We start from the raw sequence: 50,891 nt of genomic DNA, 5'->3' as shown, positions 1-50,891 counted from the left end.
ATTAAATCTGATTTTTACAAAGTTAATACATAAATAAAAAAACTACGAGAAAAATCCCGTAGTTTTCTATTTACACAATCAGATGGATAGTCCCTAAAAGACTTTCCCATTTTTTATATTCTCTTTCACCATCTTCTGAGGCTCTTTATTGTATTGGTAGTTTATGCTGGTTTGTTCGTTATCTATTATAGGTTTGCGTGTTGTCTGTTAATAGAAAAGCTCTTCTCTTCCTATAGTAAAGTTCCTTTCTTTGGGCAGTAAAGTTGTTTTTTCTAATGGTAATCTATAAACGCAAGCTTCGTTTATAAAATTGCAAGCTTCGTTTTTATAAATGAAGGTTACGTTTATAAAAACAAAGCTTGCGTTTATAGTTTGTAATAGGTAAAAATTAAGTTATCTATTAGAGAAAAGGAAGTTTAGTTCCGATAGAGTGAAACTTATCTATTAATACTTCAGGTGATAAGCATTAATGATTTGGACTACACAAGTGGTGACAGGTGATAGAGAAAAGGATGAAAATAATCTATATATTGGAATTGGTGCTTATAGACCGAAACTTACTCTAGTGCTTTTTTTGACGTGTATTTCCTGTGCCGGATGACTCTCCATCATTCCGGACTCTATTTGTTGAATTGCCCTTTTGGCTTTATAAGCGAACTTTCCTTTGGGATATTGTCGCAGATATTTCTCATAATCGGTTATGGTCTGACAATTGAGGAACATATGTTCTTCCTCTTCTCTTTTGACTTTTTTTGTATCAGGAGCGGGGGAAACGATTTCTATTTTAGGCTTTGGACGTGACCAGGAAGGATGCTTTGCTACTATTTCTTCCGTTTTAGGTTGTTCCGCTTCTATAGTATCTACACTTATTGGGGCGATTACTTTATTCTTTTGTATTTCTTTTTTTATGCTGTCTTCTGTCAATATCCTAATTTTCTGTTTCACAAATTCAGCATGGGATGAGGCAGGATAATGATTCAGGAAATGTAGGAAATCTTCTGTTGTTTGGCAGGCATTATATCTGCGTTCTTCCTCTATACTTCCGAAGAATGCGGAAACTCCTTTGATCAGCATGAATAGGAATAATATGCTGAGAATAATCCATCCTGCCATGCGTTTGTTTATATTGGAGAGATGAATTCTTTTTTGTAAACGTGATGGTGCTGGTGGGAGTGGAGGTGTTGAGGTATGTACCGCTGATGGTGAATGCAGATGGTTTACTTCTTGCTTTAGCATAGAGTTAGCATAGTTATAAGCTTGTTGAGCTGTGGGACGATCCCATGTGTTAAGCGAGAGACATGCATGAAGAAACTGGTCCAGTTGGGGAGAATAGCCGTTATCTAAGGCTGGGATACGTGCACCATTCAGTTGGACACAACCACCCATACCTTCCCATAAAATGTGACCGGTCAGCAATTCGTAAATACTCATGCCTAAAGACCATATGTCGCTGGTACCTGCAATAAATGGTTTCTCAGAAAAGTGTTCCGGTCCCATATAAGCAAGTGTTCCGGAACTTTTTACTTTGTTAGTACTTTTACGGAAAGTATGCTCTAATTTGCGGCTAATGCCGAAGTCGGAAATGATAAATTTACCATCATCACCGATTAGAATATTATCGGGCTTTATATCCTGATGGATGATTGGCGGGTTTTGACTGTGCAAGAACATGAGTCCGCATGATACGTCACGTATGAAATGCCAGATTTGCTTTTCGGACATTTTACCGATCAAGGTAGCGGAGGAACCATTGGAACAATAAGGCATTATCAGGAACGGACATCTTTCGAATACATCAAAATGATTAAGATGTAATAAGTTGGGGTGATGCAATTTATAGGCAAGTTTGAACTCTTCTCGAAAGTCTTTTATGCCGTTATCATCTAACAGGCCATAAAACTTTATGGCAACTTCTACATCTGCCAATGTGTTTCGGGCTAACCAGACTTCTCCGAAGCTTCCTGTTCCTAACTTTTTCTTCAGCTGATAATGTTCAGCAAATATGTCGCCACTGTTGAACTGCATGTTTTTTTAAGTTTGTCAATCTGGTTGAAGAGAGATCGCTGAGGTATCTGTTTCTGTAACAATGACTGTATCTGCCGGATCAATCTTAGTTTTCCACTTTGCATATAGCTGTGGGTTTTTATAAAGATACCCCCCCAGTAACAAAGCTAAGGCAAAAAGTAATAGAACTATTTTTCGAAATTTATGGTTATTTGGTTTGCTGAATACAGTGTTGTTCAGATTAGCTTTGGGCTCGTCCGTCTCTTTCCGGATAATGTGACAAAGTACTATCGTAACATTGTCATATCCGCCGACAGCAAGAGCGGCTTCTATCAGTTGGTCTTTACAGGCCACCAAATCATTTTGATTTTCCTCAATGATTTGCATAATTTCTTCATCGTGACATAAACCGCATAAACCATCGCTGCAAAGCAGAAAAATGTCATCGTTTTTTAGATTGTAAGAGCGGAAATCGGGATTGGAACGATTGGTCGGATCGCCTAAACAACGAGTTATGACATTGCTATAGGGGTGGTCAAAAGCATTCTCCGGATCCAGCTTGCCTTGATCGACCAAGTCTTGTACGTAGGAGTGGTCCTTGGATAAACGGCAGAATCCCGAATTGCCATTGAAAACATAGCAGCGGCTATCACCGCACCAGCTAATATAGGCTTTTTCGTTTAATATCCAGGCAATGACAATAGTAGTACCCATGCCTTGGGTACTACTATCTTCTTTACTTGCATTGACAATATTTAAATCAGCGGCTTTAATAGTCTTGGTCAAGAATTCTTCAATAGCTTCTTCTGTAGCCATCTCACCTTCAAATGTTACGATCTTGTCCAGCTTTTCTGGTGTAAATGCGTTTTGCACCGTCTCAATGGCAATGGCGGATGCAACTTCTCCGGCGTTAGTGCCACCCATTCCGTCAGCTACTACCAGTAAAGTGCCATACTTGCCTAATGGAATGGTTTCGGAGGATTGAGGAATGATCCATTCCGATTGGCTTAAATCTCGGTTTACTACGAAGTTGTCTTCGTTGTTTTTCCTGACTAAACCAACATCGGTGCCTGCCGCTAATTTAATTTCTATCTCAGACATAATTTATTAATGTATTACATTTCTTATTGGAACCAATCGGTCTTTGCCTTGGACACTTCCTACCATGACACCAACAACTTTATATCCTTCCTCGTCTAAATGAAAAGCCGGTGAACCATAATAACCTTGTTCGCCTACTCTATTCTGTAATATGATAGTACCATTATTGGTATCATCAATGTTAGTTCTGTCATTGAAGTGAGACGGGATAGGATTGTGGATATTAGTGTTACCTGTATATCCGACCATATGAATTTCAGAACCTCCACTTAGATTGCCGGATGCTGTTGCATCAAAAGGTATTCCTTCTCCATAAGTACCTTTACCTCTGATATAAGCGTAGCTGCGAGAAGTCGGTGAATATATGCTGACTTTTACGTAGTTTCTACGGCTATATGTGAATTTAATTCCTTGTTTCCTTAATAATATTCTAAGTGACTTTGTTACTTCTATTTCGTGAGTTATATCATCATAACTGCGATCAACTTTAAAGTCGGAATTAACAAATGTAATGGGTTTTCCTGTACCTTTTGTACTATATGCACGGTAATGGATAATAACATTACAACCTCCTCCGACGCATTCGGCTAATAGTCTGCGCCACAGTTCTTTCCATTCAGTATTTGTGAAAACCCACGGCTCTACGTTTTGCCTGTCTGTAACAAATGTACCATTGTCAAGCATAAAGCCTGTTCCGCATACTATGTCTGATAGTTGAATGCCTGGATCAAAACTGATACCGTCTTTTTCTATATCTATTCGGTCAATCTTAATGGTATAGATGTGATCATAATAATCTTTCAGATCTTTTGAAACATTACTGTTTTGTTCTTCTGCCACATCCGATTCTACATTATCTTGAATTTTCGCCTGTTGAGTTGTCTGTGATTTATAACTGGCTTCTTCTGCTGCTGGTGTTGCATTTTCAGCAGCTATGGTGCTCGAAAGGTTGTCCAAGTCAGATTTTACTTTATAGAAACTGGCATTTACATTGCCTAATTGATTATTTACACTAGCTAACTGTGACTTTAATGCTTCTGTATTTCCATCACTATTTCGTAGTTTAGCTTCTAGTTCCCGTTGTTGTGTTTCTAAAGTTGCGCGTTCTGTTCCTAGTGAGTCCAACTGATTTTGATAACCTCTTAATTGCAGTTCTTGTTGTTCAGTTTTCTCTGCCAGTAACTCATTTTTCACACCTAAGCTGTAGTTCCATGCAGCCAGACCGGCAACAGCCAGTACAAAAACAATGCCCATAATGGTCAATGCCGTCTTGTAGGGGCGTAGAGCCTGTTTACGGAAAAGGCTCATTCTTTCCGTCAATCCGATGCTGGAAGTTAATGCTTGGCGACCTTGCGGAACAATAAATCCCAAACGTGGTCCTCCTACAGATAGTTGTATCTCATCTCCAGTTTGTAAATAGTAAGAACCATTAATCGGATGTCCGTTTACTAATGTCGGATTGGAGTGTGAGAGATGAATTAGTTTCCAATTTTCACCATCACGTACAATTGCAGCGTGTTTGCGGCTCACTGTTTCGAAACTTTCATCAAAGCGTACTTGGCAGGAGGCATCTCTACCCAGCTCTACTTGATCGACAATGATTTTTTGAGATTCGCCTGCCTGATGATACTTTGATGGAGTCTTATGCTCCAGAATGAAGTAAGTTCTGCCTGAAGCACCCATCAATGCTCCCATACCGGCACCTACTGAGCCGGCTAGGGTACGTTTGTAATTTTGTGTATCCATACTACTTAATATATAGTTAATAGTTTTCAAATCTCATTTTTACGTCTCCAATAGATATGATATCGCCAACCTTTAGCCTGTAACCTTGCTGGGTGACTTGTGCAGAATTGACATAAGTGCCGTTGCTGGACTCCTGCCATACTTTTTGTTCTTTTTGCCATTGTCCGTCCCGAATAATCCAATGGTCACCGGAAGGTGTCGTTTCCAGTGTACAATGATGGCGTGATACATAAGTACTTTGCTGCTCTGTTACAGGCAGCAGATTATCAGGCTCTCTGCCGATAGTAAGTATTCTGTAACCATGTGTGGCAAATTCGCTTAGTTGATAAAGCTTTCCATACTCTTCGCCCTGCATGATACGCATGCAAAAACCTTGGACAGTTTGTGGTGGGCAATATCCCCTTTCCATAGGGACCTGTTGGGTCTCCGGCAGATATTTCAAAACTTCCTTGACGGATTGAAAGCGGTTTTTAAAATCGGGATTCAGACACCCTGAAAAAAGTCGATCCCATTGCTTCTCGTTTTTTATCTGTGCTAACTTCCGGCGGTTCCAGTCTCCATCTTTTCCTCGTTTTTGGTATAGAGCCAATTCATTATGGCTGGTTAATTCACCAAAGGGCAGGCTACCGGTCAAAAGTTGGAAGGCCAATACTCCAAAAGAAAAAATATCTGTAGTAGGTAGAACTGTGGCTTCACCTCGCATACGGTTCACTTGTTCGGGGGGCATATAGGCATAAGTTCCGAATATTTGATTGGGCTTGCCGAAAATGTTACGTTCCGTCATGCGTTTATTTCTATCGCCCGCTATGCCGAAGTCTGTTAGCGCAGCTACTCCGTTGCTCTTAAAAAGAACATTTTCCGGTTTTAAGTCGCGGTGGACTTTTCCTCTGATATGTAAAGAATGTAGGCCAAGAAGGATTTGTTGGCAAATTAAAGGGATTTTACTGTTTTGAGAGCCTAAATAGGGTGTCAAATCTCCTCCCGGGCAATACTCCATGACGATATAGGGATTGCCCCCAACCATGCCATAGTCTATAGAACTCACCAAATATTCACAGTCTATCTGCCCAGTTTTGAATTCCATTTCAAAACGATCTGTCAATGGTTTCCGTATTTCGGGTGGAACCTCCCAAAGTCTCAATAGTTTCAGCGCATAGTCCTTACCTGCGTTGTCCGTAACTCGGTATACTTTACCGAAAGAACCTTCGCCTAATGTTTTGGAAACTCGATAACGGTTATCGATGTATTCTCCTACATTATAATCACATCTATCGACAGATTGGTTGGTCACAATGAATCACTTTCAAATTTAAATCTTCGGTCACCTAATACGATAATATCATCAGGTATGATCTCTATTTTTCTGTTTGCCTGAATAAAGGTTGTCCTTAGTTCACTCCGGTCGAGCAGATACCAATGTCCGTCTTCGAAAACTATTTCTGCTTGCTCCTTTGAGGTGATAGTCCGGTTGGATACTTCTGTGTTTTCCCGGTTCAAAATGATCGATTTTCCTTCATATTCCATTTTTTCTGAAGGAATGTTTTCATTCTCTTCCGGAATGATGGTTAAAGAACAATGAGGTGTAATATCTTCCGGTTCTGTTTCTGCTATATTTTTTATCTGTCGTCGGATAGTGGGACGATGTACACGGATACCACAGTGCGGACAGAATGAGCAGGTAATATCTATCTCTTTTCCGCATTCCTGACAAGCCATTTTATCTTCCGGCAAGAAAGATGTTTTTTCTTCTATTTTTTTATGTTTGTCGTCTGCGGATTTATCGGCTCTTTCCAGAGGCGTTCCACAGCAAGGGCAGCTTGTAAATTCACCTACTATCGGATAACTGCAGTTCGGGCATTCTGTAGCAGGCTGTGTGATAGCAGAATGGGTATCAGCTTCATTCAAAGTGGGGAATACAACAGTTTTTCTGCACTTTTCTCTATTAGGATTTGCATTTAGCACTGTGGGTTTGGGGGTGGCTTCTCCATAACCTTCTCTTGACACAAAATCATTTTGATTGTTGGCGTAACCAGTCGAAATACTCAATCTTTGTCCACATTTTAGACAGACCGTTGTATCAGATAGATTGTCCCAACCACAATTCATACATCTCATAAGAACTTATTTTAATTGTTGAACCACTTAAAGTATAAATAAGTCGACACCTAAAATGACGATTCATGTATGTTCATCTTTAATCATCTTAAAATATACCTCCTTTTTTCTGTGAGAGGATGGCGGAAGAAATTTCTCCTCCTTTTGTCTTTACTATCAAAGTTCCTTCTTTGGCTTTTTTGGTTTTAGCTACTTTTAGAATCAGTTTGTCACTGTCCTTTGCTATGACTTCGCACCAACTTGGAATATTTATTACTTCCCATTCAGTATTCGTCTTTATTGGTAATTCTTTAATTTCGCCTTTGGAACCGAACTCCAATTTGTCCAATGCTATATTGATGAATTCTTTTTGACCGCTTTGAACGACCTTGACTGTTTCTTCCATTTTCCCGTTGCTAATGGTAACAGTGGCTTTACGTTCTGAAGTCAGTTGGTTTATTTCACAACTTACAGATAAGTTTTTTCCATGAGGAATCACTTTACACCAGTTTGAATCTGAAGTTGCCGTCCATTCTTCCGGAGCACTATCTACTTTGATGTATTCGGCCTTTGTCGTCTCATAGCCAAATCTTACAGAATCTGGGGTAATGGCAAGTCTGGTAACTTCGATGACAGGGGCAGGAGTGGACTTGGGAGCCGGTTTGAGTTTCTCCTCGCATTCCTTAATCTTACTTTTGCAATCCTGCTCCAGTTTGCTGTCGCATTTCATTGCTGCTTTAAAGGACTTGATAGCTTCCCTGTATCTTCCTTTTTTCATGCTTGTCTCCCCTTTTTTGTAAATGGCGGCACACTGCCCCCATGTACTTATTGGCATAGCAAGAGCGAAGACTAGAATTAGTAACTTAATGCATTTCTTCATTGTTATTGTTGTCTATATTTATATATGGTTCTATTTTCTTTGCACGATTTTCGAAAACTTCAGCTGCTTCTATTTGGTCATACTCTTTCATTCTCATGGTATCTGCTTTTAGTATAAAAAGATTGTATGCAGAATCTAATATAATTTCTACTTGCTTTATTTGATCTTCTGCATTCATATATACTCCCTTAGAAATGGAATCTTTGTAGTGATTTACTTCACGATACTTCTTGATAGCATTTATATAGAAATCTTCAAAAACGGAGTCATTATTCTGTCTTAAAGTATCTATTTTATCTCGAAAGATGTTACCTTGGCTTTTGTAATTATTGCCTTCTTGAATGATTGTCATACAGATGCTATCGTTAATATTGGTTTTTAAAGTCGTTTTTTGTTTTGGCTCTGGCTCCGGTTCCGGTTCTTTTCCGCTTGTTACTAGATAGATAGTAACAATGGTTGCACATATAATGATTATAGCCGCAATAATAATGAGTTTGCGATGCTCTCTTTTAAACAGCGTAGCAACTCTCTTTTTTATATCGGATGATTGCATAACAGGAAATTCTGCATCAGAATGAATGGATGAGGACTCATGATTATCCTTTAATTCAAATGAAGAATTTTCTTGCCCTTCTGGAGTTTGAATTTCATTTATCTCATCTTTTGATGAAAGATCAGAGGTCGTTTGTTGTGAACTTTGTATATTGAGAGGCACCGAGTTACCATTGATATGCTGGAAGGCATAATCAGCGATTTGTCTGGCAGTAGGTCTGTCCCATGTGTTTAGAGCAAGACATTTATAAACGATCTCCTTAAGCTCTTGTGAATACTCCTCATTATTGATAAGTGGAATATCGGCACCGTTTTTCTGCAACAGACCTCCATGATCACCATAGGGAGGTAACCCCGTTAGCAGTTCGTACATTGTCGCCCCTAATGACCAGATATCACTTGCCATAATAGGGGCAGGGGATGGACCGAAACGTTCGGGTCCCATGTAAGCTAATGTGCCTCCACTTAGTTCTTGCCCTTGATTTCTACGTAATGTACTTCTAATTCGTGTACTGATTCCGAAGTCGGTTATCATATACCCGTTTTCATCATTAATTAAAATATTATCAGGTTTTATATCTTGATGAATAACAGGAGGAAGCTTTGCATGAAGATAGGCTAGTCCTTCGGCAACATCATGAAGTAGATGCCAACTTTCGGTTTCTGTGATTCGATTATTGTCAGTGAGGTATTTGAATATAGACCCGTTTTTGCAGAAGGGCAGAATCAGATATGGCATTCGCTCCCAACAATCATAGTAAGTAGGATGTAATAAATTGGTATGATTAATATCAAATACTAAAGAAAATTCTTGTGTAAAGAGAGAAATCCCGGCATCGTCAAGCCCCATACCCGGCGCATATATTTTAATGGCTACTTTAACATCTGTGAGTTTATCCAGTGCTAACCAAACTTCTGAAAAACCACCTCTTCCTAATTGTTTGAGTAGTTCGTATCTATCTGCTATAACTTGTCCTGTGTCTAACATAAAGCTTATAGATTAAATGGAAAGATATCTTTTTTTACAGAGGTAGTCTCTCCATGCATAATTTATTAGTTTGTCTTAATTAGTGCTTTTTATTAAGTATGTGAGATTGTCGGTATTAGATAATCACATAACAATATATGCAAAGTAATAAATAAAAAAGTGAATAAAAAAATGGTGAAAAATAGGTGTTGAACTAAAATGCGATAATATGATCTATACTGCAAAATATAATGCTATGCTGTATATTTTTGTTTTATGTTTTGCTGACTGAAACCTAAAATGCTGTTTATATTGTGTTCTAAAACTGTATTAAGTTTGAAATATATAAGTGATTTCTACCAATATCTAGATGTGAAAGTGGTAATCTGTCCGAGAGTATCTGAAATCATATCTTATGTTAGACATTGATATAATTTATTGCCCGTTTAAGCACGAATTTCATTCAATTAGTCGTTCGAAACGACCTGATAATCATATTTCGCATTTATTGTGTTTTTTTTATTTTATCCAGTTTCTTATCTTTGCCAATAGTAATCAATCTATATACACATTCAAAACATGAAAAAATATTGTATTTTTCTATGTCTGTTTATCATACTGTTACTGTGTGGTTGTAGCGAAGATTCTGATGAAAGCAAATCAGCTAATGGATATTGTCCTTTCCAATTAGAAGGAAAGACTTTGCTACTGAGAAATAATGATGCTACAATCAAACTTTCCGCAGAACATTTCAAATCAGGTGTCGTAGTTAATAACGTGACAGTTGATTATGAAAAATACCCTCCATCTTATTCTTATGTAATAACAAATAAAAACCAAGCTGCCTATTATTTGGAAGCTACAAAAAAGACATATATTCCATATTATGGGACATATAATTATGGGACTTTTAAATTTGATATAGATTTAGTTTTTATCTCAGAAATAGCAGGTACATATTCTGGAGTTCAAACTAACGCAAACAATAAGAAAACAACAATAACAGGGACATTTACAATAAAATAACCTATAGATATGAAAACTTTATTGACAATTTTAGTGATATCATTTAGTCTTATTTTAAACTCCTGCAGTAATAAAGATGATAGTAGTGAAAGTTTAGGCTATGCGCCAGAAACACTGATTGGAAAAAGTCTGAACTTATCTTCAGGTCCAAATTCAATTGCTTGGGCTCTCTCTTTTTTCTCTAATGGAGTGATATCAATGATTCCTTCCGATACATCCTGGAAAATAGAAGATACATATTATATATATAGAAAGACAAGTGAAAACAGAGCAGAATTAACTATAGAATACACGATTCGTATAATTGATAAAATGGTTGCTCATTGTTATGAAGTGGAACTTTTGTTTACTTCAGAATCTGAAGGTACTTATAAAGGCTATGATGAATGGGAGTCTGATGGAAAGGAGGATAGTAACTCTTTGAATGGAAATTTTGTTGTAGGTACTGGAGGTACGCAGAATCCAGAAGATATTATGAGCGACGAATCAGAAGAATTATATGTTTATTTAGGATCTGCAAATATATTTCCTAATAGAGCTTCGTTAAGTATATCTTACACAAATCCGGATAAGTATCAAACTGCTGATAGTTACCTAACTGCTGGTATATGTTATGGAAAGTCACCACACCCTACTATTTCAGATAAAACTACTTCACAAAAAATGATTGATACATATTATCGTACTGTCAATCTTTCCGAATTGGAACTTGGTACAGTTTATTATTTGAGACCATATACAATGAACAATAACAAGGTCACTTATTATAAAGAGACATCAATTGAAACAGTGGGAAAGAATATTAAACTTAATTTAGAGCGTCTTAATGGGAATACAATTAGACTTTCATATTCAATTAATAAATCTAGTACATATAATGTAACTTTGAATGTGGTTAAGATGGTTACTCCTGATGCTATAGAAGCTGCATATCAATTGAAAGACTTTGGCTATAAAACAAAAGGAGATTTTGAAACTGCAACCTACACTTATTCTGGTAGTTGGGGACAATATGATTATTTTAGCTTACATGCAATTGAAAAAAAGAGAATATAACCATTTTCTATCGATCTAAATTTTTATACTCTGACGGATTCCATGGTTAAGTAGTGAATATTTACGGTTATAATAAATATATATATGGAACTATTGATGCTAATTATCTTGTTTTTAAAAGAAAAGATATTTATATCGATGGCTAATTTAGTATAGTCCCCATAGTTTTTCATATAAATTAAATTCAGTTACATTAAAACAGTATGATCTGGGACTGCATACACACAAAACAATGAGCATATGAAACGAAATTATTTGCTAACATTCATTCTTGCGCTTGTTATAGCAAGTTGCGGAGGTAGTGACGATGATGAAGCGGAAACACGATTGGCAGTGTCTTCTAATGTATTTACCCTTTCTTCGGACGGAGATTCGCAAGTATTGAAAATCCAAAGTAATGTCTCATGGCTTATAACCGGAGCTTCGGGATGGTTGTCTTTATCCAGTTCATCGGGTAAAGGAAATGCTTCTGTTGTTTTAACAGCTCAAGAGAACAAAGATATAGATGAACGTAAATGTACACTTATGGTACAAAGTGAAAGAGGCGAGATTTCTGAACCTGTATCTGTAGTGCAGCAAGGGGTTTCTGTGTCCCTGTCTGTTGATGTGAAAGAAATTAATCTTGTAGAAGCGGGAAAAGAACAAGCATTCAATATCACTTGTAATACTGCGTGGAGTATTAGTGGAGTGCCCGAATGGCTGACTGTATCTTCAACAAACGGGGTAGGAAATGCTAGTATCAAAGTTTCAGCAAACAGTTTCAATAACTCACCTGCTGATCGGGATGTTACACTCAATATATCCTCGTCAGGTGTCTCTTCTCAATCAGTGAAAATTATTCAGAAAGCCGGCTTGGCAGCAGGAAGTAATGTGACAGCTCAAACTGTTGTTGTGTTGAGCGATTGTTTTGCTACAGACTTTGAGTATGGCAACAATGTAACATATTTCTATGCTGTGGTGTTTGAAGCTTCATTCATTGAAAGATATACAGATGAAGAAATAATAGATGTTATGAAGACAGATGAAAACCGCTGTACACCTAATGATAATTATGTAATTTCGTTCTATGGTCTGGAGCCTCAAACTAAACACGTTTTGTTCCTCTTAGGATTTAATAAGGACGGTGAACGAGGGGAACTTATAAGGAAAGAAATCACGACGAAATCTGGAAAAAATCAACCAATGGCATATGTTGATAATGTTACATATGATGCTAAGACTAATAAGTGGTGTTGGGAAACAACCATTGGCGCTTATTCTACTAAATATTACCAATGGGTTTTAGAATATAATCCTGCTTTTTATGGTTCCGGTAAGGATGCTTTTGTTGCTTGGACTTTTTCAAAGAAAATAAAAGAAGGAGTTTTTACCCCAATTTTGCAATCAAGCAGTTGGACGTACACTAGAACAGCTGGTGTAACACAATTTCAAACTGTAACATGGGGGGTTGGACAGGACGGAGAATTGGGTGGCACTATTGAAAATACATGCTGGATTCTTAACTCTAATGGTGTAAAGAATGTAAACGAAAGTAATAGGAATACAGCAAAAGGCATTGCTCATATCGGTATGATTGTAAATGAAAACACCTTGTTTAAAGGAGCAACTATTACTCGTATTCGTTAATTAATAAATAATGTTTTCAGGAACAAGCCTTAATCTTATAAGGCTTGTTCTTCTTTATTTTAGATCTAATAATTATGAAAACGGTTATATACTTGCAAACTCTGATTGTTATTCTATTGTTTTTATTCCATTCGTGTAGTAGTGGAGAAGTTGATAAATGCGATAAAGAAATAATAACCTTTCTTCCTGCTGTCAGTGTATCCACACGTTCGACTATGGAACGAGGATTTGAAGAAGGAGATAAAATTGGAATTTTCCTATTTGATCAGAACAAAGCTGCAAAGTGGAAATATGGTAGCGAATGTTGGGTAAGTAATATTCCCGTTGAATATAAAGGAAGTGTTGGCTGGGATTCTGAGATGCAACTGTATTGGCAAAAAGTTCCCTATACACTTATGGGGATAGGATATTATCCCTATGCTAGCAGTACATTAGATAAAGACTTCACAAACGTTTACTTTCAGCTTCCGAATGATCAAAGTAATCGGAAATTATTAAGACAAAGTGATTTCTTATGGGCTTCTACTACAGATATTATTTATGAGAAGTACAATGGAGGGATTCCTTTATTATTCAATCACTTGTTCAGTAAATTAACTGTTTCATTCATAAATACTACTTCTATTGCAAACAGTGATATGAAGAATGGGGTACAAGTGACCAATGTCTATAATAGAGCTATCGTTAATCTAGTTACCAGAGAAGTGAGCTATGAGTCAAGTATATCACCACAGGTTATTCAAATGTATTATGACGAAAATAGGCAAACAGCTGAGGCTATAATCATTCCGCAAAGCGTTCCGGTCGGACAGTGGATTAATTTCAAATATAAAGGTCGTTTTTACCATTATCAATTGCAAGAGCCTCTTATATTAGAAAGTGGAAAGGAGTATAAGATAACAATAGATTTATCAACTGTCCAATAAAATGAATGATATATGAAACGCATTGATTTATCTGGCTTACGTACCTTAGTAATGTTGCTTGTTCTGGCAGCTTGTTCTACAGAACACGAAGAAGAAAGAATATACTTTGAAATCAGTCAATCTATATCTAATGGATTTCAGTCAACTGATGGAAAACCACAAGATTCAAGTATTTCTTTTAATACAGGAGATATTATCGGAGTATTTTTAACAGAACAAGGTAGTCAGCTCTCTACTGACAGCTATTTATATAATCAAGCTTGTATTTTTGACGGCAATCAATGGTCACTCGGTAAGCGGTTTTCATTCCCTGCTGAGAATAAAGGTCAGAAAATGAGGATGGTAGCTTATTATCCATTTATGCAGCCATTAGTAAACGCTGTTCTGCCATTTGAAGTTGCAACTCTGCAAAATAATGCGAATAAACAGAAAGAAAGCGATTTGTTATTTGCCGAACAGGAATACATTATATCTGAAGCAGCGGTTGATATTCATTTTTCTCACTTGATGTCACAAGTTACATTTCAAGTGGATTATGCCAATGGGATATCAGATGTTTGTTCCAATATATATCTGAAAGCGTGCAACCAATGTTCATTAAATTTGGAAAATGGTGCGGTAAGTACTCATGGAACCGTAACGAGTATTGAAGCTATGAAATTAAAAGAGGAAACCTCTGATAACAGTTCAAGGCGATTTTCACTTTTAATTCCGCCTCAGCATCTTTCTGATGAACAAGCCATAGAATTGAAGATTAATGAGAGTCCTTTTTTTATAAAACTAGACCAAACTTTTGATTCCGGAGTACATTATATTATGCATCTTACTGTTTTGGGAGACAGGCAGGTTACATTGAATGGCGTTAGTGTAGCTAGCTGGGAAAGCGTCAATGTGACGCAAGGCAGCCTTTATTCTCCCGAAACCTATTCGACAGGAGATGTTATCGTATATCAGAAAATGAGGGAAAAACATCCGGTAACTCTGGTTGTAACAGGTGATGGATTTACCACCAATGAATTAGCGCCTAATGGCTTGTTTGAAAGTAGTGCACGTGAAGCTTTAAACTGTTTATTCTCTGTAGAGCCATATAAATCATATCGTGAATATTTCAATGTTTATATCCTTCCTACTGTTTCAGAAGAAACTGGTGCGGGAAATACGGATACGGGAAAAATGAGAAACACCTATTTTAAAACAAGTTGGGGAAACAATTACTCGGACATGCAAGTAAAAGATTATAATGAGATTTTCGATTTCGTGAGTTCTACCTGTCCGGATATCATAGAGAATAAAACGTCTATTGATAAAGTTCCTGTTTTTCTTTTAGTTAATGATTCACGCTATGGAGGTATATGTTGGATATGGAATAACGGATTAAGTTACGCTATTATTCCGCTGACAGAAGGGAATCTTCAATGGTCTGGAAATTCTAGTATTGGTATAAGTACTGGTGACTGGAAAAATGTTTTTGTACATGAAGGTGGAGGACATGGCTTTGGTAAACTATTAGATGAATATCATTATAACGATAGCCCAAACTATACAGCTGAGTCAATTGAAAGCCAGGCATGGGAGGTTCCCCTTGGTCTGAACCTTACGACAGATTTTAATAATACTAAGGGTAGCGTCTATTGGAAGCACTTGCTGAATGATTCCCGGTATCCCCGCACAGGCTTTTTCGAAGGAGGGATGGGCTATAAGAGTGGTATCTGGCACTCTGAAATTACAAGTTGTATGGATGATAACCGTCTATATTTCAATACAATATCGCGTCAGCTGATTGTAGAGAGAATTAAAACAATAGCTGGTGAGCCATTTGTATTAGAAGAGTTCTTTGCAAAGGATATAAATTATGATCCGTTGCGAGATTTTAATTCGTTTAAAACTTCGGATCAATATGGTATAAGAGAAAAAGCCAGGCAGGTGCCTCGTACACCGCATCCTCACTTGATGAAATAGTAACTGGATAAATATTATGGGAATATCCACCAGAAGAAAACACAGAAGATATGAATAAGTATAAAGTAGTTATAGTTGATGACGATGAAGTGGCTATTGGGAAGTTAAGCATTGAACTGAGAAGAAATCCATACTTTTCTTTAGATGGAACTGCCCGAAATGGTAAACAGGGAGAGAAACTTATTACCAAAATACAACCAGATTTGTTGTTTTTGGATGTGGAAATGCCGGATATGACTGGTTTGGATTTGCTACATGATCTGCATGACAACATTTCATGGGGTATGCGGGTGGTTTTCTATACAGCTTATGAAAAGTACATGATACATGCTATTAGAGAATCTGTATTCGATTATTTGTTGAAGTCTTTCGAGGGGCAGGAGTTGAAAAACATTCTTACGCGTTTTATGGCACAAATGGAAACAGAACCAAAAAAGGTATTGCCAATAGGAGCATCATTGTATATGGGGCAAACATTCATAGTATTTACACCAACTAATGATATGCGTGCCTTGCGTCCGGCTGAGATTGTTTTTTTTCGTTATTGCGCTGAACGTAAACAATGGGAGGTGATACTTAACAGTAAATTATCAGTGGTGTTACGACGTGGAATGACTGCCGAACAGATAATCAAATATTCGCCTTGTTTTGTTCAGATACACCAATCCTATATTATTAATATTGATTATTTGATGATTATAAAGGATAATAAGTGTATATTCTATCCACCCTTTGATAACGTGACAGAATTACTTCTTTCCAGGAAATATAAAAAAGAGTTGCAAGACAAATTTTGCTTGTGAACTGAGATAGTAAGGCAGAGTGCCATTTCATAAATTTTATCCAAAAGAAGGAAAAAGAATGAAATAAACAAGAAGCAAAGTTACATCCTATCCATAAAAATACTATATTTATTGCAGCTAGAGAGCACTTTAAGTAATGCTTAAGAAGGAAAACGAAAAGTAGTATATATGCTATATATTTTCTATTATTAATTACTTAAACACATTTTTTATGGAAGCCAAAAAATCAAAAAAGGCTGCAATTGAGAATCAAAGAGGTTCTTGGTTGTTGATGGGTTTGGTTGTTGCGCTTGCTTTCATGTTCGTATCGTTCGAATGGACACAGCATGATGTAAGAGTTGCGGCACTATCATCTGATGATGAATCCATCTTTGTAACGGAGCTCGTTCCAATCACATTCCCTGAAGAAAAACTGGAACCGCCCCCTCCACCGGAAACTAAAGTAACAGATTTGTTCGAAATAGTAGATGATACCGAAGAGGTGACGGATAATGTTTCAGTAGTACCAGACAATGTGAATGAACCTTACAAGGTTGTTTGGGTACCGCCAGTAGTGGAAACTGCAGAAGTTGAGGAAGATGTTATTCACGTAAGTGTAGAAATCATGCCTGAATTTCCTGGTGGTTCAGCTGAATTGCTGAAATATTTGAGTACTCATATCAAATATCCGACAATGTCTCAAGAGATGGGCTCACAAGGACGTGTAATTGTTCAGTTTGTTGTAGACAAGGACGGATCGATTACTAGTCCGACAGTTGTACGAGGGGTAGATGCTTACTTGGATAAAGAAGCTATCCGTGTGATAAGTGGAATGCCCAAGTGGAAACCCGGAGTACAAAACGGTAAGAAAGTTCGAGTAAAATATACTGTACCTGTAGTATTCAGACTACAGTAATTACTTGAAATAGATGATTAAAAGGGTCGGTCCACCGCGGGAGCCGGCCCTTTTTCTTGAAACTATCATTGTATTTAATCGCTGAAATCAGATTCTTTAATTGCTGAACTGTTCATCGATCAGTTCAAACTTGGCACCTCGATTGTTTCGCTCTCTTCCTGCCAATTGTCTATCGTAAAATTTCCGGTCTCCTCCTCCGAGAAGATGTCGCCTAAAGTTAATGTTAAGGTGAGCCGGGTATTTGCCTTCAGAGGAGCGCTCAATGTTTGCTTGAAGGTTTTTACAGTTCCATTCTTTAATGTAATAATTAGTTGGAATAGAGGGCTTGTAGCCGATGGGAATAACATGACAGTAGCATTGCTCATCTGTGTGCCATCTGTGGAAAGTACCAAAGGGAAGGTGACTGTTTTGGTTTGATTGACCGGCTCTGCGGTATACAAATTCAATTTCTCTGCAATACCTCCAATATTTACTTTCATGCCGGAGATGCTGGAGCTTAATATTCCGTTGTTTTTGTCTTTGACAATCACTTTCAAACCTGCGACTTTTCGTTTCATCGCTGCGTTTAACTCTTCCGTACCGATATTGGCGGGCTTCACCGCATAAACCAGATCGAAAACAGGATAATAGGTCGTATCAGGAAGGTTTTGCCGGAGCCCGAAATACTGCTGAGACAGATCGCCGCCGAGAGTCAGTTGCGGGTCCTTCACTGCCGGATTACTATAGATTGGTTCCTCATATTTAGGAGTTCCCCAATAAATCATATTGTATGTTCCTACAGGAAGTGAGATGGCACGTGCGGGGTTTCCAAGAGTGTTTCCGTCTTTTAAGGTGTACATACCGGGAAATGGAGTCAGTACATCTTCCACATAGTTTCCATAATAAATGGAAGTGCCTGCCTGGCAGGGATATACTTCTAATATTCCGCTCATCGGACTCTGCGCGTTATCCGGTGTATTGACCGTAGCGCGTACTGTCGGGCTGATAAGTTCATTATTTCCTTCTCCGCCATTATTCCCGTTGCCGCCTTCGACGGGCAACATCGGATTATCACTCGAGCAACCGGCGAAGATAGCTGCTGTCAACGCTGCCAGAAAGATTGTTTTCTTCATAATTCGGGTCAATTGTTTAGGTTATGATTCCCCCTTATAACATTTTTCTTCCGAATTGGTTCTATGCGATAAAAAAACATATCTTTGTGCTACGAATGAAAACGAATAATTGTTGTATGAATCTTCTACTTTGTTTAAAACGACCCTTTATCTGGCTTTCCCGTTTCCGCTATCGTTGTGGATATGGCGTACACTCGCCGTTTGCTTTTAGCTTGATTACAGATGTGATTTATGAAAAGATGCCTTATTATGCTTACTTTTCATTGAAAGAAGAACAGAAGAAGATGATAAAAGAACAGGGACGGTGCAAAGGAATACAAAAAGTCAACCGTTTCCTGTTCCGGCTGGTGAATAGAGTGCAGCCGGCTACTATTATAGAGGTGGGGCGGCCTTCCATATCTTCTCTGTATCTGCAGTCGGCCAAACCCACTGCCGGGTATCTTTTTGCTCCCGACCTGTCGGAGTTGTTTCTGGATGCTGGTGTTCCGGTTGATTTTCTATATCTGAATGATTATCAGAACTCTGAAATGCTGGAGGAGGTTTTTAAGGTTTGTGCACGCCGTACAACTTCAGAAAGTGTATTTGTCATTCATGGCATTCATTATTCTAAATCGATGAGGATGTTATGGGAACGGGTGCAAAAGGATGACAGGGTGGGAATCACTTTTGATTTGTATGATTTAGGTCTGCTTTTTTTTGATACAACAAAAATAAAACAGCATTATATTGTCAACTTCTGAGAAGCCTCATACGTTAATCTTATATATAGTAATAATGAAAAATAGACGTTTATGAAAAAGAGCCTTGTATATACAAAGACTGGGGACAAAGGAACCACCAGCCTCGTTGGCGGAAGCCGCGTGTCGAAGACCCATATCCGTTTGGAAGCTTATGGGACAATCGATGAATTGAACTCGCATTTAGGATGGTTACATACTTATTTGTTGGATGAGTCGGATCGGGATTTTATATTGGGCATACAGCACAAGTTGTTTGCTATCGGTTCGCATCTGGCAACCGATCAGGAAAAAACTCAGTTGAAGCCAGCCAGTATTATTACTTTAGAAGATATAGAACGCATTGAACAGGAAATTGATAAGCTGGATGAGCAACTTCCGGAACTCTGTGCCTTTATTATTCCGGGAGGAAGCCGCGGGGCAGCTGTTTGTCATGTTTGCCGTACTATCTGCCGGAGGGCTGAACGGCGTATCCTGACCTTATCCGAAACTTGTACAATATCTCCGGAAGTATTAGCTTTTGTCAACAGATTATCAGATTATTTGTTTGTTTTATCCCGAAAAATTAATTTTGATGAACAAAATAGTGAAATATTCTGGGATAATAGTTGGAAATGATAGATTTTATTATACTTTTGCCGGAAAATAAAAAATAAGAAAATTAGTATTCACTTTTAATACTCAAGATTATGTATTGGACATTGGAATTAGCATCAAAACTGGAAGATGCTCCCTGGCCGGCAACCAAGGACGAATTGATTGATTATGCTATGCGTTCGGGTGCTCCTCTTGAAGTTATAGAGAATCTGCAAGAGATGGAAGATGAGGGCGAAATCTATGAGAGTATCGAAGATATTTGGCCGGATTATCCTAGTAAAGAAGATTTCTTTTTCAATGAGGAAGAGTATTGATTTAGAAAAGAAACCGAACATATAAAAAATACCCGACAGCTGTTCAAAAACTGTCGGGTATTTTTTTATTTTGTGATGAGCTTAAAAGACCGGCATCTGCCAGATGAAACCTACAGAAATCCGGTTGGTACTGTAGTTTTCTTGTCCCAGCACTTTGGCACGCGAGGTGAAGTCGTAAGAACGCCCTACATAGGTTACGAAGAAATGCAGGTTTGTTTCCATCGGATAAAATTCGATACCTGCGAGATATCCCCAGGAAGTACGGTAGTTTCCTTTTTCTATTCCTTCGGAGGCTTTGGTTACAGAAGCCGTTTCATACATTCCTTTTACGAATGCATTCCATTTCGGGAGGAAACGGTAGTTACATTTGGCTACTACTGATAAATAGCCTGTGTCAAACGCATTATGTCCGCCCGGACGACCGACGATGTTTGTGATAATCCCTTTGCGGTCAATATCCTCTTTTGAGTACATAAAATCAATGAAAGCATTCCATTTTCCCAGATTCAATTCATTTCCTACGGCATAGTAATACATATTGTGGTCTTTGGCCTCGTTCATGACAGAAGCGGACCAGCGGGTTTTAAATACATTATTAAAATTGCCAACCCAGTTTAAGGTGTAGACCAATGGCATTTTTCCGGATTTCAAATCGGGAAGATTGCCTTCCGCATCCTCTGTGATGCCATAAGTGTTGTCGAAGGAACTGTTGCGGCTGTTCAATATCTGTAGATTAAGTTGCTGGTCCGGAGTCATATTATAACCGACATTCAGACCGGTCAGGAAGTTACTCATATAATCAATCATATCGCTGTATTGATAGACATCAATCGGATTCAGATCGAACTCAAAGCCGCCATAGTTGGCACTTTGCTTACCGGCAAACAGATTGAACTTATCATTGAGTTTGATGCCGATACCTGCCCAGTCGATGGAGGTCGGGAGGTTGTCTATCATGTTGTTTCCGTCGTTCGAACGGTTGAGGCGCTGGCGATAGCGGTAAGAAAGCCAGTTGTTGATATTTCCTTTTGCTTCGATGCGTAGTTGATGCATATTGAAGTCGCCTTCCTGAAATCCGTTCTGGAAATGAGCGTCGAAGCTTCCTTGCATATTCAGGTATAAGTTAAACTTATCCGTTTTCTTTTTTACATCTGTCAGTTTCTCAAAAAGGGGAGTATTGGGGGAGAATTTATCTTTCTTCTCTGTCGTTTGGGCATATATAGCCTGTATGCTACCCGCGAGGAGTAGCATAAGCATTAGTTTTTTCATAAGTTGGTCCGGTTTTTAGTATTCGTTAAAGTATTCCTGAATTTGTTTCCAGTCCGTGGCTTTGGTCAGTGCAAGCATTAACAGTACACGTGATTTTTGCGGATTCAGTTCCTGGGAAGCAACAAACTGATACTTGGCGTCATCTACTTCAGCATCGAGCGTGGTAGGACCTGTCGGTACACGAGAGGAGCGAACAACTACAATTCCTTTTCTGCGGGCGTCTATCAATGACGGGAATATATTTTTGTGGATATTGCCGTTTCCGACTCCTGCATGGATGATTCCTTTGTATCCATTGTTGAGGAATGGAGTCATTATATCAGCTTCGATATTAGAATAGCTGTATACGATACCGACCTTCGGTAATGAAGTAAGGCGTGTTACGTCGAATACCGATTGTGTGGTATGTTTCTTCAGAGTGATCTGGTTATAAAATACTTTTCCGTTCAGCACATATCCCAATGCACCGGAGTTAGGAGCTTGGAAAGTTTGTACATCGACTGTGTTCATTTTAACAACGCTTTCTGCACCCAGAATCAGACCATTCATGGCAACCAATACTCCTTTGTCTTTCGATTCTTTGGCGGCGGCAGTAACTACGGCATTATAAAGATTCAGCGGTCCATCAGCACTTAATGCTGTGGATGGACGCATGGCACCTACCAATATAACCGGTTTGTCACTTTTAACGGTCAGATTCAGAAAATAAGCAGTTTCTTCCATTGTATCCGTTCCGTGAGTGATCACGATTCCGTCGATATCCGGTCGTTTTAATAACTCATTAATTTTCTTGGCGAGTGTCAGCCAGACTTCGTCATTCATGTCCTGTGAACCGATTCTTACAATCTGTTCGCCGGTTACGTTGGCGATATCTTTAATTTCGGGGACTGCATCAAGCAATGCGCTGATAGCAACTTGCCCTGCCGTATAGCTGGTACCTGTAGCCGAGCTTCCCGTGCCGGCAATGGTTCCTCCGGTGGCAAGAATATGGATATTCGGTTTTGCGGCAAGTGCCATTGTTGCGGACAATAGTAGTGTGACTACTACCAGACCTAATTTCTTGAATTGTTTCATAACTGAAATGAGTTTAGGTTAATAATATATTAGAATATTTGTATAAAAAGTAGCCCTAAAGCAATAGCGACTACAGTAGATACCAGTCCGGGCATCATAAACGAATGATTCAACACATATTTGCCGATTTTTGTTGTCCCGGTGCGGTCGAAATTAATGGCTGCTACTACAGTCGGGTAGTTCGGGATAAAGAAATATCCGTTGACTGCCGGGAATAAAGCAATCAGCATATAGGGAGAAATTCCCAATGCAATGCCCAACGGCATCAATGCCCGTACGGTGGCTGCCTGACTGTATAACAGGATAGACATGACGAACAGTGCGATACCGAACAGCCATGGCATCTGGCGTACAACCCCTTCGATAGAAAGAGTCAGTTGTGCCATATTGCCCTGAAGGAATGTGTCGCCCATCCAGGCAATACCGAAGATGGCGATAACAGCCTGCATTCCGGCGGGGAATACAGAACCTTGCGTGGCCTTGATTCCATCCGTCTTGGTGACAATCAGGATGATGGCTGCCGCAGACAGCATGACGATTTCGATAATGGAAGACATGCCTAGTGTGACGATTTCGCCATCGATCAGGAAACTGGGGCGCATGCCTTCAAAAGACCCGAAAAGAACAATAAAGGCAGTCGCCAATATAAAGATGAGTACGGAAAGCATGGCAGAACGTTTGTTCCTGACATCTTTGATCTCTATCTTCTTATCATTGAAAAGACCGTCTTTCAGACGTTTCTGATATTCAGGGTCTTCTATCAGTTCTTTGCCGACTTTCATGGAGAATAAAGCACCTACCAACACACCTATGATCGTGGCAGGAATGGTTATTTTAAGTATATCGAACAAAGTGATGTCAAAGCCGGCCAATAATCCGAGTAAAGCTACCGTAGCAGCAGAAATGGGACTGGCTGTAATAGCTTGTTGTGAGGCGATCACTGCAATGCCGAGCGGACGTTCCGGACGAATCTTAGTTTCGGTGGCTACCTCTGCAATGACAGGCAATACGGAGTAAGCTACATGTCCGGTTCCGGCTATGAAGGTGAACAGGTAAGTTACCAGCGGACTGAGCAGTGTGACGTGTGAAGGATTTTTGCGCAGCAAATGTTCTGCTAGTTTCACCATATAGTCGAGTCCTCCGGCAGCCTGCATACAGGAGGCAGCGGAAATGACGGCGGCAATCATCAACATAACGTCGATAGGAGGTGCGGTGGGTTGTAAACCAAAGACGAACGTAAGTATTCCCAATCCTACTCCTCCCATGACACCGAGTCCGATGCCCCCAAGGCGTGCACCAATAATGATAGCTGTCAGAACAAATGCTAGTTGTAATATCATCGCTTGTTGTTTTAAGTTTCAAACAAAGATAAAAGATTTATCTTCGTTTTTTCTCTGTTTCTAAGATAAACAACAAAAAAGTTATTGAATAGTTTTTGCATATTTATTAAAACAATAACATCTTTCGCTGGTTATTATATCAACTAACGAATGTGTTATTGTTATAAAACAACCGATATGAAACAAGAATTATCAAAAAAAACTCGAACAGAGAGCGACTTGATAGGTAGTCGTGAAGTGCCCGAAAGTGCATTGTACGGAGTACAGACACTCCGTGGTATTGAAAACTTTCGCATCAGCAAGTTTCATTTGAATGAGTACCCTTTGTTTATTCAGGCATTGGCTATCACAAAAATGGGGGCTGCTATTGCCAACCGTGAATTGGATTTGCTGACGAAGGAACAAACGGATGCTATCCTCAAAGCCTGTAAAGAAATACTGGAAGGAAAGTATCGCGACCAGTTTCCGGTGGACATGATTCAGGGCGGAGCCGGAACTACTACCAACATGAATGCTAATGAAGTGATTGCCAATCGTGCGCTGGAACTGATGGGACATCAACGCGGAGAGTATCAATACTGCTCGCCTAATGACCATGTGAACCGTTCGCAGTCTACCAATGATGCTTATCCTACAGCCATTCATATTGGCCTGTACTATACACATCTTAAATTAGTGAAGCATTTTGAAACTTTGATTCAGTCTTTCCGTAAGAAAGGGGAGGAATTTGCGAATATAATTAAGATGGGGCGTACTCAACTGGAAGATGCCGTACCGATGACGCTCGGCCAAACCTTTAACGGATTTGCCAGCATTCTGGAACATGAAGTGAAGAATCTCGATTTTGCCGCACAGGATTTTCTGACGGTCAACATGGGGGCAACAGCCATCGGAACCGGAATTACCGCAGAACCGGGATATGCGGAGAAATGTATTGCTGCTCTGGGTAAGATAACAGGACTGGATATCAAATTGGCGGATGACCTGATCGGAGCTACTTCGGATACTTCCTGCATGGTGGGATATTCGTCAGCAATGAAACGCGTAGCTGTTAAAATGAATAAGATATGTAATGATTTGAGGTTACTGGCCTCCGGTCCCCGTTGCGGCTTGGGAGAGATTAATCTGCCTGCCATGCAGCCGGGATCTTCCATTATGCCGGGAAAAGTAAACCCTGTTATTCCCGAAGTGATGAATCAGGTCTCTTATAAGGTAATAGGAAATGACCTTTGTGTGACTATGAGCGGAGAAGCTGCACAGATGGAACTGAATGCAATGGAACCGGTGATGGCACAATGCTGTTTCGAATCTGCGGATTTGTTGATGAACGGTTTTGATACGCTACGTACTTTGTGTATCGATGGTATCACTGCCAATGAGGAGAAATGCCGTCGGGATGTACATAATAGTATAGGTGTAGTGACTGCACTGAATCCTGTCATTGGCTACAAACATTCTACCAAGATAGCCAAAGAAGCATTGGAGACCGGTAAGGGAGTGTATGAACTCGTATTGGAACATAATATTCTCTCTAAAGAGGATCTGGATACGATCTTAAAACCGGAGAATATGATTAAGCCGGTGAAACTGGATATTCATCCGAATCATTGATTGATATGAATAAAATGAGAGGTCAGCTCGAATCTACGGGCTGACCTCTGTGTTTTGTACCACTTGTGGAGTTATATGGTATTTGTATCAACCTTGTTAACAAGAACTGACCGTTATAGCTCAACTGTTTGACGGAAGCTTTGCCCGAAGCGGTTGGTCGCTGTAATTTCGATTTTCTTCACCTTGTCCGATGATGGACGTACACGGAAAAGATGCAGCGTATGGTAACCTGTCCCTTTTCCTTTCTTCATAGTGATGAAATCCTGATCCTCATCATCAAAAGCTTCCAGTACTCCTTTCTTTTCTATTCCGTCTTCGTAGTATTGGACAGTCCAGGCAGGATCATAATCCCATATATTGACTACCAGATACTCCGGCTGTGATTGAAACTCTCCCGGCTTGTATACACGAAATTGATAGTCCAGCGGGCGTCCGGTTGCTTTATATTGCCAGGAAATGTCATCTCCTTGTACATTAACCAGTAAATAGCCGTTTGGTGCTCCGCAACGGTTCACATGGCCTGCCCACCACGCGCCGCAGGCTGCACCTATATTATGCTCATAAATATCAGGAGTAATAATCCGGTTTTCGTAGAAATGGGTATGTCCGGAAAAAATATGCACCTTATAGCCTTTCAGTATCTCAAAGAGCTGGGCAGCATTGCGGGCATTACCTCCGCCCTTGTGAGAACGATTAGCGACAGGAGCATGCACGTTCAGTAACACCAGTGAACCGGGTTGGACATAACTGAGATCCTTTTTCAACCATTCAAGCTGTGCCGGAGTGAAGTTCTCTTCATATTTCTTTTGTCCGTGATAATCGATATCCTTCATTGAAATGATATGTACTTTTCCTACATTGAAAGAGTAGTCTGTAGGACCGAAGTTCTCGCCAAACGCATATTCACCCCATTCGTCCGGGTTTTGTGAATTGCTCAGTGCGGCATATTTCAAGTCAAAATCATGATTTCCGATGGTGTGGTACATTGTCAGGTTCAGTCCGGAGATTGCATCTTTGTAAGGTGTGAATAATTGCATCGCATCCCATACGATATCTCCCAGCATCATACCGTATACTTCTTTTTCATTGAGTGTACGTAAGGTCGCTTCCAGATCGGGTACGGTTTCCATACGAAAGCGCTCCAGTTGTTTCTGGTTTTTTACTTGTGGGTCGGAGATGGCTATGAAAGTAAAGTTGTCATCCGGAGCCGTCCTTTTCTCTAATTCGAAATCATGTCGGTTTGTCTTTTTTGATTGATCCAGTCGGGCATAGTATCCGGTAGGAAGTGCATTCTTAACTGTGGGTTGATAATCTGCCGGTACCGACACATACACAAACTTGGATTGGTTGAAGTCGGATGGAAGATAATAATATCCTTTTTCATCCGTTTGAGTGAAGTGAACTCCGTCGGTCACTACTACTCCGGAAATCGGACTTTTACGGGTATCGGTTACAATACCTTTTACTGTCATTCCTTTTTTGGAAGGAATGTTGGCTGCATAACTGCAAGCTATCGAGATAGATAACATTAGCAGGCAGGAAGATAAACATCTGACTTGTTTCATCTGTTCTTTTAATATGTTGTTTAACTTAATTAGATATGCAAAGAGAAAGGATTGAGATGAAGTGCAAATGACAATGAGATTACATCTTTGTATCTTCTCTTCTTTTTGTTGAAAACGAAGTTATTTAACTCTTCGCGGGAACAATTGCCAATTCATCCGGTAAAATGGTTATTGATAGTCTCTCGGAAAGGTGCGACCTTTGCAAATGTCAATGAGATACTGACATTAATAAGATAATTTCTAATTAAAGATATATAGATATGAAAGCATTTGATGTTATTATTATTGGTTTCGGCAAAGGTGGGAAGACTCTTGCGGCTGAATTTGCAAAGCGCGGACAGAAAGTTGCTGTTATAGAACGTTCTGATAAGATGTATGGTGGTACGTGTATCAATATTGGCTGTATTCCGACTAAAACATTGGTGCATCAGGCGAAAATCGCTTCCGGTATGGTGGGAGTCACTTTTGAAGAAAAAAGTGAGTTTTACCGTAATGCTATTGCTGTGAAAGATTTTGTGACGGGTATACTGAGAAACAAGAACTACCATAACCTAGCGGATCATCCGAATGTGACGGTTTATACAGGTATGGGCTCTTTTCTTTCTGCAGATACCGTTGCTGTTCGTACCGCTACGGAAGAGATAGTATTGACATCCAAACAAATCATAATCAATACAGGTGCGGAAACTGTGATTCCGTCTATTGAAGGAGTTGTGGATAATCCTTTTGTATATACCAGTACTTCAATCATGGAACTGACCGCTCTTCCACGTCATCTCGTCATTGTCGGCGGTGGTTATATCGGGCTGGAATTTGCGTCTATGTACGCCTCTTTCGGCTCTCAGGTAACGGTACTGGAGAGCTATCCCGAACTGATAGCCCGTGAAGACCGCGACATTGCCGCAAGTGTGAAAGAAACGTTGGAGAAAAAAGGGATTGTTTTCAAGATGAACGCGAAGGTGCAGTCTGTGAACCATACATCAGAAAAAGCAATGGTTGCTTTCACTGATTCGCAAACAGATGAGGCATTTGAACTTGAAGCCGATGCCGTGTTGTTGGCTACAGGGCGCAGGCCTAACACGAAAGAGCTTCATCTGGAAGCTGCCGGAGTAGAAGTGGATGCACGTGGAGCTATCATTGTAGATGAATATTTGAAAACAACGAATCCCCGAATACGCGCGGTGGGTGATGTGAAAGGTGGTTTGCAGTTTACTTATATTTCATTGGATGACTATCGGATTATCCGGGAAGATTTATTCGGAAAGGCGGAACGAAAAACAAGTGATCGTGATCCGGTCAGTTATTCCGTATTTATTGATCCGCCTTTGGCCCGTATTGGTTTGAATGAGGAGGAGGCCCGTAAGCAGAATCTCGATATTATCGTAAAGAAGTTACCTGTTATGGCGATACCGAGAGCCAAGACTTTGGGAGAAACAGACGGTTTGTTGAAAGCTGTCATTGATAAGAATACAGGAAAGATATTGGGTTGTATGCTGTTTGCACCTGACTCCAGCGAAGTTATTAATATCGTCGCCCTCGCCATGAAGGCAGGGCAGGACTATACCTTCCTGCGCGACTTCATTTTTACTCATCCCAGCATGAGTGAGGCATTAAATGATTTGTTTTCGTAATAGTATAAACCGTTTGCCCCAGTCGTACCACTAAGTGCATCTCACTGGTACGACTGGGTATACTTGTTCTTACATAAAATCCTCCCCCTCGTCCGGCCTTGATGAAGCATTGAAGTTAGATATTTGCATCTTCCCATTTTCTCTCTGTTTTTCAAAGTACTCGTAAAAAAATGAAATAAATAAAGGAAACAAATTGATGATGTTTGTTTTTTTGTATATTCGTGAAAAGTGGTAAACACACAAAGCAAAACTCAAAGAATACAAATTAAAAACAGCGATTATGAAAAACAGGACTTTTGAAGATTTTGATTTTACGGACTTTTGGGATGATGACGAATATGCAAAGAATGGATATATTGGTGAATTCCCTACGGAAGAGATGATAGAAGAAGTAGAACGCGAACTGGGATATAAACTGCCCGAGTCCTATATCTGGTTGATGAAACAGCATAACGGTGGAATACCTTTCAATGTCTGTTTTCCTTGTGATGAACCGACTAGTTGGGCGGATGATCATGTGGCTATTACCGGCATTATGGGAATGGACAAGGATAAGATGTATTCTCTTTGCGGACAACTCGGAAGTCGTTTCATGATTGAAGAATGGGGGTATCCGGATATTGGAGTGGCTATTTGCGACTGTCCTTCTGCCGGGCATGATATGATTTTCCTTGATTATCGGGAGTGTGGTCCGCAGGGAGAACCGAAAGTCGTTCATGTCGATCAGGAGAATGATTATTATATCACTTTGCTGGCCGATAACTTTGAAGATTTTATTCGTGGACTTGTCAACGAAGAAGTGTTTGATACGTTGGAAGAAGATGAAAGGAAAGAGTTGGAAAAAGTTCGTACCGCAGCTTTCTCGCCACTTCTGTCTGATTTATGCTCGAAGTGTGATAATCCCGTCGATACGGAACGATGGATTCGTAAAGTATCGGAAGAAATCGTAACTGATAAAGGATTCTTTGCACTTCATGCCGATACACGCTCCTATATGCTTTACGACATTCAATTATGGCTTTATACCAATGTCTATCCCGATACTACGGAAGAAGATTATTTATCTGCCTATAAAAAAATAATAGCCTTGGACGGTGAATTTAGTACGGGAGGATATGCTCCGGATTTTATTACTGACTGGCTGACGCGACGTAAGGAGAGCGGTATTATTACTTGCAATAATGGTATTGTTTCAATGACGACGGGAGCAAAGGAAACCTTACTGGCTGACCGGGATAAGATGTGATTCTTGATTGGTAAATATAAAGGTACAGGGGCAGGATTGGATGAACAACAATGTCTCTGAAACGAACAAAGAGCAATAATTTGTGTTTATTTATTATAAATATATATCTTTGTCCCGAATTATAAACACGTAAATTTATGAAAAAGATTTTTGGTGCTTTAATGATTGCCGTATGTATCGGTATGGCAATGCCTGCCCAGGCACAATTGCATTTTGGTGTAAAGGGTGGTTTGAACTTGTCTAAAGCAAGCTTTTCAGATGTGAAGACAAACTTTAAAAAGGATAATTTTACAGGCTTCTTTATCGGTCCGATGGCGGAGTTTAATATTCCGGTGGTAGGACTGGGAGTAGATGCGTCTTTGCTTTTTGCTCAGAGGGGTATAAAGATCTCTGACGGGGGCGAAGAAGCTACTGTTAAGCAGAACGGTCTTGATATTCCGGTCAATTTGAAATATAATATTGGTTTGGGAAGCCTGTTAGGTCTTTATGTGGCTGCCGGTCCTGATTTTTATTTCGACTTTGAAAAGACATCAAAGGTTGATAAGAAGAAAGCGGAAGTAGGCATTAATGTCGGTGCAGGTGTGAAGTTGCTGAATCATTTACAGGTAGGTGCCAACTATAACATTCCGTTGGGTAAGACTGCTAGTTTTGAGGATGTTGAAGGTTCATACAAGACCAAGACTTGGCAAGTATCCGTTGCTTATATTTTCTAAGCAATCTGTTACTTTATATACTATCAAAGAAAGAGCTTCTGATCTAAGGAAGCTCTTTTTTGTTCCGGGATTTTGTGCAAAGTGTCAGCCGGTGAATCTGAATTTATTTTCTCAGATTCTTGTTCTCAGGCAATTTTTCTTTTCAGTGTTCTTCTTTCCTCTTTTAAATCCCCATTTTTTTATTGTACTTTTGTGCTTGCAATGAAAAAGTATGTAGATGTCATATTACCATTACCGCTTCCGAAATATTTCACCTATTCTCTGCCGGATGAATGTGCGGAAGAGGTCGAGATCGGTTGTCGTGTGATAGTTCCTTTCGGACGGAAGAAGTTTTATACAGCTATCGTTCGTAATGTTCATTATTGTGCTCCGACGGAGTATGAGGTGAAGGAAATATCAGCATTGCTGGATGCTTCTCCTATTTTGTTGCCCACTCAGTTTAAATTCTGGGAATGGCTGGCGGATTATTATCTCTGTACGCAAGGAGATGTTTATAAAGCGGCACTTCCTTCCGGCTTGAAGTTGGAGAGTGAAACGATCGTGGAATATAATTCTGACTTTGAAGCGGATACACCATTGTCAGAAAGAGAACAGCGTATTCTTGATTTGCTTTCGGTAGACTCCCAGCAGTGTGTCACTAAACTGGAGAAGGAGAGTGATATGAAAAATATCCTTACCGTCATTAAATCTCTGCTGGATAAAGAAGCCATTTTTGTGAAAGAAGAATTGCGTCGTACTTACAAGCCAAAAACAGAGGCAAGGGTACGATTAGCGGGCTCTGCTGATGAAAAGAGGCTTCATATCTTGTTTGATATCCTGTCCCGTGCTCCGAAGCAGTTGGCGTTGCTGATGAAATATGTAGAGTGTTCAGGAATATTAGGAAGAGAAACGCCAAAAGAAGTTTCGAAAAAAGAACTTTTACAACGTGCGGGTGTATCTCCTTCTATTCTGAATGGTCTGGTGGAAAAAAAGATATTTGAGATTTACTTTCATGAGGTCGGTCGGTTGAATCAGCAAGTGAAAGATGTGGTTGAGTTGAATGCCTTGAACGAGTTTCAGCAGCGGGCACATGATGAGATCATACAATCCTTCCAGGAGAAAAATGTCTGTCTGCTTTATGGAGTTACATCAAGTGGTAAAACAGAAGTATATATTCATCTGATAGAAGAAACGATCCGTCAGGGAAAACAAGTGTTGTATCTCTTGCCTGAAATAGCGTTGACAACTCAAATCACAGAGCGTTTGCAACGGGTATTCGGTTCTCGTTTGGGGATTTATCATTCCAAGTTTCCGGATGCCGAGCGAGTAGAGATTTGGCGCAAACAACTGGGAGAGAAAGGGTATGATATTATTCTGGGGGTCCGTTCTTCCGTATTTTTGCCTTTCCGTGATCTGGGATTGGTCATTGTGGACGAGGAGCATGAGAATACATATAAGCAACAAGATCCGGCTCCCCGTTATCATGCACGTAATGCAGCTATCGTACTGGCTGCCATGTATGGAGCTAAAACACTTCTCGGAACTGCCACTCCCTCTATAGAAACATGGCAGAACGCTACCAGTGGAAAATATGGATTTGTACAGCTGAAAGAACGATATAAAGAGATTCAGTTACCGGAAATAATCCCGGTAGATATCAAAGAACTTCATCGCAAGAGGCGGATGGTAGGACAGTTCTCACCGCTGCTGATACAATACATGAAAGAGGCACTGGAGCAGAAAGAACAAGTCATTCTCTTTCAAAATCGCCGCGGATTTGCACCGATGGTAGAATGTCGTACTTGCGGCTGGGTGCCGAAATGTAAGAACTGCGATGTGAGCCTGACTTATCATAAGGGAATCAACCAACTGACATGCCATTATTGCGGCTATACCTATCAACTGCCGAAATCCTGTCCCGCCTGCGAAGGTACAGAACTGGTCAATCGTGGTTTTGGAACGGAAAAGATTGAAGATGATATTAAGGTTCTTTTCCCGGAAGCGGCTGTGGCCCGCATGGATCTGGATACTACCCGTACCCGTGCTGCCTATGAAAAGATTATCGCCGATTTTGAACAAGGGAAAACAGATATACTGATTGGTACGCAGATGGTGTCGAAAGGGCTGGACTTTGACCATGTAAGTATAGTAGGTATTCTGAATGCCGACACCATGTTGAACTATCCGGATTTCCGTTCTTACGAACGTGCCTTTCAACTGATGGCACAAGTGGCGGGACGAGCCGGGCGTAAGAATAAACGTGGGCGGGTAGTGCTGCAAACGAAGAGTATTGAACATCCTATTATCCACCAGGTTATCGGCAATAATTATGAAGAAATGGTGGATGGTCAGCTCGCAGAGCGGCAAATGTTCCACTATCCTCCCTACTATCGGTTGGTATATGTTTATTTGAAGAACCATAATGAATCACTGCTGGATCAGATGGCAGCGGTCATGGCAGATAAGCTAAGAATGGTGTTCGGCAACCGGGTATTGGGACCGGACAAACCTCCCGTTGCCCGTATCCAGACCTTATTCATAAAAAAGATAGTGCTGAAGATCGAACAGAATGCTCCGATGGGACGTGCACGCGAATTGCTGCAACGTATTCAGAAAGAGATGCTGGAAGATGAACGCTATAAGTCTCTGATCGTCTATTATGATGTAGATCCGATGTAGCCCTCCATATAGATCTCACTAATTTTCTCTTATAATAACCTTTATAAATTAATTAACCATGAAACGACTTACGATTTATTGCTTAACATGTCTTATTGGTGTGAGTCCTCTTTTTGCTCAACAAGGAGTGACTCAGTGTGGAACCTCTACGGGGCAACCGAAATTTCCAATAGAGACTTACGAGGAACTGCCTGACCCTACGCCCCCCTCTGACAAAGAATGGGCAGCAGTGATTACCACCCAGGTTTCCTGGGGAACTACCGATGTCCGGTATGCGAAACACAAACTCCCCCAGTTGAAGAAACAGCAAATTGCAGTCTTGAAAGGCTGGCGCGGCGAACGTGTAAATGCGCAGGCTGTCGTATGGACAGGTGCTGAAGTGAAAGACTTGAACTTCAGCTTTACTGATTTTAAAGATAAAAAAGGAAATTCTCTTTCGAACGAAGCATTCAAGGGCGGTTTCATCCGTTACGTGATGACCGATGAATTGAATAAGGACGGCAGAGGTGCATGTGGGCACCGAAAGGCTGTGGATTTTGATTCACTGCTGGTAGCCGATCCGATTGACACGAATCTGAAATCTCTGGCTCTTCCTTCGCGTACGGTTCAGCCTATCTGGGTGCAATGCTGGATTCCTCAATCCGCTGCTCCCGGAACTTATAAGGGAGCATTACTGGTAAAAGACGGTTCCCGTCTGTTGCAGCAGCTTAATCTTGAAATAGTAGTTTCTTCCCGTGAACTTCCTGTACCGTCCGAATGGGCTTATCATCTGGATTTGTGGCAGAGCCCGTTTGCTGTTGCCCGTTATTATCAGGTTCCCTTGTGGAGTCAGGAACATTTGGACGCTATGCGCCCATTGATGAAAATGTTGGCGGATGCCGGACAGAAGATTATTACAGCTACCTTGACACATAAGCCCTGGAACGGTCAGACAGAAGATTATTTTGACACGATGGTCACTTGGATGAAACGTGCTGACGGTACTTGGGCTTTTGACTATACCGTTTTCGACCGTTGGGTAGAATTTATGATGAGTGTCGGTATTGACAAACAGATCAACTGCTACTCTATGGTTCCCTGGGAATTATCTTTCCAGTATTTTGACCAGGCTACGAATTCATTGCAATTTGTGAAGACAGCACCGGGGGAACCTGCTTATGAAGAGATATGGGTTGCCATGCTTGCTTCCTTCTCCAAGCATTTGAAAGAGAAAGGCTGGTTTGATATTTGTACGATTGCGATGGATGAGCGTCCGATGGAGGTGATGCAGAAAACATTGAAGGTGATTCGTAAAGCAGATCCTGAGTTTAAAGTATCACTGGCTGGTAACTATCATGCTGAGATAGAGCCTGATTTATATGACTATTGCATAACTATCGGTCAGAACTTCCCGGAAGAGGTGCGTCTCCGTCGTTTGGCTGAGAATAAGCGCACTACTTATTATACTTGTTGTACGGAAGCACATCCTAATACATTCACCTTTTCCGATCCGGCTGAGGCTGCCTGGATGAGTTACTATTGCTCTAAGAAACATCTGGACGGCTATCTGCGCTGGGCATACAATAGCTGGCCTTTGGAACCATTGCTTGATTCACGTTTCCGTACCTGGGCGGCTGGAGATACTTATCTGGTATATCCGGGAGCTCGTAGCTGTATCCGTTTCGAACGTTTGATCGAAGGTATTCAGGCACACGAAAAAATAACGATTCTCCGCCAGGAATTTGAGAAAAAGGGAGATAAAGCCGGACTAAAGAAAATAGAGAAAATGTTAGCTCCGTTCAGACTGGGGGCCATGCCGGAAATACCGGCAGCTGTTACCGTGAACCGGGCGAATCAGATACTGAATTCGTTTTGATATAGCAGAGACGAATTAATTCTGCCAATTATTAAAAGTAAATGATGAAGAAAATACTGTTTGTCTGTTTAGGAAATATCTGCCGTAGCTCTACGGCAGAAGGGGTAATGCTTCACCTGATCAAAGAAGCCGGACTGGAAAAAGAATTTGTGATAGATTCCGCGGGAATCCTGTCATATCATCAGGGTGAATTGCCGGATAGCCGGATGCGTGCCCATGCTGCCCGTCGTGGTTATCAACTGGTTCATCGCTCCCGTCCGGTACGAACGGAGGATTTTTATAATTTTGATTTGATTATTGGCATGGACGACCGTAACATAGACGATCTGAAAGAGAAAGCTCCTTCTATGGAAGAATGGAAAAAGATTCACCGTATGACGGAGTATTGTACCCGTATTCCTGCCGATCATGTCCCCGACCCCTACTATGGAGGGGCCGAAGGATTTGAGTATGTGCTGGATGTGCTCGAAGATGCCTGTGCCGGCCTGCTTACTTCTTTAGCTCAGGATAGCTGATCCGGGTGTGGTAAGCAATCTTCAGCTTTTCTTTGAATACTGCCTTAATCGTCGCAATGTCCTTGAAAGTAATAGGGCATTCTTTGAAGTAACCTTCTGCAACTTGGGAGTCAATGATTTTGTCGACCAAGTTGCTTATACTTTCTTCGGTATACTCCGGTAAGCTGCGTGAAGCGGCTTCAACGGCATCCGCCATCATCAGAATAGCTGTCTCCTTTGAGAAAGGGTTGGGACCCGGATAAGTGAACAGCTCCTCATTCGGTTCTTCGTCCGGATGTTCGTTTTTCCATGAAATATAGAAGAATTTCGTTTTTCCTCGTCCATGATGAGTGCTGATGAAGTCTTTGATTACTTTCGGCAGATTGTGTTTGTCTGCCAGTTTCAACCCGTCTGTCACGTGACTGATCACGACCTGAGCACTCTGTTCGTAATTCAGATTCTTATGAGGATTGACTCCTCCCGACTGGTTTTCTGTAAAGAAGGCCGGATTCTCCATCTTGCCAATATCATGATATAAGGCTCCGGTACGTACTAATTGACTTTTCGCTCCGATACGGATAGCTGCCTCTGCTGCCAGATTGGCTACTTGCATAGAGTGCTGGAAAGTTCCGGGCACTGTTTCGGACATTTGCCGCAGGAGGTCGCTGTTGATATTTGAAAGCTCGACCAAAGTCACATTAGAAGTAAAGCCGAATGTTTTTTCCAACAGGAACAACAGCGGATATGTAAACAGCAGCAGGATACCATTGATAATGAAATAGGTGTACATCCGGACATTCAGTTTCGAAAAGTCATTGGCAAGTCCGTTTTCAGTCATTAGCTCAAAAGCGAAGTAGATGGCTGCATAAGTCAGTATCACCAATAATGCCGTACGGAAGAGTTGTGATCTCTGTGAGAGTTCCCTTAAACTGAAAATGGCAACTAATCCGGCGGCTAACTGCGTCAGAATGAACTCATGCGGAAAACGCAGTGATATAGAACAGATCAATATCGTAATGACATGCGTCAGGAAAGCCGTTCGCGAATCAAGGAAAACTCGTATGATGATGGGCAGCATCGCATACGGAATCATATATACATTGAATATATTGTGTGTTACCATGAAAGCGGTTACCACACTATAGAACACAATCAGTGTAAACAATAACGACAAGCTGCCTTTGCGCTCATAATAATCTTTCCTGAACAGGTCGAGATAGAGCATGAAGCAAAGCATCAGCATGCCGACAAATAAAATCTGTCCGGCAAGAATCAGACGGCTCTGATCAATGGATTCACTGCGTTTGATGGACTCTTTGCGTAATGACTCCAGTATGTTATAAGTTTCCGGACTAATGATTTCTCCGCGATCTATGATTTTCTGTCCGCTGACAACCAATCCGTTTGCCCAGGAATAATTATTAAGCATTTCTTCTTTGGCGGTCTGCGTCCGTTGCTGGTCGAAGGTAAGATTAGGAGTAATATATTCGTTTAAGGAACATTGTCTCAGAATCTCACGGTTGAAGTGGGTCGTATCTGCGGATAACAAGTATTCATAGGCTTTCTTGACCGTATATATATTATCGGTAGGCTTGGAGTTAGCAAGCTTATCATCGATGATCATGATAGCCGATGTGCTGTCTTTGTGGAGTTTTTGTATGTTTTCTGTCGATACGATACCTGCTCCGTATATTTCTTTTAATGTCCGTTCGATGTATCGCAAATAATCTACGGAAGGGAGTATACCTTTCAGATGAGTATGGTAATTCTCCTTTAACTTGCTGATTGCATCTTTTTCAATCTGTTTGTCGAGCAGATAATAGGGTTGGAAGGAAGCCAACAGACTATCCTGCTCCCGGTTCACTACTGCATCGTCTTTGTAGATCGGAAAGTCGAAAGTTGCAATCAGTTGTCCGTACTTCCAAGGCTTGTTGATATCAAACTGATAGTTGAACTTCCCGTCACGTGGCAGGAAATAGACAATCAGTGTCACTGTGACTATAAACAGCAATGATTTATATAATAGATCTCTTCGTGAGAACCTCTTTTTTTTCTTCATATGTTCCATACGCATTGAAATTTTTGCGAAAAGTACAAAAAAAAACAATAGTGTGGAAAAAAAGGTTTAATTTTGCCACGATTTACCTATACTAACCCAAATTATGGCAGAAAGAAAAGTAAGAGTTCGTTTTGCTCCGAGTCCTACGGGAGCATTGCACATCGGCGGTGTGCGTACAGCTTTGTATAATTATCTGTTTGCGCGTCAACACGGCGGAGACTTGATTTTTCGTATTGAAGATACTGACTCTAACCGGTTTGTTCCGGGAGCGGAAGAGTACATACTCGAGTCATTCAAGTGGTTGGGTATCCACTTTGACGAAGGAGTGAGCTTCGGTGGAGAACATGGCCCGTACCGTCAGTCCGAACGTCGCGAAATTTATAAGAAATATGTGCAGATTTTGCTGGACAATGACAAAGCATACATAGCTTTTGATACTCCCGAGGAACTGGACGCTAAGCGTGCGGAAATTGCTAACTTCCAATATGATGCATCTACCCGTGGGATGATGCGTAATTCTCTGACGATGTCGAAAGAAGAAGTGGACGCATTGATTGCTGAAGGAAAGCAATATGTGGTTCGTTTCAAAATCGAGCCGAACGAGAATGTTCACGTGAATGACTTGATTCGTGGTGAAGTAGTTATTAATTCATCTATTCTGGATGATAAGGTGCTCTATAAGTCGGCTGATGAATTGCCTACTTATCATCTTGCCAATATCGTAGACGACCATTTAATGGAAGTGTCTCATGTAATCCGTGGCGAAGAATGGCTGCCTTCAGCTCCGTTGCACGTACTGTTATACCGTGCATTCGGTTGGGAAGATACGATGCCGGAATTTGCCCACCTGCCTTTGCTGCTGAAACCGGAAGGAAACGGTAAGCTGAGCAAGCGTGACGGCGACCGCCTGGGATTCCCTGTATTCCCGTTGGAATGGCGTCCGGAATCGGGCGAAGTGTCTTCCGGATATCGTGAATCAGGTTATTTGCCCGAAGCGGTGATTAACTTCCTGGCTTTATTGGGATGGAATCCGGGCAACGATCAGGAAGTAATGTCTATGGATGAGATGATACAGTTGTTCGATATCCATCGTTGCAGTAAGTCGGGGGCTAAATTCGACTATAAAAAAGGTATTTGGTTCAATCATCAGTATATCCAGCTTAAACCGAATGAAGAGATTGCCGAACTGTTTCTGCCTGTGCTGAAAGAGCATGGCGTGGAAGCTCCTTTCGAGAAGGTTGTTACGGTAGTTGGTATGATGAAAGATCGTGTAAGTTTTATCAAGGAACTGTGGGATGTATGTAGCTTCTTCTTTGTAGCTCCTGCTGAATATGACGAAAAGACAGTAAAGAAACGCTGGAAGGAAGACTCTGCAAAATGTATGACGGAATTGGCGGAAGTCATTGCCGGCATTGAAGATTTCAGCATTGAAGGCCAGGAAAAAGTAGTGATGGACTGGATTGCTGAGAAAGGTTACCACACGGGTAATATAATGAATGCTTTCCGTTTGACGCTGGTGGGCGAAGGAAAAGGTCCGCACATGTTCGATATCTCTTGGGTACTGGGCAAGGAAGAGACATTGGCTCGTATGAAGCGTGCCGTAGAGGTACTTAAATAATTAGGACTTGTAAATTATGCTTTACAACCTGGCAATAGTTATTTATGACCTTCTGGTTCATTTAGCTGCCCCGTTTAGCCGTAAACCCCGAAAAATGATGAAGGGGCATTGGGTGGTATATGAGCTTTTACGTCAACAAGTGGAGAAAGGAGAACAGTATATCTGGTTTCATGCTGCTTCGCTCGGTGAGTTTGAACAGGGGCGTCCATTAATAGAAATGATTCGGGAAAAATATCCCAATTATAAGATATTGCTTACTTTTTTCTCTCCTTCCGGTTACGAAGTGCGCAAGCATTACCGGGGAGCGGACATTGTATGCTATCTGCCGTTTGATAAACCGCGGAATGTGAAGAAGTTCCTGGATATTGCAAACCCTTGCATGGCGTTCTTCATCAAGTACGAATTCTGGAAGAATTATCTGGATGAACTTCATAAACGTCGTATTCCAGTATATAGCGTATCTTCCATTTTCCGTCGTGATCAGATATTCTTTAAATGGTATGGAGGAACTTATCGCAATGTGTTGAAAGATTTCGATCATTTGTTTGTGCAGAATGAGGCCTCCAAACGCTATTTGTCGAAGATTGGTATCAGTCGTGTGACAGTGGTGGGAGATACTCGTTTCGACCGTGTGTTGCAGATTCGCGAAGAGGCCAAAGACCTTCCGCTGGTGAAAATGTTTAAAGGAGACAATGCCTTTACATTTGTGGCGGGCAGTTCTTGGGGACCGGATGAGGATTTGTTTTTGGAGTATTTCAACAGCCATCCGGAAATGAAGCTGATTATTGCTCCGCATGTGATTGATGAAAATCATCTGGTGGAAATAATCAGTAAGTTGAAACGTCCTTATGTACGCTATACTCGTGCTGACGAAAAGAATGTGTTGAAAGTTGATTGTTTGATTATCGACTGCTTCGGACTGCTATCTTCTATTTATCGTTATGGAGAAGTGGCATATATTGGAGGTGGTTTTGGTGTCGGCATTCATAATACGCTGGAAGCGGCTGTATATGGTATTCCTGTCATCTTCGGACCGAAATATCAAAAGTTTATGGAGGCGATCCGATTGCTCGAAGCCAAAGGCGCATACTCAATAAAGGATTATGATGAACTCAAAGCCTTGCTGGACCGATTCCAGACAGATGATGTTTTCATGCGTGAAACCGGTGCGAATGCCGGTTATTATGTGACCAGTAATGCCGGAGCTACGGAAAAGATTATGCACATGATTAACTTTTAGAGATTGATATATAAGAATAATGATCCCCTTATTTTAGTACTCCATTATGGATAAGGCTAAAATAGGGGGATTTTCTTTTAAAGCTGTTTTCCGGCTATGTAACTTTCAGCTTGAATTTCTTAAGGTGGAGTTTTGCTTTCGGTGAATGCTTATAGCTTTTATATTTTATTGATTTCTTGTTCCAATAAATTTTTCAGCTCTTTAGCTGTGATGTGAGTGAAACGTTTCACGATGTTTCCTTGCTTATCCATTATCAGGTACATCGGTAGCCCTGTCATCTGAAACTGCTTCCATAAGTAATTCCATTGCTCTTTGTTTAGCCAATAGTGATCTCCGGCTATATCTTCTATGAGTATTTTCCATGTTTTTTGTATATGATTATATAGTAGAGTTCTTGTTGATATAGCTGCTTGGTATTGCATGAATATGGTTTAAGAGATGATAGGAGCCAAACTTGTATTAGAGTACTTCCCGATAAGTACAAGACTTGCTCGTGGCAAGTACTTGAGTTGTTTGATTCTGGTACAACGTTTGAGTCGAAGATGTACGACATTTGAATGAAAGATGTACAGCTATTAGTTCATACTACTACTTGGATACTTTCTGCATTCAGCCCTTTCAGTTTTTCTCGCAAACGACTTGCCGGAAGGGGGGAGCGGCTGAAGGAACACTTTTATACCCCTTCTCAGATTGCTTAGAGAAGGGGGGAGTGGTTTCAGCCCCTTTCAGCCTCGGTCATATATAAATTCATAATTTACTGGCTGTGGCTACTTTGTCTGCAAGTTATAGCCATTTAGCATACGGGCTGAATTCTGTAGGCTCGGAGATGAGTTTCATTCACCACCGAGATGAAGGTTACCCGCCTCCGAAGTGAAAATGGATAGTATACCGGGTTATTTAAAATGAATAAACCGATCTATAGTTCAGAAAAAAAACAGAGGCTTCGTTTGCCTCAAACAGAGGTTCTGTTTGTTCCTGATAGAACCTTTGTTTGGGATCAATACAGGCTCTATTGAGACGGAAGTTAGTAGTTTCCGAATATTTTATCTTTCCGGCTGAAGGGGCTGAAACTATTTACCCTTTCATAGAGCATGTCAGAGAAGGGGTGTAAAAGCACGCCTTCAGCCGCTATCCCCTTCTGGCAAGTCGTTTGCGAGAAAAGCTGAAAGGGCTGAAGGCTGTTTTTTCTATTTATACCATTGAGAATACATCAGGTAATTGTGAGCGATTTTTTGGTTTAGCTCCTTCGCCTGTTCAGGGTCTACCTTCTTAATAAATTTAGCGGGTACTCCGCCCCAGATACTTCCGGGTTCTATTACTGTATTACTCAATACCAAAGAGCCGGCGGCAACGATGGCTCCTTCGCCCACTATAGCATGATCCAGTATGGTAGATCCCATTCCTATGAGTGCATAATCTTTAACAGTTGCTCCATGAATGGTCACATTATGTCCTACCGAAACATGATCACCGATTTCAATGGTTGATTTCTCATATAAAGTATGTAGCACGGTTCCATCTTGAATATTGACTCCATTGCCTATCCGTATAGAATTGACGTCACCACGCAATACTGTACAGAACCAGATGCTACAGTCATCTCCTATTTTTACATCTCCTATAATAGTTGCATTGTCTGCCAAAAAGCAGTTCTCTCCAATTTCGGGAGTAAAACCTCGAACTGATTTGATTAAAGCCATAAAATATATTGTTTTTGATGATGTTTTTATTGAATACTTTTCCATTTTGACACATCCTCCCTCGTGTTAGGCTCAGATGTCGCACGGAAACAGTTTTAAATAGCTTCTGTTGCTTCTTGCAACCATTTCTTTTCTTCTTCGTTCAGACTGGGAGAAAGTTTATCGTAAACGGTTTGATGATAGTCATTGAACCACTTGATTTCTTCTGCCGTCAGCATCTCTTTGATGATACCTTTCTTGCAGATAGGACATAGGGTGATGGTTTCAAACTTAAGGTATTCTCCAAACATTCCTTCTCTGTCTTTGCAGACCAGCGTCAGATTTTCGGTGCGTATCCCGTGGCTGCCTGCTTTATACACACCGGGTTCATTGGAAGTGACCATGCCGGGTTGCAGCACAACAGGATTCTCATTCATACGGATACTTTGAGGTCCTTCGTGAACACTCAGAAAATGTCCGACGCCATGTCCCGTGCCATGTAGGAAGTTCATTCCATGACTCCAGATAGGCATACGGGCCAATACGTCGAGCTGAGCACCGCGTGTTCCGGCAGGGAATTTAGCCATTGCCAATGCAATGTGACCTTTTAATATTAAGGTATAGTCTGTTTTTTCTTCTTCCGTCAGTTCACCTAATGCAATGGTGCGGGTGATATCGGTAGTTCCGTCCCAATATTGTGCTCCCGAATCCAACAGAAGGAAACCTTTTGGTTGAAGCGTGACATCGCTTTCCGGTGTTGCTGAATAGTGCACAATTGCTCCATGCTCTTTGTATCCGGCGATTGTATCGAAGCTTTCTCCCATATAAAGAGGTTGGGCTGCTCGGAACTCATGTAACTTCCGGTCTACACTTAATTCGGTCTCTTTGCCCGAAGGTACTGATTCTTCCAGCCATTTGAGGAATTTGACAAGTGCCACACCATCCCGTTGCATCGCATGGTGGATGCCGTCAATTTCCTGCTCATTACGAATTGCTTTCAGTAACGTCACGGGGGATTCGCCACGGATGATCTTACATGAAGGATTGATGGATGTGTAAATTGCATAGTTCGTTCTTCTGGGATCGATGAGTATGCTTTCTCCTGTAAAAGAACTCAGAAAAGCCTCTGTTTCATCATATCTCTTCAGGCTGACCTTCTGCTCTTTCAAATACTCGCTTACTTCTTGGGTAACCTTCTCCGGCGAGATAAAATAAATCACATCGTCCTGAGTAATCAGCAGGTAACTCACTATAACCGGATTGCAATGTACATCACTTCCTCTCAAATTAAGAGTCCATGCTATTTCGTCCAGACTGGACAAGAATAAGGCATAAATACCTTTCTTTTTCAGTTCAGCACGAATAGCGGTAACTTTTTCCTCACAACTTTTTCCTGCATATTTGACGTCATAGATGAAGGCCGGAGCATCGGGCATGGAAGGACGGTCTTTCCATATGCTTTTCAGCGGGTCGCCAAACATATCGATCTGTAACTGATATGGCGCCAGATCCTCCTTCATCTGTTCCACCTGTTGCACAGAAAACATTTTTCCATCAATGCTCACAGATTCTCCCGGCTTTAGATTCTGACAGAGAAACGCTGTGATGCTCGGGGTTTCCGGTAACATCTCCTTATATAATGTAATACCGCTGCCTTCTAATTCCTTTTCCGCTTGTAGAAAATATCGGGAATCTGTCCACAATCCGGCTTTATCCATTAAGACAACGGCTGTTCCGGCGGAACCCGTAAAACCGGAAATCCATTCACGGGACATCCAGTAAGGAGCTACATACTCACTCAGGTGCGGATCGGTACTGGGAATGATGAACGCTTTGATATGGTTAGGATGAAATGTCATCCGTAGCGCGTGTAGACGCTCTTTTATACTCTGTTTCATACCTTATTATATTAATTATAGACATATTTAAGAGTTTCAAAGGTACTAACTTTTCGTGGTTAATGATTTGTTTATGAATAGTTTTTGAGAAATATTTGCCGAAAGTTTTGTGAATAAAGAAAGTATGTGTAATTTTGCGGCGCAATTTGACTGCGGAAATTTTTAACCAATAACATATTAATAATAACAAAATGATTGTAGTACCTGTAAAAGAAGGCGAAAACATTGAAAAAGCGCTGAAGAAGTTTAAAAGAAAATTTGAGAAAACTGGTATCGTAAAAGAATTGAGAAGCAGACAGCAATTTGATAAACCGTCTGTAACTAAAAGACTTAAGAAAGAACGTGCGGTTTATGTACAACAACTTCAGCAAGTAGAAGATTAATAATTCGTAATTTCCTTTGAATTATTGAATTCTTTTCATACATTCGTTGCACGATTTTAGATGTAGCGATATTATGTTAATTAAATCTTTTCTTGATTATCTCCGGTATGAGCGGAATTATTCCGAAAAAACCGTTCTGGCGTATGGCGAGGATATAAAGCAGCTGCGGGAGTTTGCTCAAGAAGAGTACGGAAAGTTTGATCCGTTGGAGGTGGAAGGTGAACTGATTCGTGAATGGATTGTTTCATTAATGGATAGGGGATATACTTCGACTTCTGTAAATCGTAAGTTGAGTTCGCTCCGGTCGTTCTATAAGTATCTTTTAAGGCAAGGAGAGGTGACAGTGGATCCGTTAAGGAAAATAACGGGACCTAAGAATAAAAAACCGTTACCTGTTTTTCTGAAAGAGAGCGAAATGGATAAGTTGCTGGATGATACGGACTTTGGCGAAGGATTTAAAGGCTGTCGCGATCGGTTGATTATTGAAATGTTTTATGCCACCGGCATGAGGCTTTCAGAATTGATAGGTTTGGATGATAAGGATGTGGATTTCTCCGCTTCTCTTTTGAAAGTAACCGGGAAAAGAAACAAGCAAAGGCTGATACCGTTCGGTGACGAACTGCGGGAGTTGATGCTTGAATATATTAATATAAGAAACGAAATGATTCCGGAAAGGTCGGAAGCCTTCTTCGTGAAGGAGAGTGGTGAACGGCTTTATAAGAATCTGGTCTATAATTTAGTGAAACGGAACCTGTCAAAGGTGGCGACGCTGAAGAAAAGAAGTCCTCACGTGTTGAGGCATACTTTTGCTACCACGATGCTGAATAATGAAGCGGAACTGGGCGCGGTAAAAGAACTTTTGGGTCACGAGAGTATCGCAACTACCGAGATCTATACGCATGCCACATTTGAAGAACTTAAAAAAGTGTATAAACAAGCTCATCCAAGAGCTTAAAAAAAAGGAGGTAAGTATGGATATTAGAATTCAATCAATTCACTTTGATGCGTCAGAGCAATTGCAGGCATTTATTCAGAAGAAAGTGTCTAAGTTGGAAAAATATTACGAAGATATAAAGAAAGTAGAGGTGTCATTAAAGGTAATTAAGCCGGAGGCTGCCGAAAATAAAGAGGCAGGCATAAAAATACTTATCCCCAATGGTGAGTTTTATGCAAGTAAAGTATGTGATACATTTGAGGAAGCAATTGACCTGGATGTAGAAGCGCTTGAAAAACAACTGGTGAAATACAAGGAAAAACAGCGTAGCAAATAAAAAAATCGCAAATATTTTGCGGGAAAGAAATAAATAACTAAATTTGCAGCCGTTTCGCTCGCGTTAGAACGTGACGGTTGCATTTTTTAGCTAGAACGCCTCTTTAGCTCAGTTGGCCAGAGCACGTGATTTGTAATCTCGGGGTCGTTGGTTCGAATCCGACAAGAGGCTCGAAGGGATGATGAAAGTCTTCCGGCTCGCATAGCGAGGAAAGAATTAGAAGAAGAACTGAGAATAAAACATCTGTCTTCGGAGTATTGTTCGCTTTTTGATTTTAATTCTTCGTTTTAAGTATTAAGGGCAAATACCAGAGTGGCCAAATGGGGCAGACTGTAAATCTGCTGTCTTTCGACTTCGGTGGTTCGAATCCATCTTTGCCCACAATCAGAGTGACAACTTTGGCAAGAATGCGGAAGTAGCTCAGTTGATAGAGCATTAGCCTTCCAAGCTGAGGGTCGCGGGTTTGAGCCCCGTCTTCCGCTCTTTTTTCTTGCTGTTATAGCTCAGTGGTAGAGCACTTCCTTGGTAAGGAAGAGGTCCCGGGTTCAAATCCCGGTAACAGCTCATAAAGATGTAAATGCTGATTATTAATCAAATAAATAACAAGTAAAGCTATGGCTAAAGAGAAATTTGAACGTACCAAACCGCACGTAAACATTGGTACAATCGGTCACGTAGACCACGGTAAGACAACGTTGACAGCTGCTATCACTACGGTGTTGGCAAAAAAAGGTCTTTCTGAGTTGCGTTCTTTCGATTCTATCGATAACGCTCCTGAAGAAAAAGAAAGAGGTATTACTATCAATACTTCACACGTTGAGTACGAAACAGCTAACCGTCACTACGCACACGTTGACTGTCCGGGACACGCCGACTACGTAAAGAACATGGTAACTGGTGCTGCTCAGATGGATGGTGCTATCATCGTTTGTGCTGCAACTGATGGTCCGATGCCTCAGACTCGCGAACATATCTTGTTGGCTCGTCAGGTAAACGTTCCTCGTCTGGTTGTATTCTTGAACAAGTGCGATATGGTAGACGACGAAGAAATGTTGGAACTCGTTGAAATGGAAATGAGAGAACTTCTTTCATTCTATGATTTCGATGGTGACAATACTCCTATCATCCAGGGTTCTGCTCTTGGCGCATTGAACGGTGTAGAAAAATGGGAAGACAAAGTTATGGAACTGATGGATGCAGTTGATAACTGGATTCCGCTTCCTCCGCGCGATGTTGATAAACCATTCTTGATGCCGGTTGAAGACGTGTTCTCTATCACAGGTCGTGGTACTGTAGCAACAGGTCGTATCGAATCTGGTATCATCCACGTAGGTGATGAAGTTGAAATCCTTGGTTTAGGTGAAGATAAGAAATCAGTTGTAACTGGTGTTGAAATGTTCCGTAAACTGTTGGATCAGGGTGAAGCTGGTGACAACGTAGGTTTGTTGCTCCGTGGTGTTGACAAGAACGAAATCAAACGTGGTATGGTTCTTTGTAAACCGGGTCAGATTAAACCACACTCTCGCTTCAAAGCTGAGGTTTATATCCTGAAGAAAGAAGAAGGTGGTCGTCACACTCCGTTCCACAACAAATACCGTCCTCAGTTCTACTTGCGTACTATGGACTGTACAGGTGAAATCACTTTGCCGGAAGGAACAGAAATGGTAATGCCGGGTGATAACGTAACTATCACTGTAGAGTTGATCTACCCAGTAGCATTGAACCCAGGTCTTCGTTTCGCTATCCGCGAAGGTGGACGTACAGTAGGTGCTGGTCAGATTACTGAAATTATCGACTAATACAACAATAATTAATCAGTTCCCGGTTTTACCATCGGGAACTGATTATGTACAAACGGGAGTAGCTCAGTTGGTAGAGCACCGGTCTCCAAAACCGGGTGTCGGGAGTTCGAGCCTCTCCTCCCGTGCTAATATTATTGAAATGAAAAAGGTAATAGCTTATATTAAAGAATCTTACGACGAACTTGTTCATAAAGTATCGTGGCCTACGTATTCCGAACTTGCTAACAGTGCAGTAGTTGTTTTATATGCTTCCCTGCTTATTGCATTGGTAGTATGGGGTATGGATGTCTGTTTCCAGAACTTCATGGAAAAAATTGTTTATCCACATTAAAAAAATAGGAATTGAAAATGGCTGAGATTGAAAAGAAATGGTACGTTCTGCGTGCTATTAGCGGAAAAGAAGCTAAGGTAAAGGAATATCTTGAAGCTGATCTTAAAAACAGCGACCTTGGTGAATATGTATCTCAGGTATTGATTCCAACTGAAAAAGTGTATCAGGTTCGCAATGGTAAAAAAATTGTGAAAGAGAGAAGTTATCTCCCTGGTTACGTTTTAGTGGAGGCTGCTTTGGTCGGTGAGGTCGCTCATCACCTACGCAATACTCCGAATGTGATAGGCTTTTTAGGTGGCTCCGAAAAACCGGTGCCTCTCAGACAATCAGAAGTGAATCGTATACTTGGTACAGTAGACGAGCTACAGGAAACGGGTGAAGAACTCAATATTCCGTATGTAGTGGGTGAGACTGTGAAAGTTACTTTTGGTCCTTTCAGCGGATTCAGTGGTATCATTGAAGAAGTGAATAGCGAAAAGAAGAAACTAAAGGTCATGGTGAAGATATTCGGGCGCAAAACGCCGCTTGAATTAGGCTTTATGCAAGTGGAAAAAGAATAACGCGGAATTGTTACGCTGTTGTTGTTCTTCGTTTAATGTTTATATATAAATCAATAAAAAAATGGCTAAAGAAGTTGCTGGACTAATCAAGTTACAGATTAAAGGAGGCGCTGCAAATCCATCACCCCCAGTTGGACCTGCTTTGGGTTCCAAGGGTATTAATATCATGGAATTTTGCAAGCAATTCAATGCCAGAACCCAAGACAAGGCAGGTAAGATTTTGCCTGTTATCATTACTTACTACGCAGATAAGTCTTTCGATTTTGTAATCAAGACTCCTCCCGTTGCTATTCAATTGCTTGAAGTAGCTAAGGTAAAGAGTGGTTCTGCTGAGCCTAACCGTAAGAAAGTTGCCGAGCTTACTTGGGAACAGATTCGTACGATTGCTCAGGACAAAATGGTTGACTTAAACTGTTTTACTGTGGATGCTGCCATGAGAATGGTTGCTGGTACAGCTAGAAGTATGGGTATCGCTGTAAAAGGGGAGTTCCCGGTTAATAACTAATAAACTTCAATTGTAATGGGTAAACTGACAAAAAATCAAAAGTTAGCTGCAGAAAAAATTGAAGCAGGGAAAGCATACTCACTGAAAGAAGCTGCATCTTTAGTAAAAGAAATTACTTTCACTAAATTTGATGCCTCACTGGATATTGACGTACGTTTAGGTGTAGACCCACGTAAAGCTAACCAGATGGTGAGAGGTGTTGTTTCACTTCCTCATGGTACTGGTAAAGAAGTACGTGTTTTGGTACTCTGTACACCGGATGCTGAAGCTGCTGCAAAAGAAGCTGGTGCTGACTATGTTGGTCTTGACGAATATATTGAAAAGATCAAAGGTGGATGGACTGATATTGATGTAATTATCACTATGCCATCTATCATGGGTAAAATTGGTGCACTCGGTCGTGTACTCGGTCCTCGTGGATTGATGCCTAACCCGAAGAGTGGTACTGTAACTATGGATGTTGCTAAAGCTGTAAAAGAAGTAAAACAAGGTAAGATTGACTTTAAAGTTGATAAGAGCGGTATCGTTCATACTTCTATCGGTAAGGTATCATTCAGTCCTGATCAGATTCGCGACAACGCGAAAGAGTTTATCTCTACTCTGAACAAACTGAAACCGACCGCAGCAAAGGGTACATATATTAAGAGTATTTATCTTTCTAGTACAATGAGTGCGGGTATCAAGATCGACCCGAAATCAGTGGAAGAAATCTAATAAAACAGAGAAATAATGAGAAAGGAAGATAAAAATTCGATTATAGAGCAAATTGCTGCTACAGTAAAGGAATATAACCACTTCTACCTGGTAGACGTTACAGCGATGAACGCTACTGCTACAAGTGCATTGAGAAGAGATTGTTTCAAATCTGACATCAAATTGATGGTAGTTAAGAATACATTGCTTCACAAAGCTCTTGAGAGCCTGGAAGAAGACTTCTCTCCTCTTTACGGTTCTTTGAAAGGTACAACAGCTGTTATGTTTTGCAACACTGCAAACGTACCTGCTAAACTGATCAAGGACAAAGCTAAAGACGGAATTCCCGGACTGAAAGCTGCATATGCAGAAGAAAGCTTCTATATTGGTGCAGACCAATTGGATGCTCTCGTTGCTATCAAGAGTAAGAACGAAGTCATCGCCGATATCGTTGCATTGTTGCAATCTCCGGCCAAGAATGTTATTTCTGCTCTTCAATCAGGTGGTAACACCCTTCACGGAGTTCTCAAAACTCTTGGTGAGAGACCCGAATAATTTTCAAAAAACAACAAAGTATTTAAACAATTAAAATCATACAAAAAATGGCAGATTTGAAAGCTTTTGCAGAACAATTAGTTAACTTGACAGTAAAAGAAGTTAATGAACTTGCAACTATCCTTAAAGAAGAATACGGTATTGAACCTGCTGCTGCAGCTGTTGCTGTTGCTGCTGGTCCTGCAGCTGGTGCTGCTGCTGTAGAAGAAAAAACTTCTTTCGACGTAGTATTGAAGAGTGCTGGTGCAGCTAAACTTCAGGTTGTTAAGGCCGTTAAGGAAGCTTGTGGTCTTGGCTTGAAAGAAGCTAAGGACATGGTAGACGGTGCTCCTAGTGTAGTAAAAGAAGGTTTGGCTAAAGACGAAGCAGAATCATTGAAGAAAACATTGGAAGAAGCTGGAGCTGAAGTTGAACTTAAATAACATTAGCCTGGTAATCAGGTAATT

At 40.7% G+C, this 50,891-nt stretch carries 45 protein-coding genes and 5 tRNA genes; 34 read left to right on the top strand and 16 right to left on the bottom strand.

Annotation, left to right across the window (positions count from 1 at the left end):
• Positions 1-543: 543 nt before the first annotated feature.
• From BLW31_RS17000 to BLW31_RS16970, 7 genes are all read right to left on the bottom strand, one after another.
• The gene (locus BLW31_RS17000) at positions 544-2,025 is read right to left on the bottom strand and encodes a serine/threonine-protein kinase (RefSeq protein WP_010535598.1); all 1,482 of its coding nucleotides are present in this window, start codon (positions 2,023-2,025) and stop codon (positions 544-546) included.
• A 15-nt stretch (positions 2,026-2,040) separates the two neighbouring features.
• Positions 2,041-3,105 (bottom strand): PP2C family protein-serine/threonine phosphatase, encoded by a 1,065-nt coding sequence (locus BLW31_RS16995; protein ID WP_010535597.1) that lies wholly within the window; start codon positions 3,103-3,105, stop codon positions 2,041-2,043.
• Positions 3,106-3,111: 6 nt separating this feature from the next.
• The gene (locus BLW31_RS16990; protein WP_010535596.1) at positions 3,112-4,851 is read right to left on the bottom strand and encodes an FHA domain-containing protein; all 1,740 of its coding nucleotides are present in this window, start codon (positions 4,849-4,851) and stop codon (positions 3,112-3,114) included.
• A 16-nt stretch (positions 4,852-4,867) separates the two neighbouring features.
• Positions 4,868-6,142, bottom strand: coding sequence for an FHA domain-containing serine/threonine-protein kinase (locus tag BLW31_RS16985; RefSeq protein WP_010535595.1), 1,275 nt, complete (start codon positions 6,140-6,142; stop codon positions 4,868-4,870).
• Positions 6,139-6,966, bottom strand: coding sequence for a double zinc ribbon and FHA domain-containing protein (locus BLW31_RS16980; RefSeq protein WP_022300884.1), 828 nt, complete (start codon positions 6,964-6,966; stop codon positions 6,139-6,141). Before BLW31_RS16980 ends, BLW31_RS16985 begins: the two co-directional genes overlap by 4 nt.
• Before the next feature lie 88 nt (positions 6,967-7,054).
• Positions 7,055-7,723, bottom strand: coding sequence for a BACON domain-containing protein (locus BLW31_RS16975; protein WP_010535593.1), 669 nt, complete (start codon positions 7,721-7,723; stop codon positions 7,055-7,057).
• An 85-nt stretch (positions 7,724-7,808) separates the two neighbouring features.
• Entirely contained in the window at positions 7,809-9,365 is a 1,557-nt protein-coding gene (locus BLW31_RS16970) for a serine/threonine protein kinase (RefSeq protein WP_010535592.1), read from the bottom strand.
• 558 nt (positions 9,366-9,923) lie between these two features.
• Between BLW31_RS16970 and BLW31_RS16965 the strand changes: the two genes are divergently transcribed.
• From BLW31_RS16965 to BLW31_RS16935, 7 genes are all read left to right on the top strand, one after another.
• Positions 9,924-10,370, top strand: a complete 447-nt coding sequence (locus BLW31_RS16965) for a hypothetical protein (protein ID WP_010535591.1) — start codon at positions 9,924-9,926, stop codon at positions 10,368-10,370.
• Between the two features lie 9 nt (positions 10,371-10,379).
• A complete protein-coding gene (locus tag BLW31_RS16960; RefSeq protein WP_010535590.1) occupies positions 10,380-11,426 on the top strand; it encodes a hypothetical protein in 1,047 nt (348 codons plus the stop codon).
• 240 nt (positions 11,427-11,666) lie between these two features.
• Complete coding sequence (locus tag BLW31_RS16955) at positions 11,667-13,052, top strand: BACON domain-containing protein (protein ID WP_010535589.1); 1,386 nt, start codon at positions 11,667-11,669, stop codon at positions 13,050-13,052.
• Between the two features lie 74 nt (positions 13,053-13,126).
• The gene (locus tag BLW31_RS16950; protein ID WP_010535588.1) at positions 13,127-13,978 is read left to right on the top strand and encodes a fimbrillin family protein; all 852 of its coding nucleotides are present in this window, start codon (positions 13,127-13,129) and stop codon (positions 13,976-13,978) included.
• A gap of 12 nt (positions 13,979-13,990) precedes the next feature.
• Positions 13,991-15,937 (top strand): fimbrillin family protein, encoded by a 1,947-nt coding sequence (locus tag BLW31_RS16945; RefSeq protein WP_010535587.1) that lies wholly within the window; start codon positions 13,991-13,993, stop codon positions 15,935-15,937.
• 50 nt (positions 15,938-15,987) lie between these two features.
• Positions 15,988-16,740: a LytR/AlgR family response regulator transcription factor gene (locus tag BLW31_RS16940; RefSeq protein ID WP_010535586.1), complete on the top strand. Its 753-nt coding sequence runs from the start codon at positions 15,988-15,990 to the stop codon at positions 16,738-16,740.
• 211 nt (positions 16,741-16,951) lie between these two features.
• Positions 16,952-17,635: an energy transducer TonB gene (locus BLW31_RS16935; protein WP_010535585.1), complete on the top strand. Its 684-nt coding sequence runs from the start codon at positions 16,952-16,954 to the stop codon at positions 17,633-17,635.
• Positions 17,636-17,754: 119 nt separating this feature from the next.
• Here BLW31_RS16935 and BLW31_RS16930 read toward each other — a convergent pair whose 3' ends face one another.
• On the bottom strand, positions 17,755-18,747 hold the full coding sequence (locus BLW31_RS16930; protein WP_010535584.1) for a FimB/Mfa2 family fimbrial subunit: 993 nt from the start codon (positions 18,745-18,747) through the stop codon (positions 17,755-17,757).
• A 116-nt stretch (positions 18,748-18,863) separates the two neighbouring features.
• Here BLW31_RS16930 and BLW31_RS16925 point away from each other — a divergent pair, with 116 nt between their 5' ends.
• The 3 genes from BLW31_RS16925 (at position 18,864) to BLW31_RS16915 (ending at position 20,395) form a co-directional block, all read left to right on the top strand.
• Positions 18,864-19,487, top strand: coding sequence for a hypothetical protein (locus BLW31_RS16925; RefSeq protein ID WP_022300888.1), 624 nt, complete (start codon positions 18,864-18,866; stop codon positions 19,485-19,487).
• Between the two features lie 51 nt (positions 19,488-19,538).
• The gene (locus tag BLW31_RS16920) at positions 19,539-20,102 is read left to right on the top strand and encodes a cob(I)yrinic acid a,c-diamide adenosyltransferase (RefSeq protein ID WP_010535582.1); all 564 of its coding nucleotides are present in this window, start codon (positions 19,539-19,541) and stop codon (positions 20,100-20,102) included.
• A 71-nt stretch (positions 20,103-20,173) separates the two neighbouring features.
• Positions 20,174-20,395: a DUF2795 domain-containing protein gene (locus BLW31_RS16915; RefSeq protein ID WP_002558131.1), complete on the top strand. Its 222-nt coding sequence runs from the start codon at positions 20,174-20,176 to the stop codon at positions 20,393-20,395.
• Positions 20,396-20,476: 81 nt separating this feature from the next.
• On the opposite strand, the gene BLW31_RS16910 is transcribed toward BLW31_RS16915, so the two are convergent.
• The 3 genes from BLW31_RS16910 to BLW31_RS16900 are packed head-to-tail and all read right to left on the bottom strand — an operon-like array spanning position 20,477 to position 24,078.
• Complete coding sequence (locus BLW31_RS16910) at positions 20,477-21,664, bottom strand: porin (RefSeq protein WP_022300889.1); 1,188 nt, start codon at positions 21,662-21,664, stop codon at positions 20,477-20,479.
• Positions 21,665-21,679: 15 nt separating this feature from the next.
• Positions 21,680-22,738, bottom strand: a complete 1,059-nt coding sequence (gene ansB / locus BLW31_RS16905) for an L-asparaginase 2 (protein WP_010535580.1) — start codon at positions 22,736-22,738, stop codon at positions 21,680-21,682.
• A gap of 29 nt (positions 22,739-22,767) precedes the next feature.
• Positions 22,768-24,078 carry an anaerobic C4-dicarboxylate transporter family protein gene (locus BLW31_RS16900; protein WP_010535579.1) on the bottom strand — a complete coding sequence of 437 codons (1,311 nt, stop codon included), beginning with the start codon at positions 24,076-24,078 and terminating at the stop codon, positions 22,768-22,770.
• A gap of 177 nt (positions 24,079-24,255) precedes the next feature.
• Here BLW31_RS16900 and BLW31_RS16895 point away from each other — a divergent pair, with 177 nt between their 5' ends.
• Positions 24,256-25,689 carry an aspartate ammonia-lyase gene (locus tag BLW31_RS16895; RefSeq protein ID WP_010535578.1) on the top strand — a complete coding sequence of 478 codons (1,434 nt, stop codon included), beginning with the start codon at positions 24,256-24,258 and terminating at the stop codon, positions 25,687-25,689.
• Positions 25,690-25,802: 113 nt separating this feature from the next.
• Here the strand turns inward: BLW31_RS16895 and BLW31_RS16890 are convergent, their stop codons facing one another.
• Positions 25,803-27,254 (bottom strand): calcineurin-like phosphoesterase C-terminal domain-containing protein, encoded by a 1,452-nt coding sequence (locus tag BLW31_RS16890; protein ID WP_010535577.1) that lies wholly within the window; start codon positions 27,252-27,254, stop codon positions 25,803-25,805.
• Positions 27,255-27,514: 260 nt separating this feature from the next.
• Here BLW31_RS16890 and BLW31_RS16885 point away from each other — a divergent pair, with 260 nt between their 5' ends.
• From BLW31_RS16885 to BLW31_RS16860, 6 genes are all read left to right on the top strand, one after another.
• Positions 27,515-28,885, top strand: a complete 1,371-nt coding sequence (locus BLW31_RS16885) for an FAD-dependent oxidoreductase (protein WP_010535576.1) — start codon at positions 27,515-27,517, stop codon at positions 28,883-28,885.
• Between the two features lie 280 nt (positions 28,886-29,165).
• Positions 29,166-30,131, top strand: coding sequence for an SMI1/KNR4 family protein (locus BLW31_RS16880; protein ID WP_010535575.1), 966 nt, complete (start codon positions 29,166-29,168; stop codon positions 30,129-30,131).
• Between the two features lie 137 nt (positions 30,132-30,268).
• Positions 30,269-30,844, top strand: coding sequence for a porin family protein (locus BLW31_RS16875; protein WP_010535574.1), 576 nt, complete (start codon positions 30,269-30,271; stop codon positions 30,842-30,844).
• Positions 30,845-31,045: 201 nt separating this feature from the next.
• Positions 31,046-33,502: a replication restart helicase PriA gene (priA, locus tag BLW31_RS16870; RefSeq protein ID WP_010535573.1), complete on the top strand. Its 2,457-nt coding sequence runs from the start codon at positions 31,046-31,048 to the stop codon at positions 33,500-33,502.
• Between the two features lie 58 nt (positions 33,503-33,560).
• The gene (locus BLW31_RS16865) at positions 33,561-35,357 is read left to right on the top strand and encodes a DUF4091 domain-containing protein (protein ID WP_010535572.1); all 1,797 of its coding nucleotides are present in this window, start codon (positions 33,561-33,563) and stop codon (positions 35,355-35,357) included.
• Between the two features lie 44 nt (positions 35,358-35,401).
• Positions 35,402-35,872 (top strand): low molecular weight protein-tyrosine-phosphatase, encoded by a 471-nt coding sequence (locus tag BLW31_RS16860; protein ID WP_029425060.1) that lies wholly within the window; start codon positions 35,402-35,404, stop codon positions 35,870-35,872.
• Here BLW31_RS16860 and BLW31_RS16855 read toward each other — a convergent pair.
• The gene (locus BLW31_RS16855; protein WP_010535570.1) at positions 35,847-37,919 is read right to left on the bottom strand and encodes an HD family phosphohydrolase; all 2,073 of its coding nucleotides are present in this window, start codon (positions 37,917-37,919) and stop codon (positions 35,847-35,849) included. The two genes, BLW31_RS16860 and BLW31_RS16855, sit on opposite strands and share 26 nt — an antisense overlap.
• Positions 37,920-38,013: 94 nt before the next feature.
• Here BLW31_RS16855 and gltX point away from each other — a divergent pair, with 94 nt between their 5' ends.
• Together gltX and BLW31_RS16845 are read left to right on the top strand one after the other, a co-directional pair.
• The gene (gene gltX, locus BLW31_RS16850) at positions 38,014-39,528 is read left to right on the top strand and encodes a glutamate--tRNA ligase (protein WP_010535569.1); all 1,515 of its coding nucleotides are present in this window, start codon (positions 38,014-38,016) and stop codon (positions 39,526-39,528) included.
• A gap of 16 nt (positions 39,529-39,544) precedes the next feature.
• Complete coding sequence (locus BLW31_RS16845) at positions 39,545-40,768, top strand: 3-deoxy-D-manno-octulosonic acid transferase (RefSeq protein WP_010535568.1); 1,224 nt, start codon at positions 39,545-39,547, stop codon at positions 40,766-40,768.
• A gap of 158 nt (positions 40,769-40,926) precedes the next feature.
• Here the strand turns inward: BLW31_RS16845 and BLW31_RS16840 are convergent, their stop codons facing one another.
• From BLW31_RS16840 to BLW31_RS16830, 3 genes are all read right to left on the bottom strand, one after another.
• Positions 40,927-41,190 (bottom strand): TlpA family protein disulfide reductase, encoded by a 264-nt coding sequence (locus BLW31_RS16840; protein WP_010535567.1) that lies wholly within the window; start codon positions 41,188-41,190, stop codon positions 40,927-40,929.
• A 765-nt stretch (positions 41,191-41,955) separates the two neighbouring features.
• Positions 41,956-42,468, bottom strand: coding sequence for a gamma carbonic anhydrase family protein (locus BLW31_RS16835; protein ID WP_010535566.1), 513 nt, complete (start codon positions 42,466-42,468; stop codon positions 41,956-41,958).
• Positions 42,469-42,563: 95 nt separating this feature from the next.
• Entirely contained in the window at positions 42,564-44,345 is a 1,782-nt protein-coding gene (locus tag BLW31_RS16830; protein ID WP_022300898.1) for an aminopeptidase P family protein, read from the bottom strand.
• Between the two features lie 191 nt (positions 44,346-44,536).
• Here BLW31_RS16830 and rpsU point away from each other — a divergent pair, with 191 nt between their 5' ends.
• The 15 genes from rpsU (at position 44,537) to rplL (ending at position 50,867) form a co-directional block, all read left to right on the top strand.
• The gene (gene rpsU, locus BLW31_RS16820) at positions 44,537-44,728 is read left to right on the top strand and encodes a 30S ribosomal protein S21 (protein ID WP_002558090.1); all 192 of its coding nucleotides are present in this window, start codon (positions 44,537-44,539) and stop codon (positions 44,726-44,728) included.
• Positions 44,729-44,801: 73 nt separating this feature from the next.
• Complete coding sequence (xerC, locus tag BLW31_RS16815; RefSeq protein WP_010535564.1) at positions 44,802-45,683, top strand: tyrosine recombinase XerC; 882 nt, start codon at positions 44,802-44,804, stop codon at positions 45,681-45,683.
• Positions 45,684-45,699: 16 nt separating this feature from the next.
• The gene (gene hpf / locus BLW31_RS16810) at positions 45,700-45,999 is read left to right on the top strand and encodes a ribosome hibernation-promoting factor, HPF/YfiA family (RefSeq protein WP_010535563.1); all 300 of its coding nucleotides are present in this window, start codon (positions 45,700-45,702) and stop codon (positions 45,997-45,999) included.
• A gap of 97 nt (positions 46,000-46,096) precedes the next feature.
• Positions 46,097-46,170 (top strand) — tRNA-Thr (locus BLW31_RS16805).
• 127 nt (positions 46,171-46,297) lie between these two features.
• Positions 46,298-46,380, top strand: a tRNA-Tyr gene (locus tag BLW31_RS16800).
• Between the two features lie 28 nt (positions 46,381-46,408).
• Positions 46,409-46,481: transfer RNA gene (locus tag BLW31_RS16795), tRNA-Gly, on the top strand.
• 10 nt (positions 46,482-46,491) lie between these two features.
• A tRNA-Thr gene (locus BLW31_RS16790) sits at positions 46,492-46,563 on the top strand.
• A gap of 50 nt (positions 46,564-46,613) precedes the next feature.
• Complete coding sequence (tuf, locus tag BLW31_RS16785; RefSeq protein WP_008762026.1) at positions 46,614-47,798, top strand: elongation factor Tu; 1,185 nt, start codon at positions 46,614-46,616, stop codon at positions 47,796-47,798.
• Between the two features lie 55 nt (positions 47,799-47,853).
• Positions 47,854-47,926: transfer RNA gene (locus tag BLW31_RS16780), tRNA-Trp, on the top strand.
• A 14-nt stretch (positions 47,927-47,940) separates the two neighbouring features.
• On the top strand, positions 47,941-48,132 hold the full coding sequence (gene secE, locus BLW31_RS16775) for a preprotein translocase subunit SecE (protein WP_004296363.1): 192 nt from the start codon (positions 47,941-47,943) through the stop codon (positions 48,130-48,132).
• 17 nt (positions 48,133-48,149) lie between these two features.
• The gene (gene nusG / locus BLW31_RS16770; RefSeq protein ID WP_004296362.1) at positions 48,150-48,692 is read left to right on the top strand and encodes a transcription termination/antitermination protein NusG; all 543 of its coding nucleotides are present in this window, start codon (positions 48,150-48,152) and stop codon (positions 48,690-48,692) included.
• Between the two features lie 61 nt (positions 48,693-48,753).
• Positions 48,754-49,197: a 50S ribosomal protein L11 gene (gene rplK, locus BLW31_RS16765; RefSeq protein ID WP_008762027.1), complete on the top strand. Its 444-nt coding sequence runs from the start codon at positions 48,754-48,756 to the stop codon at positions 49,195-49,197.
• A 15-nt stretch (positions 49,198-49,212) separates the two neighbouring features.
• The gene (gene rplA, locus BLW31_RS16760; RefSeq protein WP_010535562.1) at positions 49,213-49,911 is read left to right on the top strand and encodes a 50S ribosomal protein L1; all 699 of its coding nucleotides are present in this window, start codon (positions 49,213-49,215) and stop codon (positions 49,909-49,911) included.
• A 15-nt stretch (positions 49,912-49,926) separates the two neighbouring features.
• Positions 49,927-50,445: a 50S ribosomal protein L10 gene (gene rplJ, locus BLW31_RS16755; protein WP_010535561.1), complete on the top strand. Its 519-nt coding sequence runs from the start codon at positions 49,927-49,929 to the stop codon at positions 50,443-50,445.
• 47 nt (positions 50,446-50,492) lie between these two features.
• Positions 50,493-50,867, top strand: coding sequence for a 50S ribosomal protein L7/L12 (gene rplL / locus BLW31_RS16750; RefSeq protein WP_002558082.1), 375 nt, complete (start codon positions 50,493-50,495; stop codon positions 50,865-50,867).
• Positions 50,868-50,891: the final 24 nt, after the last annotated feature.

It is taken from the genome of Bacteroides faecis MAJ27, assembly GCF_900106755.1.
GTDB classification, from domain to species: Bacteria; Bacteroidota; Bacteroidia; order Bacteroidales; family Bacteroidaceae; genus Bacteroides; species Bacteroides faecis.
This window is presented reverse-complemented; position numbering and strand designations above follow the sequence as displayed.

Excerpts from the sequence above, each read along its gene's own strand:
- BLW31_RS17000 (WP_010535598.1), bottom strand. The coding sequence starts at position 2,025 with ATGCAGTTCAACAGTGGCGACATATTTGCTGAACATTATCAGCTGAAG.
- BLW31_RS16995 (WP_010535597.1), bottom strand. The coding sequence starts at position 3,105 with ATGTCTGAGATAGAAATTAAATTAGCGGCAGGCACCGATGTTGGTTTA.
- BLW31_RS16990 (WP_010535596.1), bottom strand. The coding sequence starts at position 4,851 with ATGGATACACAAAATTACAAACGTACCCTAGCCGGCTCAGTAGGTGCC.
- BLW31_RS16980 (WP_022300884.1), bottom strand. The coding sequence starts at position 6,966 with ATGAGATGTATGAATTGTGGTTGGGACAATCTATCTGATACAACGGTC.
- BLW31_RS16975 (WP_010535593.1), bottom strand. The coding sequence starts at position 7,723 with ATGAAAAAAGGAAGATACAGGGAAGCTATCAAGTCCTTTAAAGCAGCA.
- BLW31_RS16970 (WP_010535592.1), bottom strand. The coding sequence starts at position 9,365 with ATGTTAGACACAGGACAAGTTATAGCAGATAGATACGAACTACTCAAA.
- BLW31_RS16965 (WP_010535591.1), top strand. The coding sequence starts at position 9,924 with ATGAAAAAATATTGTATTTTTCTATGTCTGTTTATCATACTGTTACTG.
- BLW31_RS16960 (WP_010535590.1), top strand. The coding sequence starts at position 10,380 with ATGAAAACTTTATTGACAATTTTAGTGATATCATTTAGTCTTATTTTA.
- BLW31_RS16955 (WP_010535589.1), top strand. The coding sequence starts at position 11,667 with ATGAAACGAAATTATTTGCTAACATTCATTCTTGCGCTTGTTATAGCA.
- BLW31_RS16950 (WP_010535588.1), top strand. The coding sequence starts at position 13,127 with ATGAAAACGGTTATATACTTGCAAACTCTGATTGTTATTCTATTGTTT.
- BLW31_RS16945 (WP_010535587.1), top strand. The coding sequence starts at position 13,991 with ATGAAACGCATTGATTTATCTGGCTTACGTACCTTAGTAATGTTGCTT.
- BLW31_RS16940 (WP_010535586.1), top strand. The coding sequence starts at position 15,988 with ATGAATAAGTATAAAGTAGTTATAGTTGATGACGATGAAGTGGCTATT.
- BLW31_RS16935 (WP_010535585.1), top strand. The coding sequence starts at position 16,952 with ATGGAAGCCAAAAAATCAAAAAAGGCTGCAATTGAGAATCAAAGAGGT.
- BLW31_RS16930 (WP_010535584.1), bottom strand. The coding sequence starts at position 18,747 with ATGAAGAAAACAATCTTTCTGGCAGCGTTGACAGCAGCTATCTTCGCC.
- BLW31_RS16925 (WP_022300888.1), top strand. The coding sequence starts at position 18,864 with ATGAATCTTCTACTTTGTTTAAAACGACCCTTTATCTGGCTTTCCCGT.
- BLW31_RS16920 (WP_010535582.1), top strand. The coding sequence starts at position 19,539 with ATGAAAAAGAGCCTTGTATATACAAAGACTGGGGACAAAGGAACCACC.
- BLW31_RS16915 (WP_002558131.1), top strand. The coding sequence starts at position 20,174 with ATGTATTGGACATTGGAATTAGCATCAAAACTGGAAGATGCTCCCTGG.
- BLW31_RS16910 (WP_022300889.1), bottom strand. The coding sequence starts at position 21,664 with ATGAAAAAACTAATGCTTATGCTACTCCTCGCGGGTAGCATACAGGCT.
- ansB (WP_010535580.1), bottom strand. The coding sequence starts at position 22,738 with ATGAAACAATTCAAGAAATTAGGTCTGGTAGTAGTCACACTACTATTG.
- BLW31_RS16900 (WP_010535579.1), bottom strand. The coding sequence starts at position 24,078 with ATGATATTACAACTAGCATTTGTTCTGACAGCTATCATTATTGGTGCA.
- BLW31_RS16895 (WP_010535578.1), top strand. The coding sequence starts at position 24,256 with ATGAAACAAGAATTATCAAAAAAAACTCGAACAGAGAGCGACTTGATA.
- BLW31_RS16890 (WP_010535577.1), bottom strand. The coding sequence starts at position 27,254 with ATGAAACAAGTCAGATGTTTATCTTCCTGCCTGCTAATGTTATCTATC.
- BLW31_RS16885 (WP_010535576.1), top strand. The coding sequence starts at position 27,515 with ATGAAAGCATTTGATGTTATTATTATTGGTTTCGGCAAAGGTGGGAAG.
- BLW31_RS16880 (WP_010535575.1), top strand. The coding sequence starts at position 29,166 with ATGAAAAACAGGACTTTTGAAGATTTTGATTTTACGGACTTTTGGGAT.
- BLW31_RS16875 (WP_010535574.1), top strand. The coding sequence starts at position 30,269 with ATGAAAAAGATTTTTGGTGCTTTAATGATTGCCGTATGTATCGGTATG.
- priA (WP_010535573.1), top strand. The coding sequence starts at position 31,046 with ATGAAAAAGTATGTAGATGTCATATTACCATTACCGCTTCCGAAATAT.
- BLW31_RS16865 (WP_010535572.1), top strand. The coding sequence starts at position 33,561 with ATGAAACGACTTACGATTTATTGCTTAACATGTCTTATTGGTGTGAGT.
- BLW31_RS16860 (WP_029425060.1), top strand. The coding sequence starts at position 35,402 with ATGAAGAAAATACTGTTTGTCTGTTTAGGAAATATCTGCCGTAGCTCT.
- BLW31_RS16855 (WP_010535570.1), bottom strand. The coding sequence starts at position 37,919 with ATGGAACATATGAAGAAAAAAAAGAGGTTCTCACGAAGAGATCTATTA.
- gltX (WP_010535569.1), top strand. The coding sequence starts at position 38,014 with ATGGCAGAAAGAAAAGTAAGAGTTCGTTTTGCTCCGAGTCCTACGGGA.
- BLW31_RS16845 (WP_010535568.1), top strand. The coding sequence starts at position 39,545 with ATGCTTTACAACCTGGCAATAGTTATTTATGACCTTCTGGTTCATTTA.
- BLW31_RS16840 (WP_010535567.1), bottom strand. The coding sequence starts at position 41,190 with ATGCAATACCAAGCAGCTATATCAACAAGAACTCTACTATATAATCAT.
- BLW31_RS16835 (WP_010535566.1), bottom strand. The coding sequence starts at position 42,468 with ATGGCTTTAATCAAATCAGTTCGAGGTTTTACTCCCGAAATTGGAGAG.
- BLW31_RS16830 (WP_022300898.1), bottom strand. The coding sequence starts at position 44,345 with ATGAAACAGAGTATAAAAGAGCGTCTACACGCGCTACGGATGACATTT.
- rpsU (WP_002558090.1), top strand. The coding sequence starts at position 44,537 with ATGATTGTAGTACCTGTAAAAGAAGGCGAAAACATTGAAAAAGCGCTG.
- xerC (WP_010535564.1), top strand. The coding sequence starts at position 44,802 with ATGTTAATTAAATCTTTTCTTGATTATCTCCGGTATGAGCGGAATTAT.
- hpf (WP_010535563.1), top strand. The coding sequence starts at position 45,700 with ATGGATATTAGAATTCAATCAATTCACTTTGATGCGTCAGAGCAATTG.
- tuf (WP_008762026.1), top strand. The coding sequence starts at position 46,614 with ATGGCTAAAGAGAAATTTGAACGTACCAAACCGCACGTAAACATTGGT.
- secE (WP_004296363.1), top strand. The coding sequence starts at position 47,941 with ATGAAAAAGGTAATAGCTTATATTAAAGAATCTTACGACGAACTTGTT.
- nusG (WP_004296362.1), top strand. The coding sequence starts at position 48,150 with ATGGCTGAGATTGAAAAGAAATGGTACGTTCTGCGTGCTATTAGCGGA.
- rplK (WP_008762027.1), top strand. The coding sequence starts at position 48,754 with ATGGCTAAAGAAGTTGCTGGACTAATCAAGTTACAGATTAAAGGAGGC.
- rplA (WP_010535562.1), top strand. The coding sequence starts at position 49,213 with ATGGGTAAACTGACAAAAAATCAAAAGTTAGCTGCAGAAAAAATTGAA.
- rplJ (WP_010535561.1), top strand. The coding sequence starts at position 49,927 with ATGAGAAAGGAAGATAAAAATTCGATTATAGAGCAAATTGCTGCTACA.
- rplL (WP_002558082.1), top strand. The coding sequence starts at position 50,493 with ATGGCAGATTTGAAAGCTTTTGCAGAACAATTAGTTAACTTGACAGTA.